Origin of the sequence: Rhodococcus sp. BS-15, from assembly GCF_000813105.1 — a bacterium.
Classification (GTDB): Bacteria; Actinomycetota; Actinomycetes; order Mycobacteriales; family Mycobacteriaceae; genus Rhodococcoides.
Window position 1 is genome coordinate 1 of sequence record NZ_BAOX01000011.1, and the last position, 43810, is coordinate 43810.

General features: G+C 62.7%; 43 protein-coding genes and 4 pseudogenes. 23 read left to right on the forward strand and 24 right to left on the reverse strand.

Annotated features, from left to right (window positions below):
• A partial coding sequence (locus tag RHBS_RS02780; protein ID WP_145977462.1) for a helix-turn-helix transcriptional regulator occupies positions 1-204 on the forward strand: 204 nt, incomplete at its 5' end.
• Here the strand turns inward: RHBS_RS02780 and RHBS_RS02785 are convergent.
• Positions 188-589: a hypothetical protein gene (locus RHBS_RS02785; RefSeq protein ID WP_121873033.1), complete on the reverse strand. Its 402-nt coding sequence runs from the start codon at positions 587-589 to the stop codon at positions 188-190. The genes RHBS_RS02780 and RHBS_RS02785 overlap by 17 nt on opposite strands.
• Complete coding sequence (locus RHBS_RS02790) at positions 586-2088, reverse strand: SAM-dependent methyltransferase (RefSeq protein WP_128644771.1); 1503 nt, start codon at positions 2086-2088, stop codon at positions 586-588. Before RHBS_RS02790 ends, RHBS_RS02785 begins: the two co-directional genes overlap by 4 nt.
• A 28-nt stretch (positions 2089-2116) precedes the next feature.
• Here RHBS_RS02790 and RHBS_RS02795 point away from each other — a divergent pair, with 28 nt between their 5' ends.
• The gene (locus tag RHBS_RS02795) at positions 2117-2620 is read left to right on the forward strand and encodes a DUF1648 domain-containing protein (protein WP_121873031.1); all 504 of its coding nucleotides are present in this window, start codon (positions 2117-2119) and stop codon (positions 2618-2620) included.
• A 1-nt stretch (position 2621) separates the two neighbouring features.
• On the opposite strand, the gene RHBS_RS02800 is transcribed toward RHBS_RS02795, so the two are convergent.
• The 3 genes from RHBS_RS02800 to RHBS_RS02810 form a co-directional block, all read right to left on the reverse strand.
• Positions 2622-4013, reverse strand: a complete 1392-nt coding sequence (locus RHBS_RS02800) for a PQQ-binding-like beta-propeller repeat protein (RefSeq protein ID WP_121873030.1) — start codon at positions 4011-4013, stop codon at positions 2622-2624.
• A complete protein-coding gene (locus tag RHBS_RS02805; RefSeq protein ID WP_121873029.1) occupies positions 4010-5233 on the reverse strand; it encodes a hypothetical protein in 1224 nt (407 codons plus the stop codon). Before RHBS_RS02805 ends, RHBS_RS02800 begins: the two co-directional genes overlap by 4 nt.
• A 162-nt stretch (positions 5234-5395) precedes the next feature.
• Entirely contained in the window at positions 5396-6643 is a 1248-nt protein-coding gene (locus RHBS_RS02810) for a TetR family transcriptional regulator C-terminal domain-containing protein (protein ID WP_121873028.1), read from the reverse strand.
• Between the two features lie 173 nt (positions 6644-6816).
• Here RHBS_RS02810 and RHBS_RS02815 point away from each other — a divergent pair, with 173 nt between their 5' ends.
• Both RHBS_RS02815 and RHBS_RS02825 read left to right on the forward strand, forming a co-directional pair.
• Positions 6817-7077, forward strand: coding sequence for a LuxR C-terminal-related transcriptional regulator (locus tag RHBS_RS02815; RefSeq protein WP_121873027.1), 261 nt, complete (start codon positions 6817-6819; stop codon positions 7075-7077).
• A 207-nt stretch (positions 7078-7284) separates the two neighbouring features.
• Positions 7285-8307, forward strand: coding sequence for an SMP-30/gluconolactonase/LRE family protein (locus RHBS_RS02825; protein ID WP_121873026.1), 1023 nt, complete (start codon positions 7285-7287; stop codon positions 8305-8307).
• A 61-nt stretch (positions 8308-8368) separates the two neighbouring features.
• Here RHBS_RS02825 and RHBS_RS32055 read toward each other — a convergent pair.
• From RHBS_RS32055 to RHBS_RS02840, 3 genes and pseudogenes are all read right to left on the reverse strand, one after another.
• Positions 8369-8853, reverse strand: a pseudogene (locus RHBS_RS32055) (SRPBCC domain-containing protein).
• Complete coding sequence (locus RHBS_RS02835; RefSeq protein ID WP_237668955.1) at positions 8853-9185, reverse strand: metalloregulator ArsR/SmtB family transcription factor; 333 nt, start codon at positions 9183-9185, stop codon at positions 8853-8855. The pseudogene RHBS_RS32055 and the gene RHBS_RS02835 overlap by 1 nt, the downstream one beginning before the upstream one ends.
• Positions 9186-9233: 48 nt before the next feature.
• On the reverse strand, positions 9234-9863 hold the full coding sequence (locus RHBS_RS02840) for a TetR/AcrR family transcriptional regulator (protein ID WP_121873023.1): 630 nt from the start codon (positions 9861-9863) through the stop codon (positions 9234-9236).
• A 140-nt stretch (positions 9864-10003) separates the two neighbouring features.
• Here RHBS_RS02840 and RHBS_RS02845 point away from each other — a divergent pair, with 140 nt between their 5' ends.
• Together RHBS_RS02845 and RHBS_RS02850 are read left to right on the forward strand one after the other, a co-directional pair.
• Positions 10004-11296, forward strand: coding sequence for a S9 family peptidase (locus tag RHBS_RS02845; protein WP_237668956.1), 1293 nt, complete (start codon positions 10004-10006; stop codon positions 11294-11296).
• Between the two features lie 111 nt (positions 11297-11407).
• Complete coding sequence (locus tag RHBS_RS02850) at positions 11408-12097, forward strand: DUF998 domain-containing protein (protein WP_121873021.1); 690 nt, start codon at positions 11408-11410, stop codon at positions 12095-12097.
• A 167-nt stretch (positions 12098-12264) separates the two neighbouring features.
• Here RHBS_RS02850 and RHBS_RS02855 read toward each other — a convergent pair.
• Positions 12265-13637 (reverse strand): annotated as a pseudogene (locus tag RHBS_RS02855) (dicarboxylate/amino acid:cation symporter).
• A 318-nt stretch (positions 13638-13955) separates the two neighbouring features.
• Between RHBS_RS02855 and RHBS_RS02860 the strand changes: the two are divergent.
• Together RHBS_RS02860 and RHBS_RS02865 are read left to right on the forward strand one after the other, a co-directional pair.
• Positions 13956-14633 carry a vancomycin high temperature exclusion protein gene (locus RHBS_RS02860; RefSeq protein WP_121873020.1) on the forward strand — a complete coding sequence of 226 codons (678 nt, stop codon included), beginning with the start codon at positions 13956-13958 and terminating at the stop codon, positions 14631-14633.
• On the forward strand, positions 14630-15331 hold the full coding sequence (locus RHBS_RS02865; RefSeq protein WP_121873019.1) for an aminoglycoside 3'-phosphotransferase: 702 nt from the start codon (positions 14630-14632) through the stop codon (positions 15329-15331). Before RHBS_RS02860 ends, RHBS_RS02865 begins: the two co-directional genes overlap by 4 nt.
• Before the next feature lie 14 nt (positions 15332-15345).
• On the opposite strand, the gene ehuA is transcribed toward RHBS_RS02865, so the two are convergent.
• Genes ehuA through ehuB form a run of 4 tightly spaced genes read right to left on the reverse strand, consistent with a single transcriptional unit; the run spans position 15346 to position 18411 of the window.
• Entirely contained in the window at positions 15346-16107 is a 762-nt protein-coding gene (gene ehuA, locus RHBS_RS02870; RefSeq protein WP_121873018.1) for an ectoine/hydroxyectoine ABC transporter ATP-binding protein EhuA, read from the reverse strand.
• A gap of 19 nt (positions 16108-16126) precedes the next feature.
• Positions 16127-16771, reverse strand: coding sequence for an ectoine/hydroxyectoine ABC transporter permease subunit EhuD (gene ehuD, locus RHBS_RS02875; protein WP_121873017.1), 645 nt, complete (start codon positions 16769-16771; stop codon positions 16127-16129).
• A complete protein-coding gene (ehuC, locus tag RHBS_RS02880; protein WP_121873016.1) occupies positions 16768-17499 on the reverse strand; it encodes an ectoine/hydroxyectoine ABC transporter permease subunit EhuC in 732 nt (243 codons plus the stop codon). Before ehuC ends, ehuD begins: the two co-directional genes overlap by 4 nt.
• 6 nt (positions 17500-17505) lie before the next feature.
• Positions 17506-18411: an ectoine/hydroxyectoine ABC transporter substrate-binding protein EhuB gene (ehuB, locus tag RHBS_RS02885; RefSeq protein WP_128644772.1), complete on the reverse strand. Its 906-nt coding sequence runs from the start codon at positions 18409-18411 to the stop codon at positions 17506-17508.
• Positions 18412-18774: 363 nt separating this feature from the next.
• On the opposite strand from ehuB, the gene RHBS_RS02890 reads away from it, so the two are divergent.
• Positions 18775-20370: an ABC-F family ATP-binding cassette domain-containing protein gene (locus RHBS_RS02890; protein ID WP_237668957.1), complete on the forward strand. Its 1596-nt coding sequence runs from the start codon at positions 18775-18777 to the stop codon at positions 20368-20370.
• Positions 20371-20385: 15 nt separating this feature from the next.
• On the opposite strand, the pseudogene RHBS_RS02895 reads toward RHBS_RS02890, so the two are convergent.
• From RHBS_RS02895 to RHBS_RS32060, 3 genes and pseudogenes are all read right to left on the reverse strand, one after another.
• Positions 20386-22001, reverse strand: a pseudogene (locus RHBS_RS02895) (AMP-binding protein).
• A 21-nt stretch (positions 22002-22022) separates the two neighbouring features.
• Positions 22023-22538: a hypothetical protein gene (locus tag RHBS_RS02905; RefSeq protein ID WP_237668958.1), complete on the reverse strand. Its 516-nt coding sequence runs from the start codon at positions 22536-22538 to the stop codon at positions 22023-22025.
• Positions 22539-22614: 76 nt separating this feature from the next.
• Positions 22615-22716: pseudogene (locus RHBS_RS32060) on the reverse strand (DUF2786 domain-containing protein); the annotation flags it as partial.
• A gap of 1095 nt (positions 22717-23811) precedes the next feature.
• Here RHBS_RS32060 and RHBS_RS02915 point away from each other — a divergent pair.
• From RHBS_RS02915 to RHBS_RS02975, 14 genes are all read left to right on the forward strand, one after another.
• Positions 23812-24765: an isocitrate lyase/phosphoenolpyruvate mutase family protein gene (locus tag RHBS_RS02915; protein WP_183130483.1), complete on the forward strand. Its 954-nt coding sequence runs from the start codon at positions 23812-23814 to the stop codon at positions 24763-24765.
• On the forward strand, positions 24765-26105 hold the full coding sequence (locus RHBS_RS02920) for an LLM class flavin-dependent oxidoreductase (protein WP_183130482.1): 1341 nt from the start codon (positions 24765-24767) through the stop codon (positions 26103-26105). Before RHBS_RS02915 ends, RHBS_RS02920 begins: the two co-directional genes overlap by 1 nt.
• 68 nt (positions 26106-26173) lie before the next feature.
• Positions 26174-27295 carry a hypothetical protein gene (locus RHBS_RS02925; RefSeq protein ID WP_220709163.1) on the forward strand — a complete coding sequence of 374 codons (1122 nt, stop codon included), beginning with the start codon at positions 26174-26176 and terminating at the stop codon, positions 27293-27295.
• Complete coding sequence (locus RHBS_RS02930) at positions 27292-28533, forward strand: aconitase family protein (protein ID WP_220709162.1); 1242 nt, start codon at positions 27292-27294, stop codon at positions 28531-28533. The genes RHBS_RS02925 and RHBS_RS02930 overlap by 4 nt, the downstream gene beginning before the upstream one ends.
• Positions 28530-29018, forward strand: coding sequence for a hypothetical protein (gene leuD / locus RHBS_RS02935; RefSeq protein WP_121873008.1), 489 nt, complete (start codon positions 28530-28532; stop codon positions 29016-29018). Before RHBS_RS02930 ends, leuD begins: the two co-directional genes overlap by 4 nt.
• A gap of 12 nt (positions 29019-29030) precedes the next feature.
• Positions 29031-29393 carry a trans-aconitate 2-methyltransferase gene (locus RHBS_RS29625; protein WP_236745332.1) on the forward strand — a complete coding sequence of 121 codons (363 nt, stop codon included), beginning with the start codon at positions 29031-29033 and terminating at the stop codon, positions 29391-29393.
• The gene (locus RHBS_RS29630; RefSeq protein ID WP_236745333.1) at positions 29390-29788 is read left to right on the forward strand and encodes a hypothetical protein; all 399 of its coding nucleotides are present in this window, start codon (positions 29390-29392) and stop codon (positions 29786-29788) included. The genes RHBS_RS29625 and RHBS_RS29630 overlap by 4 nt, the downstream gene beginning before the upstream one ends.
• A gap of 5 nt (positions 29789-29793) precedes the next feature.
• Entirely contained in the window at positions 29794-30237 is a 444-nt protein-coding gene (locus RHBS_RS02945; RefSeq protein WP_128644777.1) for a GNAT family N-acetyltransferase, read from the forward strand.
• A 32-nt stretch (positions 30238-30269) separates the two neighbouring features.
• Positions 30270-31397 carry an acetyl-CoA carboxylase biotin carboxylase subunit family protein gene (locus RHBS_RS02950; protein ID WP_121873005.1) on the forward strand — a complete coding sequence of 376 codons (1128 nt, stop codon included), beginning with the start codon at positions 30270-30272 and terminating at the stop codon, positions 31395-31397.
• Entirely contained in the window at positions 31394-32500 is a 1107-nt protein-coding gene (locus tag RHBS_RS02955; protein WP_121873004.1) for an acetyl-CoA carboxylase biotin carboxylase subunit family protein, read from the forward strand. The genes RHBS_RS02950 and RHBS_RS02955 overlap by 4 nt, the downstream gene beginning before the upstream one ends.
• Positions 32501-32505: 5 nt before the next feature.
• Positions 32506-32727, forward strand: coding sequence for a hypothetical protein (locus RHBS_RS02960; protein ID WP_128644778.1), 222 nt, complete (start codon positions 32506-32508; stop codon positions 32725-32727).
• 23 nt (positions 32728-32750) lie between these two features.
• The gene (locus RHBS_RS02965) at positions 32751-33719 is read left to right on the forward strand and encodes a hypothetical protein (protein ID WP_128644779.1); all 969 of its coding nucleotides are present in this window, start codon (positions 32751-32753) and stop codon (positions 33717-33719) included.
• A 723-nt stretch (positions 33720-34442) separates the two neighbouring features.
• Positions 34443-34766 carry a hypothetical protein gene (locus RHBS_RS02970; protein WP_128644780.1) on the forward strand — a complete coding sequence of 108 codons (324 nt, stop codon included), beginning with the start codon at positions 34443-34445 and terminating at the stop codon, positions 34764-34766.
• 5 nt (positions 34767-34771) lie between these two features.
• Positions 34772-36007, forward strand: a complete 1236-nt coding sequence (locus RHBS_RS02975; RefSeq protein ID WP_187298340.1) for an ATP-grasp domain-containing protein — start codon at positions 34772-34774, stop codon at positions 36005-36007.
• A gap of 2 nt (positions 36008-36009) precedes the next feature.
• Here the strand turns inward: RHBS_RS02975 and RHBS_RS28685 are convergent, their stop codons facing one another.
• From RHBS_RS28685 to RHBS_RS03020, 8 genes are all read right to left on the reverse strand, one after another.
• Entirely contained in the window at positions 36010-36696 is a 687-nt protein-coding gene (locus RHBS_RS28685; RefSeq protein WP_183130481.1) for a hypothetical protein, read from the reverse strand.
• A gap of 89 nt (positions 36697-36785) precedes the next feature.
• Positions 36786-37595, reverse strand: a complete 810-nt coding sequence (locus tag RHBS_RS02985) for a hypothetical protein (RefSeq protein ID WP_121873000.1) — start codon at positions 37593-37595, stop codon at positions 36786-36788.
• Between the two features lie 191 nt (positions 37596-37786).
• Complete coding sequence (locus RHBS_RS02990) at positions 37787-39385, reverse strand: FAD-dependent oxidoreductase (RefSeq protein ID WP_128644781.1); 1599 nt, start codon at positions 39383-39385, stop codon at positions 37787-37789.
• Between the two features lie 45 nt (positions 39386-39430).
• Positions 39431-40450, reverse strand: a complete 1020-nt coding sequence (locus tag RHBS_RS02995; protein WP_121872998.1) for a diiron oxygenase — start codon at positions 40448-40450, stop codon at positions 39431-39433.
• A gap of 92 nt (positions 40451-40542) precedes the next feature.
• Positions 40543-41841 carry a hypothetical protein gene (locus RHBS_RS03000; protein WP_121872997.1) on the reverse strand — a complete coding sequence of 433 codons (1299 nt, stop codon included), beginning with the start codon at positions 41839-41841 and terminating at the stop codon, positions 40543-40545.
• Between the two features lie 91 nt (positions 41842-41932).
• Complete coding sequence (locus RHBS_RS03005; protein ID WP_128644782.1) at positions 41933-42319, reverse strand: hypothetical protein; 387 nt, start codon at positions 42317-42319, stop codon at positions 41933-41935.
• Between the two features lie 71 nt (positions 42320-42390).
• On the reverse strand, positions 42391-43098 hold the full coding sequence (locus tag RHBS_RS03010) for a hypothetical protein (RefSeq protein ID WP_145977464.1): 708 nt from the start codon (positions 43096-43098) through the stop codon (positions 42391-42393).
• A 207-nt stretch (positions 43099-43305) separates the two neighbouring features.
• Positions 43306-43722 (reverse strand): excalibur calcium-binding domain-containing protein, encoded by a 417-nt coding sequence (locus RHBS_RS03020; RefSeq protein WP_128644784.1) that lies wholly within the window; start codon positions 43720-43722, stop codon positions 43306-43308.
• Positions 43723-43810: the final 88 nt, after the last annotated feature.

Sequence of the window (43810 nt, forward strand, 5' to 3'; positions counted from 1 at the left end):
CTCGAGCCCGCCGAGGACGTGGGAGTGTGCCTCAAGCACATTCAGTCGAGGGCGGGCGTCTCCCAATCCACCGCCTCGCAGTACATGGCCGTGCTGCAACGAGCGCAGCTGGTGACGAGCACCAAGATCGGCCCCTGGGTGCATTACAAACGCAACGACGAGTACCTCGATCGACTGGCCGAGACGATCAAGTCCGATCTGTGAAGTCTGCAGGCGGTGGGTTCGACCGGGGCTTTCGTCTTCGGCTCGACACCAGGTTGATGACCCCGGACAGTGCGAGACTGCCGCCGGGATAGACCAGCAGTCCGGAGGAGAAGATGACGGGTTCCGAAGCGTCCTTCACCATGTACACGGCACCGATGCCGGTGAGAACCACTCCCGCAACGGTGGCAAGCGCGATGGTTCGCCGGCTCTGACGGGACAACCGCGTCGAGATCAAGGCTGCGAAACCTGCGAAGACGCAGAGGAAGATCGACGCGATGAGCAACGCGTCCCACTTGACGACTGTGGCCACGAAGAACATGGATCCGCCGATGAGGAGAAGGGCCAGCTCCGGAACGGGTTGTCGCTGTGAGGGGTCGACAGTCATGGTGGTAATTCCCTCGCGAGATCCACCGCGCGAATGAGCGATGCTGTCTCGAACGGTAGACCGTGCGCGGCCGCAGCATCGGCAGCACGCTCCCGTAGAGTTCGGGGGTCTGTCGCGCAGGCGATCGCGTGCAGGTCGATGCGTTGCAACAGCTTCTTGGTCACCGGTCGTTTGCTGTCCCAGAATGCCAGCGCGGCAATGAGATCGGTGGCCTCCTGGCCGCTCAACAGCACATGGGCGACGGCGCATGCCGCTGGGTCCTCGAACGGCAGGAGATAGGTGGCGTCGTCGAACACCGCAGGTCTTCCGTCGTAGGGGCCGACCATCCTGAACTGCGGAACCTTGTGGAATCCGGAGATCGCGATCTTGTACGGAGCGAACGTGTACGGCCCGACACCGAAGATGCAGAACCGGGCGCGACTTCGGTAGATCGACGACTTCCGGCCGTCGAGAGCTGTCGCGTTGTCGGTGAGGTACTTCCACAGCTTCGGCGCGCTGTCCGCCAACTGCGCGGTGTCGTCACCGGTGTGCGATTGCGGCACGATCATCCACCGCGACACCTCGCTGAGTTTGTCGCGGTAGACGTCGGTGCATTTGAACAGGGGAAACAGGAAGTCCTTCTCGACGTCCACCGAAGCTCCGAGTTTGGTTCGCGGGCCGTCGTTCTCGGCCAATTCCATGACGGCAGACGCGTCGTGTTTGATGCCCTGACGCCACATCAGTGGACTGATGCCATCGAACTGCTTGCTTCGCTCGTAGGCGTCGACATCCGCGACGAGTTGTCCGTCGACCACTCCGATTCTGCTGCTGGGGTGCGGTGCATCCATGCTCGGATACATCTGTGCAGTGTGGTCGGTTGCACCGGTTCCGAGTTCGACCACGAACCAACAGGCATCCACTCCGGCGTCGAACCACTTCTTGGCGTCGATGGGTCGCAGACTCGAACCGGTGATCGGAAGGCCGTGCCGAGCGCAGTGCAACAGAACGTTTCGGGCTACCTGGGTCTTGCAGATCATCGCAACGGTGGCCGGGCGATCTGCGAACTCGGCGAACAATTTGATCCAAATGAACTCCGCGATATCGAAATTGGAGCTTCCGGTGATCGCATCTATTCCGCGCACGTTCCCGGTGTTCGCACGAGCCGGTCTGTTGCTGGACCCCAGAACCGACAGCTGAGAGTTGGTCACCCACGGTGGGTTGCCGACGACGAGGGTCGGGCCCGGATCCGACGTCCATGCGATGTCGCGGGCCAAGTCGAAATCGAAAATCGAGGCGGTGATCACCCTGCCGAATGCCGATGCGGCCGCGGCGTACTCGGGCTGCACTTCGATTCCGACGCGTTCTGCCTCGGGGTGGCTCTCGCCGACAACCGACAGGAAGTTCCCCACGCCGCAAGTGGGTTCGAGAACGCGAGTCCATTGTCGTCGTGGCAGGGTGTTCACCAACGCACGTGCCAACTCGATCGGGGTCTGGAAGTCCCCGAACTCGTTGTTGGGCATCGATGCTCCGGCGCTAAAGTGGACGTCGATGAAGCTTTCGCGTGCGGCCCTACTGCTGTCAACTCTGGTGTTCATCGGCGCTCTGACCTGGGTCGCCGTCACTGCGGGGGATCAAGTGCCCGCGCACTTCGACGGGTCCGGTCAGGTCGATCGCATGGACTCGAAGCTGTCCTTCCTGCTCACGATGGGAGGCATCGGATTCGCGGTGATCGCGTTGTTCGCGAGCATCGGTTGGTGGTTCCCCAAGGTTCCGGCGTCCATGGTGAACCTGCCGAGTCGGACGATGCACGAGTACTGGACTGCCGCCGAGAACCGACCCGAGCTGAACCGAAAGATGGCCGAGGACCTCGAGTGGATGGGCGCGGCAACGGCACTGCTGTTCGCCTGGATCGCCGGCGTTGCGGGTGCGACGACTGGCGACTCCGTCACCGTCTGGGTGCTCGCGGTACCGACGGCGCTGTACCTGCTGGCCATTCTTGGATACGTGGTGTTCGTGGTCAAAGGTGGCCGGTACCGCGTGCCGAAGGACTGACTCAGGGGAGTGGCTGCAGCATCGCCAGTTTCGAGCCGGACTGAAGCAGATAACTGCCGTCGGCGGCGTCGACCAGGATGTCGAGGCTGCCGGTGCCCTCCTCTGGAAACATCATCGACCATTTCGCCGTCCAGACAGTCACGCCGCTCGTGACGTCGACGGCGGACAGATCGGTGCCATCGGACATCAACGCCAGGTTGCCGTCGTTGCCGAAGACGCTGCCAGTGAGCTCGGACTGCCAGAGCTGCTCTCCCGATCGCAGATCGATCGCGATCGTATCGGCGTCGGTGCTGGTGAGACCTACATGCCCAACGACCGACCGCAGTGTGCCGACAGTGCGAGGCTCGTTCCATTCGTCACCGGGACGGTCGTAGACCAAGTTCGAGTCATTCCACCTCTCTTCCCCTGACTCTCGGTCGATTGCCGTGTCCCCCAGAACCAAGGGGATCGATGCATCGGTGGGGTCGTCGGGCGACGGTCGCTGTAGCGCCGGTGCGGACGACCTCGCCAAGACCGTGCCGTCGCGTCGGAACGCGACGGTGCCCGTGACATCCGACGAGCTGCCATTGCAATCGAAGGTGGATCCGATAGCCAATCCACCCGCTGTTCGTTGCTCGGCAAGCATGCAATCTTCGAGTATGTCGGTGCTCCACAGCTGTTCACCGGTCGAGGCGTCGAACGTGGAGAAGTCGCCCCCGACGTCGAAGGTTCCGATGTCGTCATCCACCTTCAGCGCGGTGGTGTAGTCGTCCTCCCATCCGGCCCACGCATGCAACGGAACCGTCCAGTCGGCGCTCGGATTCTCCAGCGTTCCGCGGTGCAACAGTACGTCGTCGTCCTCGAGGTTGCCCGACGTCGTGTAGATGCGGTCGTTCGCGACAGTGACGGCGAAAAGATCGAGATCAGTGGGGTAGTTTCGTGATTCGCCGGTCTCCGGATCGAAGGTGACATAGCCGGGCGTCTCGCCCCAGATGGGCTGGTGGCACACGAGTCGGCCGTTCAGCGGCTCGTCGGCGCACGCCGCTAGATCCGGGGCCGGGGTCTTCCACAGAACGGTGCCGTCCGTGGTGTCGATTCCGACCATGAGTGCCTCGTCGTTGCCGGATTCCGAGGACACGACGGCCAGTGTGAGAGCTGTGTGGCCGATCAGAGTCGAGCCGGCTCCCCACGCATACATCGAACCGGTACGCGGAGAGGCGAAGGTGGCTCCCTCCAGCCCCATGTCCGCCGCGTCGACGGACCATGCCAACCCCGGTGCGTCGTCTGAAGAATCGGTGATCTTCTTGATGGTCGTGGATCGATCCTGTGTCACAACGGCTACCGCTGCACCGACCGACAGCGTCGCGACGATCGCCGCAACGACCAATTTCGCGGTCTGGTTCCATCGCATCATCGAAGGTCCAATCCTGCTGTGTTCGCCAGGTTTTCGAGAAGTGCCGGGTCCTGCACCGGTTGTGTCGTCGACACCGTGATCTCGAACCCCGACGGCGTGACGACGGAGACCGAGGAACCCGGCCCGTACTCGTCCGGTGAGACGAGCTGGGGCTCCTCCGTTGTCGTCGAATCGGATTCGATGTCAGGCGTGGCCCGGACAACGCTGATCGTGAGTTGCCCGGCAATGCTGTTCACCGTCTGACAAAGCCCCGAACCGAATTCACTGGTGTGCAACGCACCCAACGGTGGAGTCGGAGCAAGCGCCGCCGCATCTGCCCGCCGGAGAGCGTCGTTGAGTGTTCGGATCTCGTCGCGGGAGAACGACGCCGTCGGTGAGTCGTCCCAGCCGGCGTAGCAGTCGGCGGCATTGCCCGGTGTTACGGCAGGGACGGGAGCAGTGATCCTGAGGGCAGGGTCGGCGGCTATTCGGACCAGGTCGTCGAGCGTCAGTTTCAACGTGTCCGGATCGTTCCCGCCGGAGACCGAGGCAGAGACGACGGATCCGTCCGACGTGTACGCGGTGGCCGTCCGGGAGTAGGTCCGCTGACCGTTGGTTTCGCGCCACGTGTCGTCGGTGTCCAGCACCGTTCCGTCCGGCAGACTCCGCCGCTCATCCACTTGGCCGGCCACGCAAGGTGGTGGTTCGGTCGAGTCTGCCGGGCCGACACCGACACTGAGATAGTCCGACTGGTCACCCGAGGCCAGTGGGGCGGATGCGTGCGCCGAGTCGAGGACGAAATCCTGAGATTCACCCGACGCGGGTATCGGGCCGAAGTACACGGACGTGGTCGACGAGATCTCGGCGGGAAGCGCTGCCACCAACGCCTCGGACATGAGGTGAGCTCTGGGGCCGTTGTACCAGGGGGCGGCTGGATTGTCGTACGAGTCGTCGCCCGTCGTAACGAAAGCGAAGGATGAGGATTCGCTCGGAGACTCGACGGTGTCGCACCCCGGAATGCTTGCCGACGCGTCGACCTCCGGGGTGACCACCACGTACTCCCGTTGCGGTGGCTCCGGAACTGGCGTCGCCGATGTCGTTGGCAGTGAGGTCAATTCGGGTTCCTCGGCTGGAGTGGTCAATCCCGCTGCGACCACACCGAGTGCCACTATCGACACGAGGACGAGTGTGTTCAACAGCGCGGAGCGATTGCGTTCGGTGGGCTGCGTGTCCTCGTCCATGACCCTCGTTCCATTCGCCCCTATCGCGACGAATGTCGCGCACTATTCATACCATTCGTTTTGCTAAGCGAGCTGGGTGTGGCCGCAGATGACATCCTCGCTGCACTCGACTACGTCGCCGACGGAATCCGGCGGGTTCGATGACAGGCAGCCGGTCGATGCTCAGTGCGTACCGAGTCCGTCGAGGAGAAGTTCACCGACGAACGTCGCGTTGTCCTGCGGGCTGTTCTGTCGTCGGGTGAAGCACCGCATCAGCAGAGTGTTGGTGATGCCTGCAGCGAGATCGACTGGGCTCGAGCCCTTTCGGAAGATACCGGTGTCCTGCCCTCGTGCGATGACCGGTGCGATGATCGACGGCAGGTTCAGCTTGTCCTTGATCGAGATCAGTCCCTCCGGCTCGCCGTAGGTGTCGTGTGCGACGGCGACGAGGAGAGCGTCCATGAATTCGAGTTCGTCGGCGGCGAGTTGCGCGCACCGCAGCATGTGGTTCTGCAGAATCGTGAGATCGTCGAGGCCCAGCAACTGGTCGTCGGCCACCGACTCGCGAAGACGATCGACTCGGCTCTGCAGCGCTGCGACGATGACGGACGGCTTGGTCGGAAACAGTGTCTTGCACGCCGCCCTCGGCACTCCTGCGATATCGGCGACGTCGTCCATACGCGTCATGAAGTAGCCACGCTTTCCGAACTCGTCGCGCGCCGCGGTGACGATCGCAGCACGCGGATCGCGGGGCAGGGGCCGTTCCTCGACCGGCACACCGACATCTCCCACGACGTCATCGAGGTGCTGATGATGTCCCGACGTGTCGACGACGGCCCCGAGGAAGGCGAGCACCGCGTCGGACATCACATCGGCCGAAACGGACGCGGCGTCCACCTGACTGCGGATGCGAAAGCCGTCGACGACGGCATTGACCGTCACTGCGAACGATCGGGCCGTGAAGGGACGGCGAAAGGCTCCCCCTTCGGGAGCGAACAATGCCTCGAATGCGTCCAGTACGGCGTCGTCTCGAACACGGTAGCCACCGGCGAGTGCCGCGGAAGCAGGTCCGCGGAAAACATGGTCGAGAAGAGTTGCGGTGGTGCTCTTCTGGTCGACGATTGCCGGAAAATAGCGCGCAACGAGCGTCGACACCCCTGCGCGAATCGAGTCGCCACTGTTCGCCATCTGTGTGCGAACTGTGTCGTGAACGTCGGTGGGTAGTGGTGTTCGGGACAGATGCTCGACGACCGTGCTGAGGAAGTCGGATTTGGTATTGAACTTGCGGAAGAACGTCGCTGTCGACGAGTCGGCCTCGTGGACGACGTCCTCGATACGTAGTCCGCGCTCGAGAATCCTCTGCGGATGCGCGATCAACAATGTGACACCCGCCTCGACGAAGTGGGCGGCGGTCGCGTCGAGCTCGGTCATAGAGGCGGACTTTACCGAGGTGGGGTCGAGCACGTCGCCGCAGGTGACAGCGTTCACTCTCAGGTGAGAGCGACCTGGGTCATTCCTCGGAGTGACCCAGCGGAGTGAGTGCGGTGTCATTGGCCGTGTTCGCGCCACCGGGACAGCGGTGGTGCCAGAAATCGAGGATCTCCATGACTGTGCTCGACATCCGCGTCGGCGACGCACCCGACCCACGGCTCAGCGCTCGTGAAATCGAAGTACTCACCGCCTGGCTCATCTCTGATTCCAAAGCGGAGGCGTCGCGCTCGCTCTATCTCTCGATGGGAACCGTCAACACACATCTGACGCGCATCAGAGCCAAATACACGGCAGTGGGGCGAACGGCACCGACCAAAGCGACGTTGCTGGTGCGCGCACTGCAGGACGGGTTCATCGACATCGACGAGCTGTGAGCAGTCAGCGCGACGACGAAGCCGACCGGCCCTGGTGAGTGAATCAGCGACACCGATCCAGTACAGGACGAGTGCGCCGATCACCGAGCCTGCTGTCGTCCAGACAACGCACTCAGCAGCGTCATGCCCCCTGAGATCAGGTGAACCCGGCGAGGGGCTGGATGATTTCGCTGGGAAGAAAATTGGACATATGGAACACTCGAACGTGTGAACCGAGTCTCCCGGATAGTGCCCGCTGTTGCCGCCACCACACTCCTGCTGAGCGCCTGCGGGTCCTCGGAACCGACACAGACGCCTACGGACGACACCACTGCGGCATTCACATCTGCGTCGTCCACGGCCTCGAACCCGAGCGCCGCGACCGTATACAACCTGCCGGGTAGCGGCGTGTTCCCCGAGGGCATCACCGCCGCCGACGACACGTTCTACGTGACCTCGACGTCCGACGGCGCAGTGTTCCGCGGGACTGTCGGATCCCCGGATGTGTCGGTGTTTCTCCCTGGCGGCGCGGACGGACGCACCGGCGCCGCCGGAATCGACGTGACCGACGAGGACGATCGCAGCGACTACCTGGTGATCGCCGGTGGAGCCGCGGGCAAGGTGTGGGTGTACGACGCCGACTCCGGCGAACTGGTTGCCACGTTCGGAAACGGCCTCGGCACCGATGCCACGTTCCTCAACGATGTTGCCATCGCCGACAACGGCGATGCCTACGTCACCGACTCACGGAACCCGGCGCTGTACCGGATCCCGTTCGAGCAGATGACGGCAGGCGTGCAGGACGGACAACTGGAGACGTTCGTGAACTTCGACGGCACCCCCTTCGTCTACGGGGAGGGATTCAACGCCAACGGAATCGTCGAGAACGACGACGAATCCGCGTTGATCGTCGTGCAATCGAGCACCGGCAACCTGTACCGGATCGACAAGAGCTCGAAAGAGGTCACACAGGTCGACCTCGGCGGTGCCACGGTCACCAACGGTGACGGGCTCGAGATGGACGACGACACCTTGTACGTCGTTCGCAATCGTGACGGTCTCATCGCCACAATCGACCTCGACGACGACGGCAGAACTGGCGCGGTCACCGGAGAGATCACCGACCCATCGTTCGCCTACCCGACAACCGTTGCAGCCATGGACGATCGGCTGTTCGTAGTGAACAGCCAGTTCGACAAGCGTGGGGGAGAGCCTGTCGAGCCGTTCACCGTCAGCTCGGTTCCGGAGTAGAGCGGCTTCGCCGCACGTGCACGAAAGTTCGTAGTGGAGGTCGAGTTCCCGCGCACCACGATCAGTGGGCGAGGATGGCGTCGATCTGACCGATTGCCTCCGTCATGCCCTCGACCATGCCCATTGAATCGAGCAGCTCGAGCTGTTCGATCGAATCGAACCGGCTTCGAATTGTCATGCGTGTCAACGCATCCGCTCGTTCGAGAGTCACGGCCGTGTGAATGATGGGCATCTCCGAGGATGGATTGCCGCTCTCGTCGGTGAATCCGTCGTCGAAGCTCAGCGACGACAGCGCAGAGATGTCGGTGAAGACCCAGTAGTAGGTGATCTTCTCACCATCAGGTCCGGTCATGTAGTAGGTGGCGCGCCTCCCGGAACGAAGTCGTGCGTCTCGAACGTGGCAGGCCAGGTGGGAGGACCCCACCAGCGTTCGAGCTGACGAGGGTCCTCCCAGATCTGCCAGACCTGCTCGACCGACGCGGCGAATTTGGCGACGAGGGTGAGGGCGAGTTGCTCGGTGTCCTGGTGAGAGCTGACGAATGGCATCAGGTGGTACCTTTCCGGTCGTTGGTGAAGAGATCGTCGATCCGTTCGACGCGTTGTCGCCAGATCTCCTCGTAGGTATCGAGCAAGGCGCGAGCGTGTGCGATGGTGTCCAACCGAACTCGCACGATCTGCTCCCTGCCACGCTTGTGTTTGGTGATCACGTCAGCGCGTTCGAGAACCGCGACGTGCTTCTGCACAGCGGCAAAACTCATGGCGTAGTGAGCCGCCAACTCCGATACCGACTGTTCGCCGACAGTGACCTTCGCGACGATGTCGCGCCGCGTCTTGTCGGCGAAGGCCTGGAACAGGCGATCGACCTCGGCGTCACTCATCTCATCTACAACCATTTGGTTGTAGATTATGCCGAGGTTCGGACTTCGTCAAGGGTGTTCGGCGTCGCTCGTCGGCGTGCTGCGTAGTGATCCGATCGCCGCGGCGACCACGGTGTCGATGAATTCCGCGTCACACGGAACGCGGGTGAGGAAATGGCGAAAGTGGATGGGGGCAATGAGCAGTTCTATCGCGGTGCGGGCATGCGCGTCGGCACCGGCGGAGATCTCACCCCGTGCGATTGCATGTCCGATCATCACTTGGTTTGCCTCGAAACGTTTCTGCCAGAATGTGTTTCGCGCCAGCTCGATGTCGGGGGAGTCGGTGACGAAGGCAAGCGCTCGAACCAGGCCATGGCCCAGGGGTGAGTTCAGATACGCGCTCAAAGTGGTGGCAAGTGTCGTTAGATCCCCGCGCAGCGAGCCGGTATCGGGCCGCGGGAGGGTGTGCTCGCTGGCGGCGAGCATCGCGTCGAGTACAAGATTTTCTCTAGTGGCCCACCGTCGGTAGACAGTGCTGTCACGTACGCCGGCGCGGCGGGCGATATCCGGAATGCCGACCTTGTCGACGCCGCCCTCGATCACGGCGTCCAGTACGGCCTGGTGTACCGCAGCTCTGACGTGAGCCGTCCGTCCCCCTGGCCGTCGGCGTGGTGCAACGTGATCGGTGTTGTCAGCCATCCGTGAATGCTATTGCAGTGTCCCTTGCGTTAGGCGTTCGAGCCGCCTACCGTGCCTTAAGGCAGAACTGTCTGCGTTTAGGGGCGGGGGAGTAGCCGGTGGCATCGTTGATGGATTGGGGACGGCGTATAGCGGTCAGCGTGAGAGCGCTGACCCGCAGCACCGAACGTGCCGCGCACAGGCGAGGTGTCGCGCCGTTTCTACCGCGGCTGTTCGTCGACCGCTTCACGCATCTCGGCGGAATCCCGGATGCAGAATTCCGGAGTCAGCTGTCGGAATGCCGTTCGTTCGACGATGACCGGTGGGCTCCCTACTGGTCGACGTTCGCCGACGGACACCTCGCGCGCGCAGACGAGGCGTTGTTCCGATTGGGTGCCCCCGAGAGTGCCCGGTTGCTCGACGCCCCCGACCCCTCGGCACTGACGGCACTGGGTGAGGCACTCGCGCCAGCGGCGACAATTCTTGTCGATCGTGGCACGGTGGCAGATCCGGAGGTACCGGCACGGTTCGTCGCAGCGCATCCCGAGGCATCCGACGCGGTTGTTGCGATGGACGGTTTGATCAAAGCGCTGGTGTACGACTTCGTTGCCGCGTGGCCTGGCGGCAGTCCTCAACGCCAGCGTGCCTACCGCCGCTCGTCGCGCTTGTCGGAAACGTTGTTGCAGGCCATGGCGCCGACGATGGGGTACGACGTCGAAGTGCTCGACATCGTCTTGCCCGGCACCTCCGATCGGGTGCACGGCGTTCTCGCGTTGCCGACTGGTGCGACGAACATGCCGACGGTTCTGGTCACGAACGGCTTGGAAGGCACCATCGCCGAGACTCTCTTTCCTCTCCTGGCTCGGCGCGAGGCCGGTCTCGCCACCTTCGTCATGGAGATGCCCGGTACATATTCGTACAGCGACCCCATGACGGTGGCGGCCGAGATCGTCTACAGGTCGGTGATCGACTTTCTCGCTGCCGACAAGCGCATCGACGGCGAGCGATTGGGCATCATGGGTTTCAGCTTCGGCGGTTACTGGGCCGCGCGTATGGCCGCTGTGGACCCTCGTTTGAAAGCGGCGGTGTCCAATGGGCCGCTCACACACCGGAGTTTCGGTGTGGTCAATTCGATCGGCATGCCGGAGGTGATGCTGTCGACGCTGAGCCGGACGCTCGGTGCCACCAGTATTGCCGGCCTGTTGCACAAGGTATCGAAACTCTCTCTGCGACAACTCTATCGAGACATCGGCATCCCACTGTTGGTGATCAACGGGGCTCAGGACACTCTCGCCAGTACCCGCGACTCGATCGACCTCGCAGTCGCTGCGCCCAACGCGCAGCTGGTGCTCTATGCCGACGACGACCACTGTGCGATGGGCAACGCCGAGCACTGGTCGTTGCTGTCGACTCGCTTCCTCTGCGAGCATCTGCTGGACCCGTCGAGAAAATAGGCTTTGCCGACTCCTGACTGCCGGTGTCCTGGGGACGTCACCGAGCAAAGGCGATCGTTCAGGCACCATGGAGCGTGGGCAGCCGACCGTGCCGTCCCAGAGGAGAGCGATGTGACTGTTCGACCAGCGAAGGTGGGCGCACTGACGATCGTGCTGGGCGCACTCGTGGTGCTGGTTCTCGATATCCACACTGCATGGCAGACGCCCTCCCATCTGCGTCGAACGATCAGCGAGTACGGACTCGGCGCGCAGCAGTGGGTGTTCTCGATCGGCGTCGTTCTGCTCGCTCTCGGTTCGGCGCTCACCCTCGCGTCCGCGATTCGACATCGCCTCACTCGGCCTGGTGCGACCGCTTCGATCTTCCTCACACTGTGGACCGTGGGACTCGTCGCCGTCGTCGCTGTGCCGAAGCAGGATTGGTCGAACGACGCCTCGCTCAGCATCGGCGGCACGATCCACCGACTGGGGGCAGCGGTGGCGTTCGTCAGCATCCCCGTTGCGGTGTTCGCGTTCTCTCGCCCGTGGCTTCGTGACGCTGTGTGGGCAGTGCGCGCCCGCGTGACCATGGGACTCAGCGCGCTGTCCTTTGTGACGTTGATGCCGATCGTGTACGCGCTGGCTGTGGGAGCAACCGGCTCGCGTCCTTGGTATCGCGTCGTCACACTCGGCTATGTGGAGCGGGTGCTCGTCGTAGCCGAAGTGATCGCGCTCATCTCGCTCGCCCTGTGGGTGTGGGCGGCAGAACGTCGGAATGCGGCCACGGAGTCGGCACAGGAGATCCGGTCCTCACAGCCTGTCTAGGGAACCGCCGACAACTCACGTATTGGCGATCGTACTATTTCGCCAGTGTGGAGGCGACGGACACCGACACCGCGGCCGCTGTCGCAGCGCTGTTGCCACCGCGATAGACGACGAATCCCGACGACCCAGTTGCTCGGTCGTCGGGAATCGCAGATCGAATTGCTCTGTCAGCGAGCGAGTTCCACTTCGGCTTCCTCGTCGACGAAGGGGTCGCCGTTTCGCGGAGCGTTGTAGCGCTCGAGGTCGAGGATTCCTTCGCGCTTGGCGACGATGGTCGGCACCAATGCCTGACCGGTCACGTTGACTGCGGTGCGACCCATGTCGACGATCGGCTCCACCGCGAGCAGCAGACCGACACCGGCGAGCGGCAACCCCAGGGTCGACAGTGTGAGTGTGAGCATCACCGTCGCACCTGTTGTTCCTGCCGTTGCCGCGGAACCGATCACGGACACCACGATGATCAGCAGGTAATCGGTGATGGTCAGATCGATGCCGTAGAACTGAGCGACGAAGAGCGCCGCGATCGCGGGATAGATTGCCGCGCAACCATCCATCTTGGTCGTCGCCCCGAGAGGTACCGCGAACGACCCGTACTCGCGCGGAACTCCGAGGTTTCGTTCGGTGACGCGCTCGGTGAGTGGCAGGGTTCCGATCGACGAACGCGAGACGAAGCCCAGCTGGGTGGCAGGTCACACTCCCGAGTAGAAGTTGCGCACCGAAAGGCCGTGCGCGCGAACGATCACCGGGTACACCAGGAAGAACACCACGGCCAGACCGACGTAGATCGATACTGTGAACACGCCGAGCGAACCGATCGCGTCCCAGCCGTAGGTCGCCACCGCGTTGCCGATGAGTGCGGCGGTGCCGATCGGTGCCAGCCGAATGATCCACCACAGCACCTTCTGCACGATGGCCAACAGCGACGCGTTGAACGCGAGGAACGGCTCGGCCTTCTTACCCACCTTGAGTGCAGCGATACCGATGGCAGCGGCAATGACCAGCAACTGCAAGATGTTGAAGCTCAGCGATGTGGTTGCGGTGCCGCTCTCGGCGACCGTGGTTTTCGCGCCGAGTGCGAGGAAGTTGTTCGGTACAAGTCCGGTGAGGAACGACCACCACGACCCGACATTCGACGGATCGCCGGCCGAGTCCGCTCCCGCGCTGGTACGCGAGCCGGGCTGCGCGACCAACCCGATCACGATGCCGATGATGACGGCGATGAACGCGTGATGGCGAACCACCACAGCGTCTGGATCGCCAGACGGGCAGCATTGGTGACCTCGCGCAGGTTGGCGATGGAACTGACGATAGCCGTGAACACCAGCGGGATCACCGCGACGGTGAGCAGTTTGACGTAGCTCGAACCGATGGTCGACAGGGTGCCGACCAACCAGTTGTCGTTCCCGTCGGCGGCGTCGGGCATCGAGCGGGCGATGAGTCCGAGGACGACTCCGAGGACGAGTCCGGCAACGATTTGTGGACCGAATGCGGTTGCCCAGGTAGGGACACGGCGCGTTCGGGTAGCGCTGGGCGCAGACATGGATATGCCTTTCGAAAAGGAGAGGTGTCGCCAGGGATGGGCGACAGAGGTGCTCGTCGGCCGATGGGCCGATCGGAGGGGACGCGGTCTAAAGGACCGTCAACAGGTAGCGCTGGCTTGCAGACGCAAGTCGACATACCGTCGAGAGGTCAGCAGCGGATTCACTGATCGAACGGTACTCCGCCTCCGAACTGCGCAATCAAGCAGGGGCGGGCTCTGAGGGTTCACTGTGGAATCGGTATGGGTGCGCCTCGGCGATGCTCGGACGCCGTATTCGTGAGTTAGCTTGAGGTTTCTTCCCGCCGACGAAACGAGATCATGAGTACCGAATCGAAGCCCCGAGGACTGGCCGGACGACTCGTTCGTGCCTTCTGCGCGGTGGTCGCCGCCCTGGTTGCCGTCGTTCTGGCATCGGCCGGTTGGGTGGCGTACGCGACGGCGGGGAAGGTCTACGAAGTCGACGATGCGCCGGACGCGCCGGTGGCCATCGTTCTCGGTGCACAGGTGCGCGACGGCAAGCCGATGCGGTTTCTCTCCGGACGTCTCGACACTGCGATTGCCTTGATGGCGGCGGGGAAGGTCAAGGCAATTCTGGTCTCCGGTGACGCAGACGGCAACTCCGGCAACGAAATTCAAGCGATGACCGACTATCTGGTCGAGCATGGAATCGACCCCAACGTGATCATCGGCGACGATCACGGCATCGACACCTACGACACCTGTGCACGGGCGAAGGAGACCTTCGGGGTCGAACGCGGACTGATCATCAGCCAGCCCCTCCATGTGTCGCGTGCCGTGGCGTTGTGTGAGGACATGGATTTGGACGTCGACGGAGTCACGGCGGAGTGCATCGACTGCAACACCCTTGCGGTGGTGCGTAATTACGCGCGAGAGTTGCTGGCGCGCCCCAAGGCGGTACTGGATCTGTGGTCGGGTCGCGATCCCGTGGTGGTGTCGCCACCCGTCGATTCTCTCGCGAATGTCACGAACCGATGAGTGTGCCCGACGGCGACGTCCGGATCCCGACCGTGGTGCGGGAGTTGGCGGGGTCCGAAGACATCGAGCCGGTATGGTCGAATGAGCTGGGCGGGTTGACGTTTCGTCTCGGAGGGGAGCGGTACGTCAAATGGACGCCGGCCGAAACCTCGATAGATCTGAATGAGGAGGCACGACGCCTGAAGTGGGTGATTCGGTACAGCCCGGTGCCGAAGGTTCTCGAGAACGGTTCTGACCGTTCGGGTTCCTGGATGATCACCGAGGCCCTGCCGTGGGAGAGCGCGGTAGCAGATCGCTGGTTCGCAGATCCGGCACGTGCGGTCCGTGCGGCGGCGACCGGTCTTCGGGCCTTTCACGATGCAGTCCCCGTCGAGCAATGCCCGTTCGACTGGTCGGTGCGTACCCGAGTCGGCGATCGCGACCTGCCGGTCGATCCTCCGTCGATCGACAGGCTCGTGGTCTGCCACGGCGACGCCTGCATGCCCAACACTCTGATCGCCGACGACGGATCCTGGGCAGCGCACGTCGACATGGGTACGATGGGCGTCGCCGACCGCTGGGCGGACTTGGCACCGGCCATCTGGAGCACCGAGTACAACTTCGGGCGCAACTACCGTGAGGCATTCTTGGACGCGTACGGCGTCGAACTCGACCGCGAGCGCCTCGACTACTACCTGTGGTTGTGGGAATCGACCTGATTCGGCGATGACTCCTACTGTGAAAGAACAGCTTTCAGGAACCGCTGCGTCCGCTCCTGCTGTGGGTTGCTGAAGATGTCCTCCGGCGGGCCCTCTTCGAGGATCTTGCCCTCGTCGAAGACGAGAACACGGTCGGCCACGTCGCGAGCGAATCCCATTTCGTGGGTCACGATGAGCATCGTGATGTCTGTGGTCTCGGCGATGGTGCGCAGCACGTCCAGTACGTCGGCGACGAGCTCGGGATCGAGCGCCGATGTCACCTCGTCGAGGAGCAGGATGTCCGGATCCATGGCCAACGCCCGGGCGATCGCCACGCGCTGCTGCTGTCCGCCGGACAGCTTGGTCGGATGCGCATTCTCCTTGTCGGACAACCCCACCGTCTGCAGCAGCTCGCGCGCACGCTCGGTGGCCTCGGCCTTGCTCTTGCCGAGTACGTGAATCGGAGCTTCGGTGATGTTCTGCAGCACCGTCATGTTGGGAAACAGGTTGAACTGTTGGAAGACCATGCCGATGCGAGTACGCACTTTCCGAAGGTGCTTCTCCGACGCGACGACGAGCTTGTCGCCCTTGCGCTGATGCGTCAGCGGCTCGTCCTCGATCCAGATGACACCGTCGTTGACCTTCTCGATGGTCATCAACAAACGCAGAATCGTGGTCTTACCGGAGCCACTGGGCCCGATCAACGCGACGCGTTCGCCGCGGCGAACCTGGAAATCGAGATGATCGAGAACGACGTGGTCGCCGAACTGCTTGACCACCTTGTCGAACTTGATCATCGGCAGGGTGCCCGAATCGTCAGTAGGCAAGGGACTTCTCCAGTCTTCTGATGAGGATCGATGTCGGGTAGCTCGCCAACAGGAAGATGACGCCGGCCAACGTGATCGGCTCGAGGTATTGGAACGTGCTCGCGCCGTACTGCTGCGCCGCTGTGACCATCTCGACGACGGTGATCGCGAACAGGAACGGCGTGTCCTTGAACATCGAAATCGCGTAGTTGCCCAGCGCAGGCGTCGTGCTGCGCACGGCCTGTGGCAGGACCACCGCGCGCCACGTCCTGGTACTCGGCAGCGACAGCGCGCGCGCTGCTTCCCACTGTCCCGGTGGGACGGCGTCGATTCCGGCTCGGTACACCTCGGCCATGTAGGTCGAGTAGTGGATGCCGAGGACGGTGATACCGATCTGCAACGCAGAGAACTGTGGCAGTAGGTAGTACGCGAACAGCAACTGCACGATCAGCGGTGTCAGACGGATGAACTCGGTGACCATACGCAGTGGAACGGTGACGAACTTCGGTCCCGAGTGCCGTACTACCGCGATCACCAGACCGAGGGCCGCAGCGAGGACGAATCCGAGCACGGTGGCCAGCAGGGTGATCTTGAAGCCTTCGAGCAGGAATGGCAGGGCGTCCCAGGCGCGTTCCCAACTCCAGTCGACGCTCATCGACCCACCCCCACGTTCTGATCGACGCGTTCGGGCTCGAGACGCAGCACTTCACGCATCGACGGCCCGGATCCCAAGCGCCCCTTGGCCCGCACTTCGAGCAGGTTCATCAGCAGCGTGAGGATGTACGCGATGACGAAGTAGATGACAAGTCCGACACCGAAGGCGAACAGCGTGTCGCCGGTGGTGCGTCGCAGCTGGGTGATCTGGTACGTGAGGTCCTGCAGCAGAACGAAACTGGCGAGTGCACTGCCTTTGAGCAGCTGAATCAGCAGGTTCGTCAGCGGCGGAATCATCTGCACCCACGCCTGCGGGAACACGACGCGGTGCAGTCGTTGCCAGGGGGTGAAGTTCAGTGCCAACGCGGCTTCCCACTGCGGCTTCGCGACGGCGGCAATGGATCCGCGCACGACCTCGGCACCGTAGGCACCGTAGTTGAGACCGAGCGCGAGAATTCCACAGAACATGGCTTCGAGTTGAAAACCCAACAGCGGCAACACATAGAACAGCCAGAACAGCTGAACCAGCAACGATGTGCCACGGAAGAATTCGACGACGAAGCGAGCGGGTGCGCGTACGTACATGTGCCGGTTTCCCGCTGCCAGGCCCAGAAGTAGTGCCAGAGCGAAGGCGAGAGCGGCTCCGCCGAGGGTCAGATAGACGGTCGTGAGGATGCCTTCCTGGATTCGCGGCCACGAATCCAGGAAGGTCTCGATGTTCTCGTTCACGGGCGATCAGCTGCAGCAGCGATCAGCCTCGCAGAGCATAGCGGTGGTCAAGCTCGGATCCGGTAGCTCCTCGGCGGTGAAGCCGAAGTCCCCGACGATGTCGAGGTACGCGTCGGTGTTCGAGGTGATCTTCGCGAGCTCCTCGTTGTACGCGTCCAGCAGCTCCTGATCGTCGGTGCGGAACACGGTGGCACCGGCCCCCACCTGCGGCTCACCGTCGATCTCGGCGACGAAGGACTCGGTGACGTCCACCGGTGCGTCGGGATTGTTGGTCTTCATCCAGTTCAGCGAGATGGCCGTCAGGGCGAACACGTCGGCACGGCCGGAGGTGACGGCGTCCATACCGTCCTGCGGTGCGGCGACCTGCTGGCTCGAAATGCCCAGTGCCTCGGCGTAATCGGACTCGATAGCGCCGGTCATCGTGGCCAACTGCAGGCCACTGTCTGCCACGGACTGCATGTCGGTCAAACCTGCCGGGTTACCTGTCGGAACCATCAGTGCGGTGGTGTAGTTGAACTCCGGGTCGCCGAAGGCGGCCTGCTCGCAACGCTGCGGAAGGATCGACATTCCGGCGCTGACGACGTCGAATCGATTGGCCTGCAGGCCAGGGATCAGCGCGCCGAAGTCGGCATTGACACCCTCGACGGTGTCGATGCCGAGATTGCCGAAGATCTCGCGGTGCAAAGCGATTGTTGCGCCGGTCAATTCGCCGTTCTCCTCGAAGCTGTACGGCGCTTCACCGGCAACTCCGACGGTGATGGTGCCGGCGTCGCGCAGTGACTGCAGGCGATCGGCACCGTCGTCGGTGTTGGTGGAGGTACATCCTGCGAGGCTGCCTGCAACGAGTGCGGTACCGGCGAGGGTGGTGATGATCTTCTTCGTCGAGCCTGTGTTCAGCACAGTGTGTGCCATGCGTGGGGCCTTCCGGTTCTTGACTGCTCGAAAACCGGACCTGCGCCGATGTGCCGGGAGCGATACGCGCAACACTTCGGCCGGACCGGTTGCAGTCTTGTGTTCTGCGTGGGGATTGCTTTGTCCGAACTTGAACGTAGCACGGTGATTTGCCGAATTCGGTGTGAATGACCAGCACACAGCGTTGTCGGATTTGGCGGATCGACGTGTATCGCCACCACAGAGTGCGATTTCGCAGCGATGAGAACGAAACTGTAACGATGCGTCGTTCGATCGAAATCAGGTTGGAAACACGCCGACGCTAGAGTGAGCGCGCCCGGTTCGACGACTCAGCGGACCCGTGTTTTCAGGAGAAGTGAACGCTTGAGCTGGATTCGCTTGAACGACGTTGCCAAGGGATACGACCAGAAGGTGATGTTGCGTGAGGTGTTCTTCCGCCTCTCCGACGGCGACCGTGTCGGTCTGATCGGGCGCAACGGCACGGGCAAGACCACCCTGCTGCAGCTTCTTCTCGGGCGTGAGACTCCCGATACGGGAACGGTCGATGTCACCGAGGGCGCCCGGATCGGCTACTTCTCGCAGTTCTCGGAACTCGACGGCGATCGCAGCATCCAGGCGGAACTCGAATCGCTTTTCGTCGCTGTCCACGCGATCGAGGTCGAATTGGCCGAGGTCGAGGCCGCACTCGGGGGCGACCTCGACGAGAAGCAGATGTACAAGCTCGTCGATCGCCAAGCCGAATTGCTCGACGCCATGGAGAACAGCGGCGGCTGGACCTATCACCAACAGATCGACACGGTGCTCTCCATGCTCGGCTTCAACACGGAGCGGCGTGAACTGCCCGTCGATCGACTGTCCGGGGGCTGGCGCAACCGCGCGGCTCTGGCCAAAATTCTGATCGAAGCGCCGGATGTGCTGCTCCTCGACGAGCCGACCAACTTCCTCGACGTGGCCGGTATCGCGTGGCTCGAGCGCTGGCTGCGTGACTTTCGAGGAGCGCTTCTGGTCGTCTCGCACGACCGCGCCTTCCTCGAGCAGGTCGTCACCAGCATCGTCGAGATCGAGAACCATCACCTGCAGACCTACGACGGTAGCTACTCGGAATACGTTCAGCAGAAACAGTTTCGACTCAAGAACCTCGAGCGTGAGTTCAGCAACGAGCAACAGCTGCTGGCGTACGAACAGGAAGCGATCAGCGATCGCAAGGAAGCGGTGAAGAACCCCAGCGGGGTGCTCAAGCGTCGACTCGCGAACATCAAGAAGAGCAAAAGCCCGCGCCCGGTCGACACTGTGGTCACTGCGATCTACGGCGGACTGCACGTCCACGACAACCTGGCGGAGATCACGGGTATCTCCAAAGGCTATGGCGAGCAACGACTCTTCGAGAACATCTCGTTCACCGTGCATCGCGGTGACCGCATCGCCATCACCGGACCCAACGGATGCGGCAAGACGACCCTCGTCGACATCCTCGTCGGTGCCGAGCAACCGGACAGCGGCAAGATCAAGTGGAAGACCAAGGCACCGTCGTTCATCTACTACAACCAGGTGCTGGCCGATCTAGATCTCGACGACACCGTGTCGCATTCGGTCAATGCGATGCCGGGCAGCCTCGCACTGACCGCGACCAAGAAGGAAGTCCATCGCTTTCTGACCCTGCTGCAGTTCTCGGAGTTGGATCTCAAATCGAAGATCGGTGTTCTGTCCGGTGGCCAGAAGGCCCGAGTTGCTCTGGCGCAGTGTCTGTTGTTCGGCGCAGGGGTCATCGTGCTCGACGAGCCCACCAACCACCTCGACCTGCAGAGCACCCAGGTTCTCGAACGTGCCCTGATGGCGTTCCCCGGCGCGGTGATCTTGGTGAGCCACGACAGGTTCTTCGTCGAGAAGGTGGCCTTTCGCCAGTTGTCGTTCGACGGCAAGGGTGGGGTCACCGAAATCGCCGGCGTCCAGATGGCGTGATGGCCGGGTGTCGAACTACCCCTTGATCTTCGACGTCGCCGAGCCCCACTCCGCGTCGCGCAGCTCCTTCTTCCTGATCTTGCCGGTCGATGTTTTCGGCAGCTCGACGATGAATTCGACTGCACGCGGGGCTTTGTACGAGGCGATAGCAGATTTCACGTGCGCTACGAGGTCTGCCTCCGACGCGTCCGCGCCGGGTGCCAACACCACGAATGCCTTGGGCCGTTCACCCCACTTGTCGTCCGGTACCCCGATCACCGCGACGTCGGCAACGGCGGGGTGGCTCGCAAGTGCCTGTTCGACCTCGATCGTCGAGATGTTCTCGCCGCCGGAAATGACGACGTCCTTGGCGCGATCCAGTAGTTGAACGTAGCCGTCGGGATGCATCACCCCGAGGTCTCCGGAATGGAACCATCCGCCTGCGAAGGCCTGCGTCGTGCCTGCGGTGTCGTTGTAGTACCCCTTCATGACGTTGTTGCCGCGCATGACGATCTCACCCATTTCCGCGCCGTCGGGCTCGACGTCGATCAGTGCTCCACCCGGACCGGATCTTTCGCGTACCACGCGCAAGCGGTCGGCAGTGAGCATGCCGACTCCCTGTCGAGCCAAGCGTCGAGCCTGCTCGTCACCGTCGAGCTCGAGCCATTCCTGCTTCGGCTCGCACACCGAGTACGGACCGTAGGTCTCGGTGAGGCCGTAGACATGTACGAGCGTCGCGCCCAACGCACGGATCTTGCCGATGATCGTCGGGCTGGGAGGAGCGCCAGCAGTAACGATGGTCAGCGGTCGATCGAGCGAATGCGCCTCTGCCGCAGTGGCAAGAGTGGTCAGCACGGTCGGTGCCCCGGCGAGGTGGTCGACGCCGTCGTCGATGGCCGACCAGATCGCATCGCCGCGGACACCGCGAAGGCAAACATGTGTGCCCGACGCAGCAGTGATCGCCCACGTCGTGCACCACCCGTTGCAATGGAACATCGGCAGCGTCCACAGATAACGAGTATTGATCCCGAATCCCTGGTGGTGCAGTTCTCCGAGCGAATTGAGGTAGGCACCGCGGTGGCTGTACATGACGCCCTTGGGTCGACCGGTGGTGCCCGAGGTGTAGTTGATCGTGATGGTCGAGGTCTCGTCGTCGACCTCCCACTCCATCGGATCGTCCGAGCCACGTTCGAAGAAGGCGTCGTATCGAGTGGTGTGCGGCAGCTCGGCGTACGTGCGTCGACGGAGGGTGTCTCGACGATCTCACGGACCGAGTCGGCGATCGGATCTGTTCCGAGTCCGGTCAGCAGGTCCGAATCGCCAACCAGCAGAACCGAACCGGAATGATCGCAGATGTAGCGAACTTCGGCGGGCGACAGTCTGGTGTTGATCGCGACCAGAACGGCGCCGGCCAGTGGAACCGCGTAGTGCGCGAACAACAGCTCTGCAGAGTTGGACGCGATGTAAGCCACTCGATCTCCGTGGCCGACACCCGACGCGCGCAGTGCGTGTGCGAGCCGGGTGACGTCGGCTGCGAACTGCTCGTAGGTGAATGTCCTCGGCCCGTCCACCACCGCGGTCTTGTCGGGGTGGACCTCCGCTGCGCGTTCGAGGAAGCGAAGGGGCGTCAGGGGAGTATCGAGACCGGTCATGGCAGTCAATGTAGCGCGCACTCACGAGGCCAGATCGGATTTGTCGAGACGTTCGCGCCCACCGGTAAGGTCCGCGCGTTCGGCGGCGGCCCGGCCGGCAAGCCAACCCTGTGCATTGTCGCTGCCGAACGTGATCGTTCTCGTCGATGGGTACCGGGCAGCGTACACACGGTCCACGGCATCGGAACGTTTCGCCAGGATGGGCACCAGAGCCGAACCGTGCTGCTGTGTTGCCGCCGCAGTAGCTCGCTTACGTGCGTCCTGCAGTCGTTCGCCGACTCGATGGGCGTATGCGATCAGGAATGCGTTGCGGAAGCTGCGTGTCCGCGCAGTCGGGGATTCGCCGACCTCGTCGAGTACGCGTGCCGATTGGACCAGTAGCGAGGTGTACAGAAGTTCACACAGATCGAGATCGACGGGCATGCCGATGACGGTGGCCAGCAAGTACTTCTTTTTCCACAGTGTCCTGGCGCCGTTTGCGCGACATACGCTGTGCAGCAGAGGAAGTTTGGCTTTGGAGTACGGATTGCTCACCATGATGCGTCGAGTGACGACATCGTCGATACGGGTTCCGAGGGTTCCCCGTATCGAGAAGCGCGCTGTCGATCGCGTAGCGCGTCATCAAATCCTGGGCCTTGGCCGATAACGCCTCGGCCTCGGCGGGGAATTGTGTCGACTCGGCCTTGGCCAGCAGCCCTCGGATTCTGCCGAGCATCTTCGAGTCCGTGGCTCGTCCGGGGCCGGTCGCTGCCGACTGTGCGGTCCATTGGGCCGGAGGAGGCAGGAGCTTGTCGAGGGGCAACAGCCACGTCGAGCAACCGAGTACGAGCAACAGGGTGTACCAGGACTGCGCCGACGTTGGGCGGTTGTACGACCGCCACCGCTGAAGGCGCTCTGCCGTCGTGCCCCCTGCGTAGTCGATGTGCAGCTAGGACAATTGATCACGCCAGGAATCCGGAGCGAGGCGTTCGGCCGAGCTTCGCTCCGCGTGTGCGCCGAAGGTCTCTAGCCAGTGAAGTGTTGTTGTGGCAGTCGATTTGACCGATTCCGGTCGCCAGCGTGGTGCTTGCCGATACGGTGGTTCGTAATGGTCGATCTTTGTCGGTGGCAGGTGTTCTGGTGCGATCCAGCTGGTTCGCCGGCGGATTTGGTCGACCATCCGGTTCTGGTCGGGTTGCCCACGCTGCCGGAGTGCGCTCGCAGGCATGGGACGCGTGCGGGGCAGCCGTTTCTTCTGCGGACGGATGGTCATTGCGTGCCGGAGGTCGACGTGTTCTTCGCTTCGCCTCGGATGCTTAGCTGCAAGCAGGGACGCTACGTAAGTATGTATTCACCCTCGCGACGTGGCGGGGCTTCCTCGACGCGATCGAATGCTGTTGGTATGAGGCAGATTCCGGCCAGACAGATACGTTCAAGTTTTGGAGGATGACTGTTACTGCGAACCCGGTACGGGTTGCAGGTGGCACCGTCAGGTCGGATCTGGTGGCGATCAGCACGTTCTACGAGTGGGCACACCGCACTTATGGTGTGACGAATCCGGTACTGCGGCAGGCAGTCCGTGGCCACAGAGGCAGAGAAGTGACTGCCGAGGCATATCAGGCGACTCCGCACATCTCAAGATTGCATGCCGGCCCGGCCGTCTGTGCGCGGACTGGGCCCTAGCGGCGGATTCGTTGATGGACAACCAATCCCACGGTTGAACCACCGGTAGGTAAAATCTCGATAAAAGACCACTCGTACGGTTTACGAGACCTGTTCGTTGTGCTTAGTATTGGCTTCTGCTCGAATTCACGCCCCGGACATGTCAGCTATGCCACGTCCGCGCCAACGTTCGCAGAAGGGGGGCTCAGTGGAGCCTGTTTCAAATTTGGAGAGATCCGGACTTCTACGTAAAGCACTGAAGGACAACGGGTTTTGCCGAATAATCGAGGTGCACAGTCCGGCTGCAGCAATCATTGCCGAACGTTCGCGCGGCTCCAATCGAGAGTTCGATGGTTTCTGGTCGAGTTCACTCACAGACTCGGCGTTGCGTGGGTTGCCAGACACCGAGTTACTCGATCCGCGATCCCGGATCGAATGGGCAACAGCGACCGTCGCTCTGACCAAGAAGCCCCTGATCATCGACGGTGATACCGGAGGGCGATGTGAGCACTTCGCGTTCAGCGTCCGGCACATGGAACGGGAAGGCCTGTCTGCAGTAATCATCGAGGACAAGGCAGGCGAGAAGCGGAACTCGTTGCTCTCCGGCGACGATCTGCACACAATGGCGGGTGTGGACGCGTTCGCCGAAAAGATCGCCGTCGGGAAGGCCGCGCAGGCCAGCGATGGCTTCATGGTCATCGCACGCCTCGAAGGCCTGATCACGGGCTTGCCGAGAGAGGAGATTCTGGCTCGTGCCGCCGCGTACGTCGCCGCAGGTGCCGATGGGTTGGTCGTTCACAGCCGGAGTTCGGACGAAAACCTGGTCATCGGCCTTGCGCGTGAGCTTCGGGTCAGGCATCCCGATACACCGCTCGTGGCGATTCCAACGGCTTATCCCGGCACCGGCGAGGACGAACTGATCAGGGCTGGAATCAATCTCGTCATATACGCGAATCAGATGTTCCGTGCATCGTTACTTGCGATGGAGTCTGTCGCACAGTCTATCCTGGACAACGGTAGGGCGCTTGAAGCCGAACCACACTGTCTTGCAACACATGACCTGTTACATCTTACCGAAGGGCTGCACGAGTCGAGGGGTCCCGAGTTCGCGAGGGTTCTCTGATGGCCCAGCGACGTGAACGAATGGTGCTGGGAGCGTACCTTTCGTATGGAACCGGGCACCATGCGGCGTCATGGCGTCATCCCACTACCAGCGTGGATTCGACCAGAAGCTTCCGCCATCACGTACGGATGATCGAAACCGCAGAGCATTACGGCTTCGATCTGATGTTTCTCTCGGATGCACCTGCTGTGTTCAATGACGACCGCGGGGGGCGGGGCGGTCGCGTGGCATCGTTCGAGCCGATGACACTGATGAGTGCCCTGGCGACACACAGTCATGACATCGGCCTCGTCGTCACCTCGTCCACTACCTACAAGGAGCCGTACAACGTCGCACGCGAGTATGCGAGCCTGGATCTGATCAGCGGCGGCAGGGCGTGCTGGAATTTGGTGACCACCTCTAAGCTTGCGGCGGCACGCAACTTCGGCTTACCGGCGCATCCCGAGCACGCATATCGTTATTCGCGCGCAGAGGAATTCGTCGACGTGGTGCGGGAGCTCTGGGACACATGGGAGGACGACGCGTTCGAGTCCGACAAGAGTTCGGGTTTCTTCTACGATCCGCGCAAAAGGCACCCCGTTCGGTTCAGGGGGTCTGTGTTCGACCTCGATGCGGAGCTGAATGTACCCAGGCCACCGCAAGGTCATCCGATCCTCGTACAGGCAGGTGCTTCGCATGCTGGGCGTCAGTTGGCCGCTCGCACCGCAGATATCGTATTCACTGCTCAGACCGATATTGAGTCGGCAGTTGCGTTCACGGCCGACATCGATGAGCGAGCATCAGGCTTCGAGCGGAACGATTCTGCGGTGATCGTATTGCCTGGTTTGACAACCTATTTGGGAAAGACCGACGCCGAGGCGTGCGAGAAGGTCGCTGAACTGCAGGCTCTCATCGAGCCCGAGTTCGGGATCAGTATGCTCTCCGATTTGGTCGGCGGCTTCGATCTGAGCGGCTGCGACCCGGAAGGTCCGCTGCCGGTGCTACCCGCGAGCAACGCCAATACCAGCCGTCGCAAGCTCATCGAGCACTTGGCGTACGAACGGGGCTGGAACATCCGAAAGTTGTACGAACACATGACCACATCCCGAGGGCACCTCACTCTTGTGGGCAGTTACGACCATGTGGCGGACGAAATCGAACGGTGGTTCGTTCGCGGAGCGGCAGATGGATTCAACGTGATGCCGCCGTTGCTTCCTGACGGATTGTCTGAGTTCGGTGAACACGTCGTCGGACGGCTCGAGCGACGTGGGCTCTTCGACGCGGAATACGGGCCGGGAACGCTGCGGGAAAAGCTCGGATTGCAGCGGCCGGTCGGCAAGCGCGTTCACGCAGAGGCGTGAACTTCTTTCCACAACAAAAAAGTACGAATTTTCGATACCTGAGAAACGGGGCTTATATGCACGAGAACTTGATTCTTGAAGACACGACACTGCGCGACGGCGAGCAGACGCCGGGAGTGGCGCTGTCCGCGGCGAAGAAGCTTCAGATCTTCGACGCGCTGATCGACGCCGGTGTGCGGTGGATCGAACCAGGCATTCCGGCGATGGGTGGGGAGGAAGTTCGTGCATTGCAAGCAATGCTCGAGCGGCGTGACGAGGTCACGCTCATCGGCTGGAATCGAGGAGTGCGCTCGGATATCCAACGCAGCATCGACCTCGGTTTCAAAGCAATTCACATCGGTTTGCCGACGTCCAACAATCACCTCGCGAATTCAGTGCGCAAGGACCGTACGTGGTTGCTCGCTACAGCGCGCGACATGGTGAAGTTGGCGAAGGACCAGGGCAGTTTCGTCAGTATCAGCGCGGAGGACATCGGCCGGACCGAAATCCCCTTCCTGCAGGAGTACGCCGTCGCGGTCGCCGAGGCAGGAGCCGATCGGTTGCGTCTGTCCGATACCATCGGAATCCTCTCACCGTCGCAATACGGCGAGCGCGTGTCTGCTGTCAAACAGGCTACTGATCTTGATCTGCAGGCTCACTGCCACAACGACTTCGGCGTCGCGGTGGCCAACACACTTGCCGCGATCGAGGCGGGAGTGCGGTACTTCCATGTCACGGTCAACGGTATCGGCGAGCGGGCAGGCATGGCCGACATCGCTCAGGTCGTAATGAGTCTTCGACAGTGGTACGGAGTGGACCTTGGTATCGACACAGAAAAGTTGACGGCATTGGCGCGCATAGTGGCGGATGCATGCGGTGCTCCGACCGCTCCGTGGCAGCCCGTCGTCGGGGGCAACGTGTTCAGCCACGAATCGGGTATACACACCACTGGCATGCTCCGGGACACCTCAACGTTCGAGCCGTTCCCTCCGGAACTTGTCGGTGGTGAGCGCCACCTGCTGGTCGGGAAGCATTCTGGCCGTGGCGTCATCAAGAGTGTTCTCGGCGCCGCAGCCGACGGCTTGGACGACGATCAGCTGGACCGACTGCTGGAGCGCGTCCGCCAGTCCTCGATCGATTCCGGTGGTGCGTTGTCCGCCGAGACCATCGCCGCGCTGATCGAGCGACCATTAGAGGTCGCGGCCAAGTGACGGTGAGTCTGGTTGCGGGTCGCCCGATGGCCGACCAGATCATCCACGCACATCGGACGGGTACCGAGTCCGATGCCATGCCAGTGCCCGGCCAGCTGGTGACTGTGAGCCCGGACCGGGTCTATGTGCAGGACGGGAATGCGCCGACCATCGCGAAGCTGTACGCAGATCATGGCTTCTCGACCGTCTTCGATCGAGCCAAGGTCAGCTTCGTATTCGATCACTCGGTTCTGGTGGCCAACGTGGACATGGCCGATCGAATGAAGGAGGCTGACGAGTTCGCTGCGGCACTTGGGGTCGACGTTCAAGCTCGGGGCAGGGGAATCAGCCACGTGATTGCGGCCGAGTTGGGTTGGTTCGCGCCGGGGCAGCTGGTACTGGGATCGGACTCGCACACGTGTGTGGGTGGCGCTTTCGGTGCCATGGGGTTGGGTATGGGTGCCTCGGATATCACTGCGGCGATGGTTTCGGGTGCGACATGGCTCCGCGTGCCCGAGACCGTGGTGGTGGAGTTCGTCGGGCACCCACATCCACTGACTCGTCCGCGAGATGTATTGATCGATCTACTGGCCGATGTCGGCCAGGACGACTTCCTGTACAGATCGGTCGAGTTCGTCGGGGAATGGATCAGGTCGCTGACGCCGGACGGCCGGGCAAGCATGGCGAGCCTCGGCGTCGAACTGGGCGCCAAGTGCGTGTTCCTCGAAGACCTGAACGGTGACGTGCCGGTCGGGACTACCCCCGATAAGCGCACGATCAGACGTGACATCCACGGAATCGAACCCGTAGTGTCGCGTCCGCACCTGCCCGCCAACTCGGCGACGTTGGCCGAACTTGCAGGCACGCGCGTGGACTACGTATTCATCGGCAGTTGCACGAACAGCCGTCTCGAAGACCTGGCCGAGGTCGCTGCGGTCGTGCGGGGCCGAAAAGTAGCTGCTGGAACACAATTCGTGATCACACCGGGATCCATAGACATCTACCGCGACGCGGCGCGCTTGGGCTACATCGACACTTTGATGGAGGCAGGTGCCGTCGTGACGCCGCCCGGCTGTGGGGCGTGTGTGGGAACGCAGGGTCCCCTACCTGCGAGGGGGGACAATGTGCTGTCGACGATGAATCGAAACTTCAGAGGTCGCATGGGGAATCCCGATGCCGACATCTATCTGTCCACGCCGATAGTTGCGGCAGCGTCGGCCCTCGTGGGTGCGATTCCGACTCTGAAGGACATCACGTGAGCACCGAGGTCCACGGCGTTCGACGATTGTTCGGGGTGGTATCGACGGACGACATAATTCCGGCTCGGTACAAACATATGCACACCGACCCGGACCTGCTTGCACCACACACTTTCGAGGCGTTCGCGCCGGGTTTCGTCGACACGGTGCGGTCGGGGGACGTTCTGGTCGGTGACTCGCTCTTCGGTATCGGCAGTTCTCGGGAGCAGGCCGTATCGGCTTTGGCTGCGGCCGGATTCACAGCGGTGATAGCCCCCAGATTCGGGCGTATCTTCTTCCGGAACTGCTGGAATCTCGCGGTGCCTGCCATCGAGGTGGATACCGCGTTGTTGGTCGGTCACGACTCTGTCGGGCTGGACCTTGATCAAGGGCACATTCTCGACCGCGACGGCAACGTAGTCGTGGATTTCGTGCCACCACCGTCGATGCTGATCGAGATGGTGCGCGCAGGAGGGCTGCTGCGTACTCTCGCTCGCTCATTGTAGAAAGGAAGTCACATGCCCGAGATCGATGCGAAGTTCGACGGCCTCGCCGAGAGCTACGACCGTACGAGGCCGCGTTATCCGGCTGAACTGTTCGGTCCGGTGGTCGAGTCTCTTCGAGACACGCGTTCGCCGCTGGTGGTCGATGCTGGAGCTGGAACCGGAATCGCCCTCGAGACGCTACTTCCCTTGCTCCCATCAACGGCTGCGGTCCACGCGGTTGACATCTCGTCGGACATGGTCACGCGGGGACGGTCGAAGTTTCCCGACGTGCACTGGATGGTAGGGACCGCTGAGGACTATCTCGCCGAACGCGGAAGCGTTGATGCGCTCATAGCCGCGCAGGCCTACCAGTGGATGGACCGAGCACGTTTTTGACGCTCGCAGGTGAGCGGCTACGTGCTGGTGGGGTATTGGCGATCGTGCAGAACAACCGCAACTTCGGGGTAGGTGGGTTCGCGGAGGAATACGAGACCTTGCTCGAGAAGCGGTCACCCGGGTACAGCAGAAACTATCGTTCGTTCGACATCGAAGCCGAGCTGAAGGAGGTGTTCGTCAAGGTCACGACAACTGAAATCAGCTGGGCACAAGCTATATCTGTCGATGACTTCGTGACGATGAGCTCGTCGTCGACGCAGGCGCAGCGCGCGATCGCCGCCACTGGTTTGCAGTTTCTGGACGAGGTTCGAGCCTTGTCCGAAGCCCACGCCGTCGATGGGACGGTCTCGCTTCCGTACGTGTCGGAAGGTTTCTACGGCTGGCAGGGCCTGTGACAGATGTGACGTCGGTCGACAGCGAAGACGCCGGACTGGTAGCGGAACTCGTCCGTCTGGTATTCGAGCCGTTCCGTGCACAATTCGAGCCGACCGCGATGCGGTGGACGGCCGAGGCGATCGCCGATCGGCCGGACGATTGGCTTGTGCTGCGGCGAGACGGATTGATAGTCGGTGCAGTTCGTCACGGTGTCGACAACGAGGGGTACACGTTCGATTCGCTCAGCGTCGACCCTGCCGTACGCAGGCAAGGTATCGGCCGATCGTTAGTCGCGGCAGTCCGTGTGCGCGCGATGGAAGCTGGAGCGCACCAGTTGATCGTTGCCGTGCGGCACGCCCTGTCCGGCAACGTCGCGTTCGTCGGTGCGTGTGGTTTCGTTCGATCGCGGAACTTTTCTGCCGACCATGACGTCTATGTCGCACCGCTTTCTGCGCAGGTGCGCCGATGACTGTGTTGTGTTTGGGGTACAGGAAGGGGTTCGTGGAGGCAGCCCGTGAGCGCGGCGTCGACATCCACTTCGTAGTCGAAAAAGTCAAAGCAGATTTAGCGGGTTCGGCGTACACCCTGGTGTCCGATCTCAGCGATATCGCGGAGGTGGTTCGTGCGGTCGCGGCCAGCGGAAACCTCGTTCCGACGGCTGCAGTGACGGGACACGAGCAAGCTGTTCTTCCTGTTGCCGCCCTTCGTGGGCTCCACGGCCTTCCAGGAAACCGGGATCTTGCCACGTATCTGAGGTTTCGCGACAAATACCTGCAGAAGGCGGCATTGCCGCCGACGATCGCACACGCACAGTGTAGGTACGTCAAGCGAGCAGACACCGAGTTCGCGGCGATGGCTGCCCAGATGGGATCGTCCCTGGTCCTCAAGCCGGCCGATGGTCACGGATCGAACAACACCGCACTGGTGGACTCTCAGCAGTCCTACGATCGCTACTTCGCAGAGAGCCCAATCCTGTCGGATGTCGGTACCGTCGCCGAGTCCTATGTGTCAGGTCGCGAGATCCACGTCGACGGAGTGTGGGTCGACGGGCGAATCGAGTGGTCCGCTGTGTCTGCGTATCTCGATCAATTGATGAACTGGGCCATGGGCGGTGTGGTCGGCGACTATCCGATCGACTCTTCCGATTCTTCGCTGACCCGCCTCGCCGAAGCCTTCGCGACGCAAGTGCTGACGGCACTCGGAGCGCCCGACACCGTCTTCCACCTGGAAGCATTTGTAGATTCGGACGGAACGCTCACCCTCGGTGAGGTCGCAGCCCGAATGGTCGGTGCAATGACGCCGGAGATCTTGGCGCGAACCTACGGCGTCGACCTCTATGGAGCATCGCTCGACCTCGCACTCGGACGTGCACCGGTGCTGCCGAAGTCGCGGAAGGCTCCGGACACGTTGTTCGGATTCGTGTTCCTGAACCGTCACCCGGGTGCCCGAGTCAGTGAAGCTGATATTCGCGCGCGCTTCGACGTTGCCGACTGTTCCTTCCCTGAGTCCCGGATCGGCGACAGCACGAGGTCGTACGGCCGCTGGGGGCACGCGATCCTTGGGCGCGCATCGGTTTCGGCTCTGGAAGCTGACCTCCGCAGCGTCGCGGAATTCACGAAGACCGGATGATGCAGGCAGTCGAATCGGTCGTTCTCGTTCTGGGTCGGCGGAAACCGCTGTTGGAACGTGCATTCGGGAGGTTGGACGGGTTCCGCTTCGTCGACGTGGTTGCGCTGTCGGACACTCTTGCCGACTACGAACGCGCAGCCGACGCCATCGTCGCGCGCCGACCGGTCGTCGGGGTGGTCGCTACTTCGGAAAGCACCATGCAGCTGGCAGGATACCTTCGCACTCGGTACGGGCTGGACGGCCTGCAGTTCGAGCAGTCCCTCGTCGTCACAGACAAGTGGCACATGACCATGGCAGTACGCAGTGCGGTCCTGAGTCCTCGCACCTGGTTGTCGGGGCAATTCCTCCACGAGCGGCCGAGCGGACTGCCGGAGGTCGTCGTCAAACCCCGAGCATCGTCCTCGGCGCGCGGGGTCCGCCGGCTCTCATACATGGATGCCCTCGATTTCCTGAGTTCCGATGATCGGCTGTGGGTAGTGGCCGAGGCGATCGACGTCGAGCGCGAATTTCACTGCGATGGGGTCGTAAGCGACGGATCGATCGCGTGGATGCAGAGTTCGGAGTACGACCGTCCGGTATTGCGGTCCTTCGGAACTCGATCGACCACGGTGTTGGACGCGTCTGATCCTCTCCGCGACGAGCTGTCTCTGTTCGCATCTGCGGTGATCTCTGCGATCGCGATCGAACGCGGCGTTTTCCACCTAGAGATTATGTACGACGGTCGTCGACTGGTGTTCGGCGAAATCGGTTTCCGACCGGCCGGAACCGGAATCGCCGAGCTGATACTTCGGGTCAACGAAATCGATTTGTGGGCCGAGTTTCTTGCAGCGCAACTTGGTACCGAGCGCGCCCCGGATCGGACCGCCGCTGACGTTCGCGACGTCGCCGGGCTGATCATGGCAAGACCGGGCGTCAATGGTGAACCCCCACTGGATGAGTCTGCCGCGCGGAGCTTGCCAGGTGTCATCGGCATCGGAGTCGGCAATATCGACCGAAACACCGATCCAGAAAACATGTGCGAATACGAGTATCTGGTGTTCTTCGACGGCGTCGAACGCTCCTCGGTCGCGGATCTGCGTCGAGCCGTCGCAGGAAAGGGGTAAAAGTGGTGACAAGGACTCCTACTCGAGCTGAGCGCGCGTTGCTCTTCTTCTTCGCCAACAGCTTCGCCGAGACACTGCAGGCCGTCGGCATTCTGTGGGCTGCTTTCGCGCTCACCGACAGCGGTGTTGTGGTCGGTGTGGTGAATGCTTTCGCGTATCTCCCGGTGTTGTGGTCGGTGTCCTCTACCGCAATCGTGCGGACTCCGGCGACTCCGATCGCTCATTAGCGCGGACCAATCGGGCGCTCGTCGTGGGTTCGACAGCATTGACGGTCGTCTGGCTCGTCGCGGGTGCGGAATGGCTGCTCATTGCATTCTTCATCGCTGCCCAAATCCTGCTCAGCGTAGTCAAGATGCTCAACAAAGCCTATATCGGCCGATTCGTGCGGCAGCGATTCAGCGGTGCGCAAGCGCGTCACGTGCTCGAACGCGCAACGTCACTCGGACTCGTCGGTGGCCTCGTCGGGGGTGGTCTCGGCGGGCTCTTGCTCGAACTCGGCTCGGCTGGTTGGCTATTCGCGCTTGCGGCTCTGATGTACGTAGTGAGCCTGTGGGCCATTCGATTCACGCTGAGGGAGGGCGTCGATCCGCAGCGCGTCGATCCTGCCCCTGCAAAGGCGTCGCCTGCCGAGACGAGTTCCGGACTCACCGGGTCCAACCGCCGCTTGCTCTGGCTGGTACTGGTGTTCTCGGTCCCCAGCAGTGGTGCGCTTCCCTACATATCGACGCTGATGGTTCCGTTCTCGGACGTGATCGCGCCGGGTGCCGGTGCGTTCTATGCAGCCCTGACCATCGCAACCACTCTCGGCGGATTCGTCGCAGGTATGGCCTTGTCGGCCGAGAAGATCACGATCGGCCACGTGTTGACCTTTGGATTGCTCGCCTCAGCGGCCCTGTGTGTTGGGCTCGGGGCGGCAACGTGGGCGCCGCTGGTGCTGTTACTGGTTTTCCTTGTTGCGGTGGTTCTGACAGCCCACGTGATCTCGATGCAGGTGTTGACCAATCAGGCACCGGCCGAAAACGAGGTCGGGAAGTTCACGGTGATGCGCAATTGCGTTGCCGGGCTTGCAAAAGGGGGCTTTTCGCTGGTCGCCGGATGGATTGTCGACGTAGGTGGCCCAGCGCAATCATGGTTGGTGCTCGCGGTGGTCCTCGTCGTCTTCGGCGTCGGGTGGTACTTCGTCGATCGAAAGTACGAAGGAGTGTCGATCCCGTCGTGATGGTCGGAGAGCAGCTGATCGAATTCGTGCGATCCAGACGTGGCGACTACGTCGACCCTGCGGCGCCTGAGTCGGCACTACAGAGTCTCGGACTCGACGACGCCACGCTTGCACGGTGGCGCTCGTCGACCGACGTGATCGCCACACTTCCGCACGCGAGCCCCAACGTCTTCTTTCCCCGAGTACGAGTGTCCTGGTACGCGGGTCGTCTGCAGGCACGCGAGCCGGACACACACCATGTGCGGCTCTGCCTCACGCACGTCAACTTGTCGGATCTCGGTTGGCGACCCTATGCGTGGTGGTACCTCGACGAGCGGGGGGGACCTCGCCGAACTTCGGTTGAGCACGCGCAACAAGAAGCGTAAGCACGCGGTCGTCAGCAGCGTTGGTCCGATCAACGGCCCGCCTCCCGGTGCATCGGGCGCTGACCTGGACGCCGGCAACGCGGCTAGTTGGGGACGTGACCACGCAGTGTCGTCGATGCTGATTCTGTCTACGGTCGAACGTGCTGCCGGGATGAGCGAGTCCGGCCGCACGACCTATGTTCCCTTCGACGAGTTGGTGAGCTTTGTACGGGACCGCTCGGATGGACCCGGTTCCGACCCCCTCACACGGTGGTCGAAAGGCGTTCTGGCGCACGCTGACGGACGCCGGAAAGGACCGGATGGACGACTACGACCGTGTGACCCAATCGAGGCGGACGTCTTCGACCACAACTCGAACATGGCACTGCTTTCGTTGCTCGGGGATCCGCGAGTTCTCGGCGGTGCAAAAATGACCGGTTACTGGCCTGCAGTGAAGAGCCGAGTTGATGCAGTTCGGGCCGACTCCGGCGTCGATGCTTCGACTCCACACCCGGTCGAAGTTCCCGACGTGGACCTGACTCCGATCGCCTCGCCGTCGTTCGGCGTTCGAGAGCAGCTGCGGCAAGCCGGAATCGAATACTCCCAGTCGATGGCAGTCCACGAACACGGGCGGTTCGCCGCCACCGACGGTCCCTTCATCGATCGGCTAGCCGAATCGGTGACCAACTCGAAAGGAAGCTGATGACGATGCCCGGACGAGAACGATGCGACGGTCACCGAGTGCTGCTCGTTGGTGGAAAGCCCGACCGTGCACTGCACGCGCTTCGTGACCTCGGGGCGAGCGTGACCTGCGTAGCGAGCGTCAAACACGCGGCGAAACTGTCCGGGGGTGCTCTGGTGGACGCAGCGGTAGCGGTCCGGAACCCCGCAGATGCGGAGGATGTGATGCTCGGACTGTCCCGTCACGGCATCAGGGTCGAAGAGTTCGATGTCGTAACCAGCGCCCTGGAGTTCGGGCTCGTGGCGGCATCGGTCATCGGATCGGCGGTCAGTGTCCGATCGCTACCGCTACGTACCGCAGTCCTGCTGCGCGACAAACCATCTCAGAAGCGCGCACTCCTGGACGCAGGGATACGGGTGGCGTCGAGTGAGGTGTTCGTCGCACCAGATGACCTCGAGGGGGCGGTGGCTCGGGTGGGTGGTCTCCCGGTCGTGGTCAAACCTACAGACGGTGCAGGTGCGGGTGATACCGAGATGATCCGCAGTGCGGACGACCTGCGCGGGTGGAGTGCTCGTGCACGCCCCCGTCCGTGGTTGTGCGAGTCCTTCGTCGTTGGCGACGAACTCCACCTCGATGGCGTCGTCCGAAATGGAACGTTGCGCAGCGTGTGCACCTCCCGATACTTCGCACCGATGATCGGCGTGTACGACGGGGAATTGAGCGGTTCGGCCATGCTCGGTGCCGAACGTTCCGACATCGTCTCTCTCGCTGCCGAGACGTGCATGGCGCAGGTGGTCGCCGCACTCGATCTACAGGATTGTGTATTTCATGCCGAGATGTTCGAGCAAGCCGACGGGTCGGTGGTCTTCGGCGAGATCGGTGGCCGCGTCGGGGGCGGCCGAATTGACGAGATGGTTCGGCGGGGAACGGGAGTCGACCTTCACTCGGCCTGGGCTGCAGCTGCGCTCGGTGTCGAAGAAGCCTTTCGCGCTGATCGGTCGCCAGGGTTGGTCTTCGGTAATCTGGACCTGCGGACCGATCCAGGAACCATCGTGACCCTACCTTCGGTGGAAGAGATCATGGGACGATCAGGAGTTGTTGACGCGGAGCTTAAACTTCGCCCAGGCGACAGTATGGAAGCAGTGGCGGACACCAACACCAGGGCCGGGCGGGCCGTGTTCGCGGCTGACACTTGGTCACAGGCCCGAGAGGCCGCAGTGACGTTAGACGCCTGGTTCCGATCTAGAACCGTGCTGGCGTAGAACTACTTTTTCAGCCACGCGAGCGTGGCGAAGATCGGTTCGTCCCCGTCGAGGCCGCCTTCCCGCGCCGCAGGAAGGCGTCCAGCAGGCCCAACACGAGCGTGGCGATTCGATCGACGAAGTCCGCCGCTTCGAGCCGTCGGGTCGTCGGGCCACAGGTCCGTTGCCGCCAGAACGGCGCTGACTGCTGCCCGACAGGCGTAGTCGATGCCTCCAGTGTCAGCGTCCACCGATTTCAGTATCGAAGCTGCGACGGAGGAGAACCGGGTCGCGATGTCGCGTCCGGTGTCGAGCGGCGGGACAAGGATTTCTTTCCTGAACAAGTTACGCCCCAGCAACAGTGACGGACAGGCGAGAGATCCGATGGCCTCGACCATGACCACTGTGCCGTCGCCTCCGGCGCACTGACGCGTCACGTGTACCAGTTCGGCAGGCTGCCAACCGTTCTCGAAAGCCGTGTCGAATGCGCCGTAGAGTGTTATCGCCGCCCGATCGTGCACCGAGCACGCCGGATCGGTTGCGTCCGCAGCGGACAAGCGTTTCGCAATCAGCCGAACCATGTCCTTCGAGGACGGCATCACCTGAGCGAAACCGATTCCGCTGTCCAGTAATTCGCTCGGGTCGGCATCCTGCCGCACGTTTGTCGAGCGCGAGTACTTGAAAATACTGTCCAAATCGATACGACTCATCGTCGTCCCCTCCACGTCCCCCGGTGTGGTCCCCGAACTTTTCGGTAGATCGCAGAGTAGGGGAGGGGTCCGACAGATTTTCGAACGTATCAGCGAGGAGCGAGCATCTGCAGCAATTCTTCGACCGACGGCAGGCCGGGAATCACGGGAAGATTCGGTACAGGGGCGGCGGCGGGCGGTGCCGTCAACTCGATGCCGCCGAGGCCCGCCATGACGTCGTCGGTGTTGGATCGGGGCGGTCCGTATGTATTGGATGCAATGACGAAGCCATCGCCGATCGACGCGGACGCGACCACACTCGATCGGTCGTCGGCCCAGCCCCACTTGCTCCCGGTCACGCCGGGCAACTGCTTGGTGCCCCAGTCCTGAACCATTCCATCGCGTGCCACCGGAGCCGCGGTGTTCATCCAGGCGAGAACGGGGCTGGCGGGATCGGTGCGATTCTTCGCCGCCAGGAATCGCACGGTGTCGGCTGTGCTCGTGGACGAGTTGCCCCAGAAACCGCCCCGCGAGGTAGAAGTGAGTCCGTATTCCGCAGCGGTTGCCGAAATCGCCTGGGGGTATTTGTTGTCGAGCGTCGAAGCGGCACCGTCGTCGCTGACCTGGACCATCCTGGCGGCCAGGTCGAGGTCTCTGGGCGAACCGTCGCCGAAGCGAACGACGTAGTCGGCCATGTAGAGCTTGACCGTCGACAGTCCCGGGCGCGCCGAGTTGTCCTCCGCGCTGCCCACATATGTCCCCGTCGGGATGTCTTCGTACGAAATCGAGGTTCGGGCCGGGACATCGGCGAGGTCGCCGGGCGTCGGCAGAGCCTGGGCCGGTGCCGCGCACACCAACGCCACAGCGATACCGACAATCGGGACAGCAGTCCTGGTGAAGATGCGTCGCAGGGCCGGCATCTCGTGCTCCTCGAGGTGTTGGCCCGCCGCGAATCGGTGGCCGATGACTGTAGCTACCCCGATGGTAGACGCTTCAACCTCACGCCGCTTTCCCTGGTTCTGCGGCCTTCGTCACCTGGATGAATGTGGCTTTCTTGCAGTTGGAGTGACTGAAAGGCGCATTGATCCAACCGGGGGGGGGGGCTGAGCGATCAGGAGCGGCGCAGGGCCAGCAACTTGTCCTTCGAGCGTCGCAGCGTGCCTCGGTTCGCCCCGGTCGGCCAGGTGCTGGGCAGCTCGATCGGATCCGTCAGGCGGCCGGAGTTGAAGTCGTCGACCAGATGGCCGACGGTTTCCTGGGCGCAGGATTTGTTGGTGCCGATGAATCCAGAGGGACCGCGCTTGATCCAACCGGTGACATAGCTGCCGACCGAAGTCTGTCCACCGGATTCCTGCAACACACGGCCACCGGTGTTGGGAATGATGCCGGCTCGGTCGTCGAACGGAACTCCGGGGAGCGCGACACCGCGGTAGCCGATGGAGGTGAGGACGAGTCCGGCCTCGATGCTGTCCACGTCACCGGTCGGAGTGCTGCGGACCACGTCGTCGCCGTCCGCGGACAGGCCCATTCGGTCGAACTCGATACCCGTCACGCGATCGGTGCCCAGGATCCTGGTGGGGGAGAGAAGGTAGCGCAGAGTGATTCGCTTGCGGCCGTCGCTGTGTTCGGGGGATTCGTCGACGTGGCGAAGCAATTGCAGTTTCTGCGCCACGGCGTGGGGTAGTTCGTCGGTCGCGGCGAGTCGGACGGTGACCGGATCGAGTGCGAGTTCGCTGCGGTCGATGGCCAAGTCGATATCGGGGACGGTCAGCAATCCGGCGAACTCGGGCACGGTGAAAGCGGACTGTGCCACACCGCGTCGGCCGACGATGACCACTTCGCGAACCGCGCTGTGGCGCAACGCGTCCAAGGCGTACGGTGCGATATCGGTCTGAGCGAGCGCATCCGGATTCATCGTCAGAATGCGGGCGACGTCGAGTGCGACATTGCCGTTACCGACGACGACGGCGCGCTCGTGCGAGAGGTCGAACGTGCGGTGCGCGTGATCGGGGTGGCCGTTGTACCAGGCGACGAAGTCGGTTGCCGAACTGCGCCCGGGCAATTCGGCCCCCGGAATGCGGAGTTCGCGATCCGATGATGCTCCGACTGCGTAGATCACGGCGTGGTGGGTGTCCATCAACTCGTCATGGGTGACGTCCTTGCCGACCTCCACGCCGAGGTGGTATTCGAATCCCTCTTGCGCGGAGATCGTCTCGAACAATCGGGACACCTGACGCGTCTTCTGATGATCGGGTGCGACGCCGAGTCGAGCGAGACCGTGAGGTTGCGGAAGCCGATCGTAGACATCGACGCGCACGCCAGGTTGGGTGAGCAGCTCATCTGCCGCATACATGGCCGACGGGCCCGATCCGACGATTGCGACTCGAAGCGGCTGACGATCCCTCGATACCGATGCTGCCGGGGTGACCGGGGCCAGGATGGGCCGCGGTGGGCGCTCCTGCTTGTAGAAATCCGCATTGATCGTCAGGAACGGCAGTTGCGCCTCGGTCAGTTTTGCCTGCGGCACAATGGCATCGACGGGACAGGCCGACACGCAAGCGCCACAGTCGACACACGATTGCGGGTCGATGTGCAACATTTCCGCCGTCAGGAAGTCCGGCTCGTCGGGAGTGGGATGAATGCAGTTGACGGGGCATGCGTAGACGCACGATGCGTCGCTGCAACATGACTGGGTGACGACGTGGGGCATGAGGTTTCCTGACGGCAGAGGCAAGAAGGCTGAGCGGCGAGAGGGCTATGCGGCGAACTGGCTGGAACTGCGGTCGGGTTCGCTGCGGAAACGTGACGCTTTGCCGTCGATTCCGCACAGCTTCCACATCAGCCGGGCGGCGCGATTCATCATGCCGGTGTCGGTGGCCAGCATGCGTACGTCTCCGAAGTAGTCCTGCAGCGCGTGCTGGGATTCCTCGGTGCCCCAGAACAGGTCTTTCTTGACCTGCTTCGGGATATCGAACTTCGTCCAGAACTTCTTCGGCGGAATGACGATGACGTCGCACAGGATGCGCATCGTGATCGGGAAGGCCAGCGAGAGCAGGAACCGCCCGACCTTGGACATCTTGGGAACGCGACGACGCAGCAACTGATGCGCGAACGAGATGTGCCGCGCTTCTTCTGCGACGTGAATGGCCATGACGCTCTGCATGATCGGGTGTATTTCTTCACCGGACCGCAGGACCGACTTCTGAATGTGGTCGATGGGCTCCTCGCCTGCGAGAACGCCGACGAAGAACAGTTCGGGCAGCAGCGTGGCGAACAGCGGGACGAACGGCGAGATCATCTTCATGGGCCGACTCATGCCGGGGGCGTCGGAATCGACGCGGTTGACCATCTCCTGGAACATCAGGGTGTGGTTGCACTCTTCGATGGATTCGTGTGTGCAGTAGCGTGCCTCGGCCGAGCCGTTGGGCAGCGAGAACACGTACTGCATCATGCCGCGGATCAGGATGTTCTCGAACTGAAGACCGACCTTGGCGACGTTGGCCTGACGCCACATGCCGATCTCGATCTGCTTGTCGAGCGGCAATGCGCGGTACCAGGCGTGGCCACCGATCGGGTCCGTCTTGGCGGGGAGTACCCAGCGGGGATCGTTCGCGGGTACCGCGAACTTCTCGGACTCCCAGTCGATGTCGACGTACGGATCGAAGTGCTTGTGCACAGAACCCTCGGACAGCAGGGTGAGTGTCTCGTTGTACTGCTGTTCGTCCGTGGCGTCGGTGTCGACCGAAACGGACGTCGTGCCTGTCGTCAGTGTCATGGCTTCTCCAAACGAGGTGCGAACATAGAGTTAATGTAACCCCAGTTCACACGAAAGGGAAGCGTGCGGGAAAATTCCTGTTCGGCTGCCGTCTACTGTTCGTCCGAACGCTCGTCGGAGATCTCTGCCACCTCGTCGGTCTCGAACAGCTGCAACTGGATCGCCGACGGATCGACCACCGGCGTGACCTGCTCGGGGGTGCTGCGCAGTACCTCGCGCAGAGCAGCTACGGCGCGGCCCCATTTGCCGGCTTCTCGGTCTGCCTCGTCGACGTCGCAGTGCTCGTCACCGAGATCTGCGGCGACGGCCATACCGCGCCACGACGCCTCCTGCTCGGCGCTGATCCGCAGGTAGGAGACGACGACCTCGCGATCGGAGGAGCAGCATCCGAGGACGGTGTCGAGGTCGAGGGATTCTTCGGGCCGGGCAAGGAGCTCGACCAGTTCGAGCAGGCCGTCCGGGAAGTCGTCCGCGTCGATCGGCGGCGTCGGTTCCCCGAGTGCGCCGCCGAAATCCTCGGCGAACTTCTCGTCGACCTGCTCCCACACATGACTGAGCATCCGCACTGCCCACAGCAGATGATCGGCAACGAAGGGTGACCCGCTCACCCGCACCTGCGCGACGACGCAGTCCTGAACCAGGTGCAGCATCACGTCGGGGAGCTGCAGATTGAGATCGACCAGCAACTCGGCTGCGCGGGTTCGTCCCGACACAGCGTGGACCAGCGTCGAATTGATCTCGACCACAGGTTCGGTGGGCTTGACCGACACGTAGGCGGTGCCGCCCGCGAACCGAAGGGGAATGTCGCCGTCGGGGTCGTGATCCGGCGGAAAACCGAACCACGGCTCGAGGGCGCGATCGACGAGTTGCTGTAGGTGTTCCTTGCCCTTCGGTTGCACACACAATGGGACGACAGTCGTGTCGGACTCGGCGGTGGTGGCGTCGAAGTTCGGGACGTCGTAGCGACCGGTGGCGCGTGAGCCCAGAAAGGACGGGTGGGGCAGGCCCCAGATATCGCGAAACACCGCGACGGTCTTCTTCGCCAGATCATCGGACCACGAGCGATTGCGGTCGACGTGCGGTGCCGTGGGCTCGGAATCGACCGACGTGCGAAATCCCAGTTGGCTCAGCGCTTCTCGCTGCTCAGCGGTGATGGCACGGCCACTGTGCAGGTGCTCGTTCGACGGAATTTCGCAGCGGACCATATCGAGATCCCAGGCGTAGAACTGCACACAGGCGGCGGTATCGGGCACGCCGTCGGTGGTGTCGTAACGCGACTCGATCACCAGCGCATCGCCATCGCGCATCGCGCTGACGTAATCGCCGAGCTTGCGCTGGAACTGCATCCAGGCAGCATCGACATCGAAGTCGAACTCGAGTGAATCGCTCATGTCGGCTCCTTACCCAGATCGCGTTGCCGTAACGCACAGTCGGTGACGCTAGCGGCGACCACCGACACGATCTCGGCGCTCGCGGGGGCCGTCACGACGACGCCGAATCCTCGACCGAGCCGTAGAGCGGGTCGTCCTGCGACTCCTCGTCGATCACACCGAACGGCTGCGCCTCGGCCACACCGTCCAGTACCGCCGGACGCAACGCGTGCGGAACGGCGAGAACCTCCTCGATTCTGACGAGGATGCCCTGCTCGATGAGGGATCGAACCCGGTGGTCGATCAGCTGCGCCGTACGCAGATCTTCACCTTCGAGCTCGGCGTAGTCCTCGCCCTCGTTGTTGATCGGCAGCTCGTCGGTCATCGCGGCCAGAAGCGTCTGCACCGCGAACGTGTTGGCCAACGACCGTGACACGTCGGGATCGTCGCCATCTCCCGACAGCTGCACGCGGACGTGTTCGGCAACAAGCTCGTGCACGGTCTCGGCTCCACGGCCGGCCAGCGAATGTGCATTGTCTCCCGGCCTGGCGATATCTCCGTCGATGCGAATCAGTTCGGTGGCGATAGCGTCGACCAGTAATCGACCGCTGCACCCACATGCAGCTGGGCGGGATCGAGCGGGGCAGAGCCGACGGCGTGCTGCAGGTCGGCGTTGTCGCCCACCGCCAATCCGTCGGCCACACGCGCGACGATGTCGTCGAGGGCGGGCAGGAGAGGCAGCGCCGAGATCGCGGCAAGTTCCTGGGCGAGGGAAACGTCGGGCAGGTCGATGTCGTCGGCGTCGAGCATGTCGGGCTCGTCGCCCTCGAGGAAGTCCGAGAGGTCTTCCATGCAGTGCGCGTAGTCCTCGGGGCTGCCGTCCCAAAGATCGGTCTCATCGAGGAAGGTCAGGTACTGCAGGGAGGTGAGAACGAGATTGACCGCGGTGTCCTCCGCACTGTCGGATTCCTCCTGCAGGATGCGTTCGGCCGCATCGACCAGCAGGTGCGCATCGGCAGGAAGCCAAGCGCTGGGGGAGAAGCCCTGACGAGCACCGGCAAGTTGGGTCAGTGTCGACGACACGAGCCGAGAGATCGCCTCCGATTGTTCCGACATCTCGCTCTCGTCGAGCCACTCGACGAAACCGTCGATCAGGTCGGCGATGCGTTCGGTGACGGCACCGGTCGGGGCCGGTCGGGATTGCTGGTGACGCCGTTGCCGGGCCTTGGTCTTTTCTGCACGTTTCTGTCCGCGGTTGGCAGGCCGCTTCGATCCCATGGCTGTCAGCTTATCTGTTGGCATGTCCGGTTTCGTCGATCCGTGCCCTCAGCGCAGAAGGAACGACCCCGCAGACGCAGGAAGAGCCGGATTCGATGCACGGCGATGCAGCTCTGCGGGGCGGCCGCCGCCCGCGGCCGAGGTTGCGCCCGTCCCGTGTAGCGAGCCGATGAGGTGGCGTCGCGGCGGTTGGTGGGTTGACCGAGGTCAGTTCTCGCAGCCGACGCCATCTTCGTCGCGGTCCAGCTTGGTGCTGTACCCCGGCTCACCGGCGTAGATCGGCGCTGCATTCGCCGCACGGACCGCATCGCAATTTTCGTACGTCACCACGGGAGGCACTGCGGCCAAGGGCGCGGGGGCGGTGTAGACGGGCTCCGGCGTGTACACCGGCTCGGGGATGAACACGGGTTCGGGCTCGGGCAGCGGGATGTATTCCGTGGTCGTCGGTATCTCGACGACGGCGGCGACCGGCTCGGTGGTCGGAGCCGCGGTCGTCGTGGTCGGGGCCGGTGTGGTGGTCGACGGCGGCACAGTGGTCGTCGTGACGGTCGGCAACGCGGGCACGGCCGCGACCGGCGCGATGGCGGTCGGGGTCTCGGGTTCGGTGGTGGTGGTCAGCCCCATCACGAACAATGCGGGGAGGACGGCGATGGCAGGTACCGCCCAGACCTTGCGACCCGCGCGGGCGACGAGCGCAGGTACATGACTCCGA

What these genes read in the sequence shown, in the direction of transcription:
- RHBS_RS02785 (WP_121873033.1), bottom strand. Translation starts at nt 589, where the DNA reads ATGACTGTCGACCCCTCACAGCGACAACCCGTTCCGGAGCTGGCCCTT.
- RHBS_RS02790 (WP_128644771.1), bottom strand. Translation starts at nt 2,088, where the DNA reads ATGCCCAACAACGAGTTCGGGGACTTCCAGACCCCGATCGAGTTGGCA.
- RHBS_RS02795 (WP_121873031.1), top strand. Translation starts at nt 2,117, where the DNA reads ATGAAGCTTTCGCGTGCGGCCCTACTGCTGTCAACTCTGGTGTTCATC.
- RHBS_RS02800 (WP_121873030.1), bottom strand. Translation starts at nt 4,013, where the DNA reads ATGATGCGATGGAACCAGACCGCGAAATTGGTCGTTGCGGCGATCGTC.
- RHBS_RS02805 (WP_121873029.1), bottom strand. Translation starts at nt 5,233, where the DNA reads ATGGACGAGGACACGCAGCCCACCGAACGCAATCGCTCCGCGCTGTTG.
- RHBS_RS02810 (WP_121873028.1), bottom strand. Translation starts at nt 6,643, where the DNA reads ATGACCGAGCTCGACGCGACCGCCGCCCACTTCGTCGAGGCGGGTGTC.
- RHBS_RS02815 (WP_121873027.1), top strand. Translation starts at nt 6,817, where the DNA reads ATGACTGTGCTCGACATCCGCGTCGGCGACGCACCCGACCCACGGCTC.
- RHBS_RS02835 (WP_237668955.1), bottom strand. Translation starts at nt 9,185, where the DNA reads ATGAGTGACGCCGAGGTCGATCGCCTGTTCCAGGCCTTCGCCGACAAG.
- RHBS_RS02840 (WP_121873023.1), bottom strand. Translation starts at nt 9,863, where the DNA reads ATGGCTGACAACACCGATCACGTTGCACCACGCCGACGGCCAGGGGGA.
- RHBS_RS02860 (WP_121873020.1), top strand. Translation starts at nt 13,956, where the DNA reads ATGAGTACCGAATCGAAGCCCCGAGGACTGGCCGGACGACTCGTTCGT.
- RHBS_RS02865 (WP_121873019.1), top strand. Translation starts at nt 14,630, where the DNA reads ATGAGTGTGCCCGACGGCGACGTCCGGATCCCGACCGTGGTGCGGGAG.
- ehuA (WP_121873018.1), bottom strand. Translation starts at nt 16,107, where the DNA reads ATGATCAAGTTCGACAAGGTGGTCAAGCAGTTCGGCGACCACGTCGTT.
- ehuD (WP_121873017.1), bottom strand. Translation starts at nt 16,771, where the DNA reads ATGAGCGTCGACTGGAGTTGGGAACGCGCCTGGGACGCCCTGCCATTC.
- ehuB (WP_128644772.1), bottom strand. Translation starts at nt 18,411, where the DNA reads ATGGCACACACTGTGCTGAACACAGGCTCGACGAAGAAGATCATCACC.
- RHBS_RS02905 (WP_237668958.1), bottom strand. Translation starts at nt 22,538, where the DNA reads ATGGTGAGCAATCCGTACTCCAAAGCCAAACTTCCTCTGCTGCACAGC.
- RHBS_RS02915 (WP_183130483.1), top strand. Translation starts at nt 23,812, where the DNA reads ATGCCACGTCCGCGCCAACGTTCGCAGAAGGGGGGCTCAGTGGAGCCT.
- RHBS_RS02920 (WP_183130482.1), top strand. Translation starts at nt 24,765, where the DNA reads ATGGCCCAGCGACGTGAACGAATGGTGCTGGGAGCGTACCTTTCGTAT.
- RHBS_RS29625 (WP_236745332.1), top strand. Translation starts at nt 29,031, where the DNA reads ATGCCCGAGATCGATGCGAAGTTCGACGGCCTCGCCGAGAGCTACGAC.
- RHBS_RS02955 (WP_121873004.1), top strand. Translation starts at nt 31,394, where the DNA reads ATGATGCAGGCAGTCGAATCGGTCGTTCTCGTTCTGGGTCGGCGGAAA.
- RHBS_RS02970 (WP_128644780.1), top strand. Translation starts at nt 34,443, where the DNA reads ATGGCACTGCTTTCGTTGCTCGGGGATCCGCGAGTTCTCGGCGGTGCA.
- RHBS_RS02975 (WP_187298340.1), top strand. Translation starts at nt 34,772, where the DNA reads ATGCCCGGACGAGAACGATGCGACGGTCACCGAGTGCTGCTCGTTGGT.
- RHBS_RS28685 (WP_183130481.1), bottom strand. Translation starts at nt 36,696, where the DNA reads ATGAGTCGTATCGATTTGGACAGTATTTTCAAGTACTCGCGCTCGACA.
- RHBS_RS02985 (WP_121873000.1), bottom strand. Translation starts at nt 37,595, where the DNA reads ATGCCGGCCCTGCGACGCATCTTCACCAGGACTGCTGTCCCGATTGTC.
- RHBS_RS02990 (WP_128644781.1), bottom strand. Translation starts at nt 39,385, where the DNA reads ATGCCCCACGTCGTCACCCAGTCATGTTGCAGCGACGCATCGTGCGTC.
- RHBS_RS02995 (WP_121872998.1), bottom strand. Translation starts at nt 40,450, where the DNA reads ATGACACTGACGACAGGCACGACGTCCGTTTCGGTCGACACCGACGCC.
- RHBS_RS03000 (WP_121872997.1), bottom strand. Translation starts at nt 41,841, where the DNA reads ATGAGCGATTCACTCGAGTTCGACTTCGATGTCGATGCTGCCTGGATG.
- RHBS_RS03010 (WP_145977464.1), bottom strand. Translation starts at nt 43,098, where the DNA reads ATGGGATCGAAGCGGCCTGCCAACCGCGGACAGAAACGTGCAGAAAAG.
- RHBS_RS03020 (WP_128644784.1), bottom strand. Translation starts at nt 43,722, where the DNA reads ATGGGGCTGACCACCACCACCGAACCCGAGACCCCGACCGCCATCGCG.